58 protein-coding genes, 1 tRNA gene and 1 other RNA gene are annotated in these 54,077 nt (G+C 64.9%); 30 read left to right on the top strand and 30 right to left on the bottom strand.

Annotated elements, in window-relative coordinates; all coding sequences use genetic code 11:
- Position 1 precedes the first annotated feature (1 nt).
- From dnaQ to B2W22_RS23240, 3 genes are all read left to right on the top strand, one after another.
- Positions 2-727, top strand: a complete 726-nt coding sequence (gene dnaQ, locus B2W22_RS23250; RefSeq protein ID WP_175125405.1) for a DNA polymerase III subunit epsilon — start codon at positions 2-4, stop codon at positions 725-727.
- A gap of 61 nt (positions 728-788) precedes the next feature.
- Positions 789-863, top strand: a tRNA-Val gene (locus tag B2W22_RS23245).
- Positions 864-1,157: 294 nt separating this feature from the next.
- Positions 1,158-1,325, top strand: coding sequence for a hypothetical protein (locus tag B2W22_RS23240; protein WP_175125403.1), 168 nt, complete (start codon positions 1,158-1,160; stop codon positions 1,323-1,325).
- Between the two features lie 35 nt (positions 1,326-1,360).
- Here B2W22_RS23240 and B2W22_RS23235 read toward each other — a convergent pair whose 3' ends face one another.
- The 5 genes from B2W22_RS23235 to B2W22_RS23215 form a co-directional block, all read right to left on the bottom strand.
- A complete protein-coding gene (locus tag B2W22_RS23235; protein ID WP_286939686.1) occupies positions 1,361-1,828 on the bottom strand; it encodes a YaiI/YqxD family protein in 468 nt (155 codons plus the stop codon).
- A 5-nt stretch (positions 1,829-1,833) separates the two neighbouring features.
- Positions 1,834-2,100, bottom strand: coding sequence for a hypothetical protein (locus tag B2W22_RS23230; RefSeq protein WP_286939685.1), 267 nt, complete (start codon positions 2,098-2,100; stop codon positions 1,834-1,836).
- Positions 2,101-2,142: 42 nt separating this feature from the next.
- Positions 2,143-3,639 carry a TAXI family TRAP transporter solute-binding subunit gene (locus tag B2W22_RS23225; RefSeq protein WP_286939683.1) on the bottom strand — a complete coding sequence of 499 codons (1,497 nt, stop codon included), beginning with the start codon at positions 3,637-3,639 and terminating at the stop codon, positions 2,143-2,145.
- Positions 3,640-3,641: 2 nt separating this feature from the next.
- Entirely contained in the window at positions 3,642-4,850 is a 1,209-nt protein-coding gene (gene gltS / locus B2W22_RS23220) for a sodium/glutamate symporter (protein WP_175186380.1), read from the bottom strand.
- A 156-nt stretch (positions 4,851-5,006) separates the two neighbouring features.
- The gene (locus B2W22_RS23215; RefSeq protein ID WP_279974998.1) at positions 5,007-5,534 is read right to left on the bottom strand and encodes a GNAT family N-acetyltransferase; all 528 of its coding nucleotides are present in this window, start codon (positions 5,532-5,534) and stop codon (positions 5,007-5,009) included.
- A 150-nt stretch (positions 5,535-5,684) separates the two neighbouring features.
- Between B2W22_RS23215 and B2W22_RS23210 the strand changes: the two genes are divergently transcribed.
- Together B2W22_RS23210 and B2W22_RS23205 are read left to right on the top strand one after the other, a co-directional pair.
- Positions 5,685-6,731 (top strand): glycosyltransferase family 2 protein, encoded by a 1,047-nt coding sequence (locus tag B2W22_RS23210; RefSeq protein ID WP_175125391.1) that lies wholly within the window; start codon positions 5,685-5,687, stop codon positions 6,729-6,731.
- Positions 6,732-6,733: 2 nt separating this feature from the next.
- A complete protein-coding gene (locus tag B2W22_RS23205) occupies positions 6,734-8,317 on the top strand; it encodes an ArnT family glycosyltransferase (protein WP_286939735.1) in 1,584 nt (527 codons plus the stop codon).
- Here the strand turns inward: B2W22_RS23205 and B2W22_RS23200 are convergent.
- On the bottom strand, positions 8,277-8,672 hold the full coding sequence (locus B2W22_RS23200; RefSeq protein WP_175186381.1) for a GtrA family protein: 396 nt from the start codon (positions 8,670-8,672) through the stop codon (positions 8,277-8,279). The genes B2W22_RS23205 and B2W22_RS23200 overlap by 41 nt on opposite strands.
- A 36-nt stretch (positions 8,673-8,708) precedes the next feature.
- On the opposite strand from B2W22_RS23200, the gene B2W22_RS23195 reads away from it, so the two are divergent.
- The gene (locus B2W22_RS23195; RefSeq protein ID WP_175186382.1) at positions 8,709-9,575 is read left to right on the top strand and encodes a ChbG/HpnK family deacetylase; all 867 of its coding nucleotides are present in this window, start codon (positions 8,709-8,711) and stop codon (positions 9,573-9,575) included.
- Here the strand turns inward: B2W22_RS23195 and B2W22_RS23190 are convergent.
- Positions 9,562-10,425 (bottom strand): LysR family transcriptional regulator, encoded by an 864-nt coding sequence (locus tag B2W22_RS23190; RefSeq protein WP_175125386.1) that lies wholly within the window; start codon positions 10,423-10,425, stop codon positions 9,562-9,564. The genes B2W22_RS23195 and B2W22_RS23190 overlap by 14 nt on opposite strands.
- A gap of 110 nt (positions 10,426-10,535) precedes the next feature.
- Between B2W22_RS23190 and B2W22_RS23185 the strand changes: the two genes are divergently transcribed.
- Positions 10,536-10,997 (top strand): multidrug/biocide efflux PACE transporter, encoded by a 462-nt coding sequence (locus B2W22_RS23185; RefSeq protein ID WP_191578168.1) that lies wholly within the window; start codon positions 10,536-10,538, stop codon positions 10,995-10,997.
- A gap of 7 nt (positions 10,998-11,004) precedes the next feature.
- Here the strand turns inward: B2W22_RS23185 and B2W22_RS23180 are convergent, their stop codons facing one another.
- On the bottom strand, positions 11,005-11,892 hold the full coding sequence (locus B2W22_RS23180; protein ID WP_286939678.1) for an alpha/beta hydrolase: 888 nt from the start codon (positions 11,890-11,892) through the stop codon (positions 11,005-11,007).
- A 105-nt stretch (positions 11,893-11,997) separates the two neighbouring features.
- On the bottom strand, positions 11,998-12,885 hold the full coding sequence (locus B2W22_RS23175; RefSeq protein ID WP_286939675.1) for a LysR family transcriptional regulator: 888 nt from the start codon (positions 12,883-12,885) through the stop codon (positions 11,998-12,000).
- Between the two features lie 97 nt (positions 12,886-12,982).
- On the opposite strand from B2W22_RS23175, the gene B2W22_RS23170 reads away from it, so the two are divergent.
- Both B2W22_RS23170 and B2W22_RS23165 read left to right on the top strand, forming a co-directional pair.
- On the top strand, positions 12,983-13,387 hold the full coding sequence (locus B2W22_RS23170; RefSeq protein ID WP_175125378.1) for a CidA/LrgA family protein: 405 nt from the start codon (positions 12,983-12,985) through the stop codon (positions 13,385-13,387).
- Complete coding sequence (locus B2W22_RS23165) at positions 13,377-14,069, top strand: LrgB family protein (RefSeq protein ID WP_286939674.1); 693 nt, start codon at positions 13,377-13,379, stop codon at positions 14,067-14,069. Before B2W22_RS23170 ends, B2W22_RS23165 begins: the two co-directional genes overlap by 11 nt.
- Before the next feature lie 8 nt (positions 14,070-14,077).
- Here B2W22_RS23165 and B2W22_RS23160 read toward each other — a convergent pair whose 3' ends face one another.
- Both B2W22_RS23160 and B2W22_RS23155 read right to left on the bottom strand, forming a co-directional pair.
- Entirely contained in the window at positions 14,078-14,722 is a 645-nt protein-coding gene (locus B2W22_RS23160; protein ID WP_175125374.1) for a LysE family translocator, read from the bottom strand.
- A complete protein-coding gene (locus B2W22_RS23155) occupies positions 14,719-15,642 on the bottom strand; it encodes a DMT family transporter (protein WP_175125372.1) in 924 nt (307 codons plus the stop codon). The genes B2W22_RS23160 and B2W22_RS23155 overlap by 4 nt, the downstream gene beginning before the upstream one ends.
- 139 nt (positions 15,643-15,781) lie before the next feature.
- On the opposite strand from B2W22_RS23155, the gene B2W22_RS23150 reads away from it, so the two are divergent.
- From B2W22_RS23150 to fusA, 4 genes are all read left to right on the top strand, one after another.
- Positions 15,782-17,242 (top strand): PLP-dependent aminotransferase family protein, encoded by a 1,461-nt coding sequence (locus tag B2W22_RS23150; protein WP_414631319.1) that lies wholly within the window; start codon positions 15,782-15,784, stop codon positions 17,240-17,242.
- A 36-nt stretch (positions 17,243-17,278) separates the two neighbouring features.
- Entirely contained in the window at positions 17,279-17,623 is a 345-nt protein-coding gene (locus B2W22_RS23145) for a TIGR01244 family sulfur transferase (RefSeq protein WP_062838528.1), read from the top strand.
- A 98-nt stretch (positions 17,624-17,721) separates the two neighbouring features.
- Entirely contained in the window at positions 17,722-18,186 is a 465-nt protein-coding gene (locus tag B2W22_RS23140) for a universal stress protein (RefSeq protein WP_175125369.1), read from the top strand.
- A 217-nt stretch (positions 18,187-18,403) separates the two neighbouring features.
- Positions 18,404-20,515, top strand: coding sequence for an elongation factor G (gene fusA / locus B2W22_RS23135; RefSeq protein WP_286939673.1), 2,112 nt, complete (start codon positions 18,404-18,406; stop codon positions 20,513-20,515).
- Between the two features lie 78 nt (positions 20,516-20,593).
- Here fusA and B2W22_RS23130 read toward each other — a convergent pair whose 3' ends face one another.
- Positions 20,594-21,487 carry a DMT family transporter gene (locus tag B2W22_RS23130; protein ID WP_286939671.1) on the bottom strand — a complete coding sequence of 298 codons (894 nt, stop codon included), beginning with the start codon at positions 21,485-21,487 and terminating at the stop codon, positions 20,594-20,596.
- Positions 21,488-21,785: 298 nt separating this feature from the next.
- Here B2W22_RS23130 and B2W22_RS23125 point away from each other — a divergent pair, with 298 nt between their 5' ends.
- Positions 21,786-22,256 (top strand): Lrp/AsnC family transcriptional regulator, encoded by a 471-nt coding sequence (locus B2W22_RS23125; protein ID WP_175125365.1) that lies wholly within the window; start codon positions 21,786-21,788, stop codon positions 22,254-22,256.
- 12 nt (positions 22,257-22,268) lie between these two features.
- Here the strand turns inward: B2W22_RS23125 and B2W22_RS23120 are convergent, their stop codons facing one another.
- Positions 22,269-23,078, bottom strand: coding sequence for an alpha/beta fold hydrolase (locus B2W22_RS23120; protein WP_175125363.1), 810 nt, complete (start codon positions 23,076-23,078; stop codon positions 22,269-22,271).
- Positions 23,079-23,219: 141 nt separating this feature from the next.
- On the opposite strand from B2W22_RS23120, the gene B2W22_RS23115 reads away from it, so the two are divergent.
- On the top strand, positions 23,220-23,717 hold the full coding sequence (locus B2W22_RS23115; protein ID WP_056564234.1) for a YbaK/EbsC family protein: 498 nt from the start codon (positions 23,220-23,222) through the stop codon (positions 23,715-23,717).
- An 83-nt stretch (positions 23,718-23,800) separates the two neighbouring features.
- On the opposite strand, the gene B2W22_RS23110 is transcribed toward B2W22_RS23115, so the two are convergent.
- The 10 genes from B2W22_RS23110 to B2W22_RS23065 form a co-directional block, all read right to left on the bottom strand.
- Positions 23,801-24,613: an ABC transporter ATP-binding protein gene (locus B2W22_RS23110; protein WP_175186387.1), complete on the bottom strand. Its 813-nt coding sequence runs from the start codon at positions 24,611-24,613 to the stop codon at positions 23,801-23,803.
- The gene (locus B2W22_RS23105; protein ID WP_175125357.1) at positions 24,610-25,653 is read right to left on the bottom strand and encodes a FecCD family ABC transporter permease; all 1,044 of its coding nucleotides are present in this window, start codon (positions 25,651-25,653) and stop codon (positions 24,610-24,612) included. Before B2W22_RS23105 ends, B2W22_RS23110 begins: the two co-directional genes overlap by 4 nt.
- Entirely contained in the window at positions 25,653-26,342 is a 690-nt protein-coding gene (gene ybgF / locus B2W22_RS23100) for a tol-pal system protein YbgF (RefSeq protein ID WP_056564227.1), read from the bottom strand. The genes B2W22_RS23105 and ybgF overlap by 1 nt, the downstream gene beginning before the upstream one ends.
- Positions 26,343-26,427: 85 nt before the next feature.
- Entirely contained in the window at positions 26,428-26,928 is a 501-nt protein-coding gene (gene pal / locus B2W22_RS23095) for a peptidoglycan-associated lipoprotein Pal (RefSeq protein WP_056564223.1), read from the bottom strand.
- Positions 26,929-26,959: 31 nt separating this feature from the next.
- Positions 26,960-28,285 (bottom strand): Tol-Pal system beta propeller repeat protein TolB, encoded by a 1,326-nt coding sequence (gene tolB, locus B2W22_RS23090; RefSeq protein WP_175186389.1) that lies wholly within the window; start codon positions 28,283-28,285, stop codon positions 26,960-26,962.
- A gap of 16 nt (positions 28,286-28,301) precedes the next feature.
- Positions 28,302-29,468, bottom strand: coding sequence for a cell envelope integrity protein TolA (gene tolA, locus B2W22_RS23085; RefSeq protein ID WP_286939668.1), 1,167 nt, complete (start codon positions 29,466-29,468; stop codon positions 28,302-28,304).
- A 39-nt stretch (positions 29,469-29,507) separates the two neighbouring features.
- On the bottom strand, positions 29,508-29,966 hold the full coding sequence (gene tolR, locus B2W22_RS23080) for a protein TolR (protein ID WP_105237338.1): 459 nt from the start codon (positions 29,964-29,966) through the stop codon (positions 29,508-29,510).
- Positions 29,966-30,646, bottom strand: a complete 681-nt coding sequence (gene tolQ, locus B2W22_RS23075; protein ID WP_056564211.1) for a protein TolQ — start codon at positions 30,644-30,646, stop codon at positions 29,966-29,968. Before tolQ ends, tolR begins: the two co-directional genes overlap by 1 nt.
- A 2-nt stretch (positions 30,647-30,648) precedes the next feature.
- Positions 30,649-31,071 carry a tol-pal system-associated acyl-CoA thioesterase gene (ybgC, locus tag B2W22_RS23070; protein ID WP_056564208.1) on the bottom strand — a complete coding sequence of 141 codons (423 nt, stop codon included), beginning with the start codon at positions 31,069-31,071 and terminating at the stop codon, positions 30,649-30,651.
- A gap of 57 nt (positions 31,072-31,128) precedes the next feature.
- On the bottom strand, positions 31,129-32,859 hold the full coding sequence (locus tag B2W22_RS23065) for a proline--tRNA ligase (protein WP_286939665.1): 1,731 nt from the start codon (positions 32,857-32,859) through the stop codon (positions 31,129-31,131).
- Positions 32,860-32,924: 65 nt separating this feature from the next.
- On the opposite strand from B2W22_RS23065, the gene B2W22_RS23060 reads away from it, so the two are divergent.
- From B2W22_RS23060 to B2W22_RS23035, 6 genes are all read left to right on the top strand, one after another.
- Entirely contained in the window at positions 32,925-33,497 is a 573-nt protein-coding gene (locus B2W22_RS23060; protein WP_056327909.1) for an RNA pyrophosphohydrolase, read from the top strand.
- Positions 33,478-34,164 carry a response regulator gene (locus tag B2W22_RS23055; RefSeq protein WP_056327910.1) on the top strand — a complete coding sequence of 229 codons (687 nt, stop codon included), beginning with the start codon at positions 33,478-33,480 and terminating at the stop codon, positions 34,162-34,164. Before B2W22_RS23060 ends, B2W22_RS23055 begins: the two co-directional genes overlap by 20 nt.
- Positions 34,165-35,697, top strand: coding sequence for a sensor histidine kinase (locus B2W22_RS23050; RefSeq protein ID WP_175125350.1), 1,533 nt, complete (start codon positions 34,165-34,167; stop codon positions 35,695-35,697).
- A 315-nt stretch (positions 35,698-36,012) separates the two neighbouring features.
- A complete protein-coding gene (locus B2W22_RS23045; RefSeq protein ID WP_191579521.1) occupies positions 36,013-36,441 on the top strand; it encodes a tripartite tricarboxylate transporter TctB family protein in 429 nt (142 codons plus the stop codon).
- Positions 36,442-36,447: 6 nt separating this feature from the next.
- Positions 36,448-37,971 carry a tripartite tricarboxylate transporter permease gene (locus B2W22_RS23040; protein WP_175139058.1) on the top strand — a complete coding sequence of 508 codons (1,524 nt, stop codon included), beginning with the start codon at positions 36,448-36,450 and terminating at the stop codon, positions 37,969-37,971.
- 107 nt (positions 37,972-38,078) lie between these two features.
- Entirely contained in the window at positions 38,079-39,008 is a 930-nt protein-coding gene (locus B2W22_RS23035) for a 2-hydroxyacid dehydrogenase (protein WP_286939663.1), read from the top strand.
- On the opposite strand, the gene B2W22_RS23030 is transcribed toward B2W22_RS23035, so the two are convergent.
- On the bottom strand, positions 39,002-39,937 hold the full coding sequence (locus B2W22_RS23030; protein ID WP_191579510.1) for a LysR family transcriptional regulator: 936 nt from the start codon (positions 39,935-39,937) through the stop codon (positions 39,002-39,004). The two genes, B2W22_RS23035 and B2W22_RS23030, sit on opposite strands and share 7 nt — an antisense overlap.
- A gap of 196 nt (positions 39,938-40,133) precedes the next feature.
- Between B2W22_RS23030 and B2W22_RS23025 the strand changes: the two genes are divergently transcribed.
- Complete coding sequence (locus B2W22_RS23025; protein WP_218342121.1) at positions 40,134-40,763, top strand: FMN-dependent NADH-azoreductase; 630 nt, start codon at positions 40,134-40,136, stop codon at positions 40,761-40,763.
- A 75-nt stretch (positions 40,764-40,838) separates the two neighbouring features.
- Here B2W22_RS23025 and B2W22_RS23020 read toward each other — a convergent pair whose 3' ends face one another.
- From B2W22_RS23020 to B2W22_RS23005, 4 genes are all read right to left on the bottom strand, one after another.
- Complete coding sequence (locus B2W22_RS23020) at positions 40,839-41,744, bottom strand: NAD(P)-dependent oxidoreductase (RefSeq protein ID WP_175125340.1); 906 nt, start codon at positions 41,742-41,744, stop codon at positions 40,839-40,841.
- Positions 41,745-41,801: 57 nt separating this feature from the next.
- A complete protein-coding gene (locus B2W22_RS23015) occupies positions 41,802-43,406 on the bottom strand; it encodes a gamma-glutamyltransferase family protein (protein WP_286939662.1) in 1,605 nt (534 codons plus the stop codon).
- A 189-nt stretch (positions 43,407-43,595) separates the two neighbouring features.
- Positions 43,596-45,101, bottom strand: a complete 1,506-nt coding sequence (locus B2W22_RS23010; RefSeq protein ID WP_105237345.1) for a tripartite tricarboxylate transporter permease — start codon at positions 45,099-45,101, stop codon at positions 43,596-43,598.
- Positions 45,102-45,114: 13 nt separating this feature from the next.
- Positions 45,115-45,579 carry a tripartite tricarboxylate transporter TctB family protein gene (locus B2W22_RS23005; RefSeq protein ID WP_175125334.1) on the bottom strand — a complete coding sequence of 155 codons (465 nt, stop codon included), beginning with the start codon at positions 45,577-45,579 and terminating at the stop codon, positions 45,115-45,117.
- 480 nt (positions 45,580-46,059) lie between these two features.
- On the opposite strand from B2W22_RS23005, the gene B2W22_RS23000 reads away from it, so the two are divergent.
- The 4 genes from B2W22_RS23000 (at position 46,060) to B2W22_RS22985 (ending at position 47,883) form a co-directional block, all read left to right on the top strand.
- The gene (locus B2W22_RS23000) at positions 46,060-46,506 is read left to right on the top strand and encodes a hypothetical protein (RefSeq protein WP_286939660.1); all 447 of its coding nucleotides are present in this window, start codon (positions 46,060-46,062) and stop codon (positions 46,504-46,506) included.
- Positions 46,507-46,818 carry a cell division protein ZapA gene (locus tag B2W22_RS22995; RefSeq protein WP_076518838.1) on the top strand — a complete coding sequence of 104 codons (312 nt, stop codon included), beginning with the start codon at positions 46,507-46,509 and terminating at the stop codon, positions 46,816-46,818. It begins immediately after the preceding gene.
- A gap of 31 nt (positions 46,819-46,849) precedes the next feature.
- A non-coding RNA gene (ssrS, locus tag B2W22_RS22990) (6S RNA) lies at positions 46,850-47,035 on the top strand.
- Positions 47,036-47,118: 83 nt separating this feature from the next.
- Positions 47,119-47,883, top strand: a complete 765-nt coding sequence (locus B2W22_RS22985) for an SIMPL domain-containing protein (protein WP_175186398.1) — start codon at positions 47,119-47,121, stop codon at positions 47,881-47,883.
- On the opposite strand, the gene lgt is transcribed toward B2W22_RS22985, so the two are convergent.
- Positions 47,858-48,646: a prolipoprotein diacylglyceryl transferase gene (lgt, locus tag B2W22_RS22980; RefSeq protein WP_056327922.1), complete on the bottom strand. Its 789-nt coding sequence runs from the start codon at positions 48,644-48,646 to the stop codon at positions 47,858-47,860. The genes B2W22_RS22985 and lgt overlap by 26 nt on opposite strands.
- A 130-nt stretch (positions 48,647-48,776) precedes the next feature.
- On the opposite strand from lgt, the gene ilvD reads away from it, so the two are divergent.
- The 3 genes from ilvD to msrA all read left to right on the top strand — a co-directional run bounded on the left by ilvD (position 48,777) and on the right by msrA (position 51,411).
- Complete coding sequence (gene ilvD, locus B2W22_RS22975) at positions 48,777-50,462, top strand: dihydroxy-acid dehydratase (RefSeq protein WP_175186399.1); 1,686 nt, start codon at positions 48,777-48,779, stop codon at positions 50,460-50,462.
- Positions 50,446-50,781 (top strand): c-type cytochrome, encoded by a 336-nt coding sequence (locus B2W22_RS22970; protein WP_175125326.1) that lies wholly within the window; start codon positions 50,446-50,448, stop codon positions 50,779-50,781. The genes ilvD and B2W22_RS22970 overlap by 17 nt, the downstream gene beginning before the upstream one ends.
- Before the next feature lie 75 nt (positions 50,782-50,856).
- Entirely contained in the window at positions 50,857-51,411 is a 555-nt protein-coding gene (msrA, locus tag B2W22_RS22965) for a peptide-methionine (S)-S-oxide reductase MsrA (RefSeq protein WP_175125324.1), read from the top strand.
- Between the two features lie 216 nt (positions 51,412-51,627).
- On the opposite strand, the gene hppD is transcribed toward msrA, so the two are convergent.
- On the bottom strand, positions 51,628-52,740 hold the full coding sequence (gene hppD / locus B2W22_RS22960) for a 4-hydroxyphenylpyruvate dioxygenase (protein ID WP_175125322.1): 1,113 nt from the start codon (positions 52,738-52,740) through the stop codon (positions 51,628-51,630).
- 156 nt (positions 52,741-52,896) lie between these two features.
- Between hppD and B2W22_RS22955 the strand changes: the two genes are divergently transcribed.
- Positions 52,897-53,373 carry an Lrp/AsnC family transcriptional regulator gene (locus B2W22_RS22955; RefSeq protein ID WP_056566859.1) on the top strand — a complete coding sequence of 159 codons (477 nt, stop codon included), beginning with the start codon at positions 52,897-52,899 and terminating at the stop codon, positions 53,371-53,373.
- Positions 53,374-54,077: the final 704 nt, after the last annotated feature.

The following is a 54,077-nucleotide window of genomic DNA, read 5'->3' as shown; positions in this document are numbered from 1 at the left end:
TATGCGCCAGATCATCTTTGACACTGAAACCACCGGACTGGACCCTGCACAGGGTCATCGCATCGTCGAAATCGGCTGCGTGGAGCTCGTCAACCGGATGGCCACGGGCAACAACCTGCACATCTATCTGAATCCGGACCGCGACAGCGACCCCGAGGCACTCGCGGTGCACGGGCTGACCACCGAGTTCCTGTCGGACAAGCCGCGCTTTTCCGAGGTCGCGGACGAATTCGTCAAGTTCATCCAGGGCGCCGAGCTGATCGCGCACAACGCCGCGTTCGACGTGAAGTTCTTCAACGCCGAGCTTGCCAAGACCGGGCGCGGTCCCATCACCGAGTTCTGCGAGACCGTCACCGACTCGCTGCTGCATGCCCGGTCGCTGTTCCCCGGCAAGCGCAACTCGCTGGACGCGCTGTGCGACCGCTTCGGCATCTCGAACGCGCACCGTACGCTGCACGGCGCATTGCTCGACTCGCAGCTTCTGGCCGAAGTCTGGCTGGCGATGACGCGCGGCCAGGACGCGCTGTTGATCGACGTGGACGACAACGCGGGCACCGGCAGCGATGGCCTGGTGCTGGCCAAGTTCGACGCATCGGGGCTGCCGGTGCTGTACGCCAACGCCGAAGAGCTGGCCGAGCACGAGGCTTACGTGGCTGCGCTGGACAAGAGCGTGGGCGGCGAGAGCATCTGGCGCAAGCTCGATGCGCCCGTGGCGGCATCCGCTTGAAAGTTTTCCCGAGGCGACTTGCGCACGTTTAAAAATTCGTGCTATTATTTCGCCTCTTTCGGGGTGGTTAGCTCAGTGGTAGAGCACTGCCTTCACACGGCAGGGGTCACTGGTTCGAACCCAGTACTACCCACCAAAGACCTTCTTGGGCTTAACAGCCTTCGAAGAGCCCCAAAAGACAACGCCCATGTCGTAGCAGTAATGCAGCAGTAATTAGCGATATCGGTTTTGTTCTTCGGGCAGTCAGTATTTCGGGCAGTAATGCTCAAGTAAAAAGCCAACCTTCATCGGTTGGCTTTTTTGTTTTCGATTCATTAATCTTCTTCTGATCTGCCGCAATCTGGCTGCTGCCGGTTGCGCCAAGCCTGTTCCACGCCTGTCTATCATCGATAAAACGGCGAATGACTGCCGAGCAAAACAGGAGAAGGCCATGGGTCCGCATACCAACACCATGCTCATCATCATCTGCACCGGCGTGGCGCTCATGTTGATCGGCTTCGGGTTTCGTGACCGCAATCTCGGCATGACCCTGATGGGCTTGGGCCTTGTCACCGCGATCGGCGCGATCATCTACAAGGCATACATCACCTTTTACTGACCGCTGATAACTGACCGCGGGCCCTGCCGGCGGAGTCAGTTTTTTTGCGCCTGCTGGCGGGCCACCCGCGCGAGCAGCGTGTCGAGCTGGTTCGCGAACGCCTTACGGTCGGACTGGCTGAACGACGACGGGCCGCCCGTGTCCACGCCGCTGGCGCGCAGTTCTTCCATCATGTCCCGCATCGCCAGCCGTTCGCGGATGGTTTCCGGCGAATAGCGTTCGCCGCGGGGATTGAGCGCCATCGCGCCTTTTTCCAGCACCTGCGCAGCCAGCGGAATGTCGCCGGTGATGACCAGGTCGCCTTTTTCCGCCCGCTCCACGATATGCGCGTCGGCCACGTCAAAGCCGCGTGGCACCTGCACGGCGCGGATCAGCGGCGACGGCGGCGTGTAGAGCGCCTGATTGGCCACGAGCGTCAAGGGCACCTGCCAGCGCTGCGCGGCGCGGAACAGGATGTCCTTGATGACGCCGGGGCACGCGTCCGCGTCGACCCAGATGTGCATCGCGTTTACTTGCTCAGCGCTTTCTCAAGCGCCTCGGCCACGAGGTCGTTGGTCGACACGCCGCGTTCGGCGGCGGCGGCGCGCAGCTTGTCGGCCTGCGCCTGCGACAGCTTCAGCGGGAAGGGCACCAGACCGGCGGCCTGATCCAGCTTGCGCTGCTCGCGGCGGTCGGGCACTTGGGACGAGGCGCCAAAACGGTCGGGCGTCGCCGATTGCTTGAGTTGGCCGGCCAGCTTGAGGGCCTGGTTCTTTTGAAGATCGAATTTGTTCATCGGAATTCCTGATAGGGAGCGCCATCATAGACGCAACGCGCGTCAGCGCGGTTCGCCGTGCTCCAGTTGGGCGATACCTTCCTCGGCGCCGTCGTGCAGCGGCACGCTCAGGCCGAGCCGGGCGGTGGCCGCCGATACCTGCGAGCCCTGCGTCGAACCGGCCGCCAGCAGGTCCTGGCCGGCCTGGTAGACCGCGCGCACGACCACAAGCGCTTCGTCGCGCGTGAGGTCGGTGGTGGTCAGCATCAGCGCCGCCACGCCCACCGTGGGGATGCGTTCCTGCTGATTGGGATACGTGCCGGCCGCGATGTCCAGCGGCATCAGCACGCTGTCGCCGGCCGTGAGGGTCTTGATGGCATCGGCGTCGAGCGGCAGCAGCTTGAGCTGCGCGGGAATCAGCGCATCGCGCAACGGCGTGGCCGGCACGCCGATCACCTGGGCGGCGGCGTCCACCGCCCCGGATTGCAGCAGCGGCAGGGCGGCAACAAACTGGGTGTCAGACACTTGGTAATCGCGCCCGGCCTGCAGGCCATGCGCAGCCAGCACAGTTTGCAGGGTAGCGCGCACGGCTGACCCTTCGGGACCCAATGCGATCGTCTTGCCCTTCAGATCTCGCACGCCACGCAGAGCGGGATCGTCGCGCACGACGATGTGGACCATCTCCGGATACAGGCTGCCCAGCGCACGCAGGCCGGGAAACGGCCCCTGACCCGCGAAGGGACCCGTGCCCTCGTAGGCCATCTGCGCGGTATCGGCCTGCGCCAGGCCGACGACGGCGTCGCCGCTGCGCAGCAATGCGATGTTGTCGGCCCCGCCGCCGGTGATGAGCGGCGACACCCGGATCTGGCGCGCGCGCGCCACGTCGCTCAGGGCGCGGGAAAAGGCCAGGTACTCGCCGCGGTCCGGACCGCCGGCCAACGGATAACCCTGCTGGAGCCGGGAAAGCCGGCCATTGATGCGCGCGACCGAGCGTTCCAGCTCCTGCTGGACCACATGCTGGGCCGTACTGGACGCGCTGTAGGTTACCGAGTGGGTGATCTGGTCGAGCGTGTCCAGCAGCTGTCGCGTGACGGGCGGCGGCGCCCCGGTGTCCAGCGACGGCGCCTCGGCCGCCTTGAAGCCTGCGGGCGTCACCAGCTTCCACGCGCCGTCCGCTTCGCGGTAGATGGCGCTGGCGTGGGCAATGATGCGATCGCCGGCCTTGTTGCCGCCGGACTTCACGCCGCTGATGCTGCGCGGACCGGCGCCCAGCAACGTCACCAGCGACGCCGCGCCGGGCTGATCCCATGCGCCCAGCGAAATGTCGCGGGTCAGTTCCAGGTCGATGTCGTAGTACACGACGCGCCGGGTTTCGCCCGCCGGGGCGGTGCTGTCCGTGGCCGACCCCATGCGCTTGAGATCTGCGATGCGGAACAGGTCCTGCCCATAGGTCGCGTCCAGGCTGCGCGTGACGTCTGCGCGCAGGGTGTCGGCATCGGGAGCGCGGCCGCACGCAGCCAGCATCGCGCACAGCAGGACAATCATGAGTCTTTTGAACATGGCTACATCCCTCCCACGAACGGCAAGGAGATCAGCGAGCTCAGGACGATCACGTTCAGGATGTCCACCAGGAAGGCGCCCGTGACCGGAACGACAATGAACGCTTCCGGCGCCGGACCGTGGCGGCGCGTGAGCGCCTGCATGTTGGCGATGGCGGTGGCGGTGGCGCCCAACGCGAAGCCGCAGAACGCCGCAGACATGATGGCGGCCTCGTAGTCGCGCTTGAGCAGCCGGAACACCACCCAGGCGGCATACAGCGCGCAGACCAGCGTCTGCACCGCCAGCATCAGCGCCAGCGGGCCGGCCAGACGCGCGACGCTGGACAGGTCCAGCGTCATCATCGTCATGCCCAGAAACAGCGATAGCGAGATCGTGCCGATGATGTCGGTGGCGCGATCGTCGAGCCGGATGCCCACCAGCGGCCCTGCGTTGCGGATGAGTACCCCGGTCGCAAGGCACCACAGGAAGTTGGGCAGGCTGACCGGGGCATCTTCCACCAGCGCTGCCAGCATGCCGCCGACGACCAGGCAGACGAACGCGGCGGTCATGGACAGGATGAACGTACCGGGGGTGGGCGGCTGATGCGTTTCATTCAGGTCGGCGGCCTGGTGGCCTTCGGCCGCGGTGTGGTCCAGGCTGCCCGACACTTTGTGGCGGCGCATGATCCATTCCGCCACGGGGCCGCCCACCACGCCGCCCAGCACCAGTCCCAGCGTCGCCGCCGTCATGGCCAGCGGCATGACGTCCTGGATGTTGTTGAAGTCGGCAAAGCGCGTCGCGTAGGCCGCGCCGGTGCCGTGACCGCCCACCAGCGTGATCGTGCCGCCCAGCAGGCCCATGAGCGGGTGCATGTCCAGCAGCCATGCCATGCCCAGCCCCACGGCGTTCTGCAGGACCAGAAACGGAATCAACGCGAGGAGAAAGGCGATGAGACGGGGCCCGCCGCGCGCCAGCAGCTTGAGGTTGGCGGTAAGCCCGATGCAGCCGAAGAACAGCAGCAGCAGCGTGGGCTTGATGCTGGTCTCCAGCGAGACGGCGACGCCGCCCCAGGTGGACAACAGATAGGCCAATACGGCGAACAGCAGGCCGCCTACGATGGGGTCCGGAATGCTGTAGCGCGCGAGAACGCCGATGCGCGTGGTCATGACCCGTCCGATGACGAGCACTAGGCAGCAGGCGAGGAGGGATTGGACGGGCGAAAGGGAGATCATATGAACCTTCGCGCCCCGCCGGGGCGCAGCAAGACTAGCTGTTCAAACCCGATGTTCAAGCCCGCTGTTCAGGCCATCTTCCGCCGCATCGTTCGCGGACTGCGAAGCTATCTTACGTCCAGGCCAGTGCACCTGTACACGGGGTGGGGGACGCCGTCAGGCGCGCAACGGGCGTGCGGCCGGGAAGGGAAAGGCGCGGGACATGTAACTGGCGCCCTCGCCGTAGCCCGCCAGTTTTTCGGCGAGACCCGGCGTCTGCGGCGCGAGCGGCGCGTAGCCATGACGCAACCAATAGCCGGCCGCCGATGCCAGCGACACCAGGCTGGCGCGCGTCAGGCCGTTGTCCATGGCGCTTGCGGCGGCGGCGCCCACCAGCGCCTGACCCACGCCCGTGCCTTGCGCCGCCGGCACGACCGCGCAGTCATGCAGAAACCAGTGATCGGCCCGCGCCGGCAGCGCGGGTAGCGGCACGTCCAGGGCGGGGGGCAGGCCCGCGTCCCACGGGTAGGAAATCAGGTAGCCCAGCAACCCGCCCGAAGACATTGGCGTGCCGGGCTGGGCAACCCAGCAATATTGCGGCGCAAGCGCGAGACGGTTCAGGAAGAAGCCGGCGCCTTCCAGCAGGAACTGAGGATAGGCAAGGGCCTGGGCCTGCAGGATGGCGTCCACATCGCTGGCCCGCATGGGACGGACTTGGTATTGCATGACAACCGGAAGACTGGAGATGCCCGCCATTTTAGCGGCCAGGTGCGGGCCGGCATTTCATGAAAATTCGACGAGCCCCTGCGCATACTGCACCGCATCGTGTCCCGCATTCCGTCATTGCAGAACCCCATGCACATCCAGTTCCGGTCCGACCCGCCAGCACCGCAGGTGTTGGCAAAATCCCTGCCGCTCAGGTCCGTGTGGCCGCCGCAGGCCGCCGACGTGCCGTATGACATCCGCGTCACGTGCGTGATTCCGTGCCTGAACGAATGCGAGAACCTGCGCGTGCTGCTGCCGCTGCTGCGCAACCGGCTCTCCGCGCTTTGCACCGGTTGGGAGATCATCGTGGCCGATGATGGCAGCACTGACGGCACGGACGCGCTGATGGCCGAATGGACCGAGCACGAAGGCTTTCGCCACGTGCAGTTGTCCCGCAATTTCGGCAAGGAGGCGGCGCTGAGCGCAGGTCTGGAAGCCGCCAGCGGCAACGTGGTCATCTGCCTGGACGCCGACCTGCAGCATCCGCCCGCGTTGATCGAGCTGATGTTGGCGCGATGGGCCGCGGGGGCCGAGATGGTGTACGCCGTGCGGCGCGACCGCGCCGACGAATCCTGGCTCAAGCGCTCGGGCGCGCGCTGGTTCTATCAGTTGCTCAGCAACGCACGCGGCGTGCAGGTGCCAGCGCACGCCGGCGACTTCCGGCTGATGGACCGCAGCGTGGTCGATGCGCTGATCGCGCTGCCCGAGCGCACCCGCTTCATGAAGGGCCTGTATGCCTGGGTCGGCTTCAAGGGAGAGGCCGTGCCCTACACGCCGGACGAGCGCATGCACGGGACCAGCACCTATAGCGGGCTGCGCCTTTTTCGCCTGGCGCTTGACGGCCTGACGGCATTCACGACGTGGCCGCTGCGCATGGTCAGCCTGGTGGGCGTGGCGTTTGCCGTGCTGGCGCTGGCCTATGCGGCCTTTCTCGTGGGCGATTACCTGATGTCCGGCAACGCTGTCTCCGGGTGGACGACCATCGTCACCGCGGTGCTGTTCTTTGCGGGCGTCAATCTGATCTCGCTGGGCGTGGTGGGCGAATACGTGGCCCGCATCTTCGACGAGGTGAAGGGTCGTCCGCTGTTCGTCGTGCGGCGCAGCCGCGGCCGACCCGCTGGCAAGGCGCAGGGCTGATGATGGCGGACTACAGCACACCGGCGCGCTCCGAATGGACCCCGCCGGCAGGACGGTTTTTGCTGGCCGTCGGCATCTGGCTGGCCTGGCTGGCGTGGATGCGGCCGCTGACCTTGCCCGATGAAGGGCGCTATGCCGGCGTGGCCTGGGACATGCTGCGCAGCGGCTCGCACGCCGTGCCGCTGCTGGACGGCATGCCGTACTTCCACAAGCCGCCGCTGTACTACTGGCTGACCGAGCTGTCGTTCTCGGTGTTCGGCGTGCATCCGTGGGCGGCGCGCGTGCCGTCTTGGCTGGCCGCCTGGGGCGCCGCCGCCGGGTTGTACGTTTTCGTGCGGCGTCATCGCGATGCGTTTGCCGCCACGCTGACCGTGCTGGCGCTTTGCACCATGCCGTTCTTCTATGGGGGCGCGCAGTTCGCCAACCTGGACATGCTGGTTGCGGGCCTCATCACGCTGTGCGTCCTGGCCGCCGCTGAAACCGCGCTGCGCGCCGAACGCGGGGAAGGGGCGCGCGGGATGGCCGTCGCTGCCGCGGCGTTGGCCGCGCTGGCCGTGCTGGCCAAAGGGCTGATCGGGTTGGTGCTGCCGGGCGCCATCCTGCTGCTCTGGCTGGTCTGGGAACGGCGGTGGCGCGGGCTGGCGGCGCTGTTCTGGCCGCCGGCGCTGCTGATGTTCGTGGCCGTCGCCGCGCCGTGGTTCGTGCTGATGCAGGTGCGGTATCCCGGCTTCTACGACTATTTCTTCGTCTATCAGCATTTCCAGCGCTTCGCCGCCAGCGGCTTCAACAACGCCCAGCCGTTCTGGTTCTATTTGCCGGTGCTGGCTGGCCTGAGCCTGCCGTGGTCATTGTGGGGCGGCGGCATCCTGCGCCGGGCCTACTGGGCACCCGGTCCCGCGCGCAGCCTGCGGCGCCTGGCGGCGGTGTGGTTCGCTGTGGTGGTGGTGTTCTTTTCATTGCCGCATTCCAAGCTGGTCGGCTATGTGCTGCCGGCATTGGCGCCGCTGGCCTTTCTGCTGGCCGAGGTCATCCTGTCGGCATGGCGCGGCCAGACCGGCGTGATGACGCCGCGGCTGGTGCGCATCAGCGCCACCGTCGCGGCGGGAATCTGCGTCATCGCGGTGGGTGTTGCGGCGTTCAATGCCCGAGGCAGCGCCGCGCCGCTGGCCACGCTGGTGCGGCAGGAGGCGCGGCCGGACGACACCTTTGTCTCGCTGCACGCCTACCCCTTCGATCTGGCGCTGTACGCGCGTGCGCCGCGGCCCACGTGGGTCGTGGACGACTGGCTCAATCCGGAAGTGCCGGTGCGCGACAACTGGCGCAAGGAACTGTACGACGCCGCCAAGTTCGATCCGGTCACCGGGGCGCAGGTGCTGGTCAGCGCGGCCCAGTTCAATGCCCGCTTGTGCGCGGCGCCCGAGGGCTCGCGGTTCTGGGTGTGGGGCAATCATGGCGACGGCGCGGTCTACACGCCGCTGCAAGGCGTGAAGCCTGCCGTCGCCAGTGCCCGGCATGCGATGTGGTTACTGCAGGCGGACGCGGCGCTTAAGAACCGGCTTTGTGCCGGAACGCCCACAGCCGGCTAGCGATGAATGTCGCGAACGCCAGGCCGATCAGAATCAGCGCCAGCAGCGTGTCGTACGGCACGTCGGTGGCGTGCAACAGCCAGGCGTAGGCCGTTTCATTGATCAAAAAACCGATCGCTGAAATGAAAAGGAAACGACGGGCCGCTACGGTCCAGGGTATGGGCGAATGTCGGAACGTGAGCCGGTAATGGCCGCTGAAGGACACCACGAAGGCGACCATCCAGCCGATCAGGTTGGCCGCCAGCGGGGGGGCGCCGAACGCTTCGACGCAGCCCACGGCAACGGCCCAATGCGTTGCCGCGGCGGCGCAACCGACGGCGATGAAAAGGCTGATTTGCCGGATGAGGGCGCGCATGTGGGATGTGGCGGACAGAAAGACGGAGAGGCGGCGATGAGCAAACGCGTCGTGGTGTGCGGTGATGATTTTGGCATGAATGCGGATGTCGACGAGGGCATGATTGCGCTGGCCGGCGTGGGGCGCGTCAGTGCGGTCAGTTGCCTGACGCTGGGACCCACCTTCGCGGCCAACGCGCCGCGTCTCGCCGCGTTGGATGTGGACATCGGCCTGCACCTGAATCTGTCGGAAACGTTGAGCGCGGGCGCCGAACCGATGCCCGCGTTGGGCGCGCTGATCCTCAAGGCCTACGCGGGCCTGCTCGACGCGGCGTGGGTCGAGGCGCAGCTTGTCCGGCAGTTCGATGCGTTCGAGGCGGTGTTCGGCCGGGCGCCGGACTATGTGGATGGACACCAGCATGTGCATCAGCTGCCCGGCATCCGCCAGCGCTTGCTGGCATTAATGGCGCGACGTTATGGCACGCAGGCGGGCGCGCAGGCGCCCTGGCTGCGCCAGACCGCGCCCGGCATGCAGTGCGGGATGCCGCTGAAGGAGTCGGTGAAGGCGCGCGTGATCGGCGCGTTGGGGGCGTCGGCGCTGGCGCGCGAGGCCCGTTCAAGCGGCTTGCGGACCAACAGGCGGCTGCTGGGCGTCTATGCGTTCGACGGCGGCAAGCGCCGCTACGCGCACTTCTTGCAGACCTGGCTGTTCAACGCGCGCGAAGGCGATCTCGTCATGTGTCATCCGGCACTGGGCAGCGAGCGGGGCAGCGCCATGGCTCGCCAGCGGCGCGCCGAATTCGACGTGCTGGCCGATCCGAGGCTGGGTGAATGGCTGCGCGCCAATGGCGTCAGCATCACGCGCCTGGCATTGACGCACGCGGAGCCCGTGTTGCCCGTGGCGGCGCGCGCTATCCCTGCGTAAGGCTTTCCAGCAGCCAGGCGCCCGCTGGTCCCAGCGCGCGGCGCGTGGACCAGACTGCGTCGACATGGATGTGGCGCGGCCAACCCGGCACCTTCAATTCCACGAGCTGGTCGCGGCCGAAGCGCTGGATCATCCAGCGCGGCAGCTCGGTCCAGCCGAAGCCCAGGCTGGCCATTTCCAACAGCATCAGATAGCCCGGCGCCGACCACGTCGAATGGGCCGGCGTGGCCTCCTTGTCGTCCAGTTCGTAGGTGCTCAGTCGCAGCTCGCGTTCGGTCTTCAGGTGATCGGCCGTGACCGACGGCAAAGTAGCCAGCGGATGCGAGCGCCCCACGCACAGGACGATTTCGGAGCGTTCCGCCAGGCACGCGTGCGCGACGTCCGGCGGATAGCTTTCCTGCGCCGCCATCAGCCCGACGTGCGCGCGGCCCTGCTGCACCAGTGCCACCACATCCTCGTATTCCGCGATCAGGCATTCGAAGCGCAGCGCCGGATAGCGCGCGTCGATCTGGCTCAGCATGGCCTCGAACGTGCGCGACTGGAACGTGTCGGACAGCACGACCGTGAGCCGGGGTTCCAGGCCTTCGGATAACTGGCTGGCGCTGCGGTTCAGGCGATCGTTGGCGGCCAGCACCTGCAAGGCCTGCCCCAGCAGCACCTTGCCGGCGGCGGTCAGGGAAGGCTGGCGCTGACTGCGGTCGAACAGCGCGACGTTCAGGTCCACCTCGAGATTGGCGATGGTCTCGCTGATGGTGGACTGGCTCTTGCCCAGCTTGCGGGCCGCAGCCGAGAACGAGCCTTCAGAGGCGACCTGGGCGAAGGCGGCGAGGGATTCGAGGGAGTGGCGCATAAGTGGCCCGGCGGTAGTTGTATCGGTTTTTCCGATGGATATTATCTTTTTCGTACCGGAAATGTCGCGGACAATGCGGTCTCTCTTCAGCATTCGACCGCAGGTGGGTCATGACCCAAGCCAAGAAAACCCTAAAAGAACGTTTCATCCACGCCTTCTTGTTCGAAATTATCGCCATCGGCCTGTGTGCGCCCGTGGCCGCGTGGGCCATGGGCAAGTCGCTGTTCGAAATGGGCGTGCTGACCGCGGTCATCGCCTGGATCGCGCTGGTCTGGAACATGATCTACAACGCTGGCTTCGACCGTGTCGAAAACCGCTTCGGCTGGACCCGTACGTTCCGCATCCGCGTACTGCATGCGTTCGGCTTCGAGTTCGGCCTGATCCTGATCGTGATTCCGCTGGCGGCCTGGTGGCTCAACATCAGCCTGTGGGAAGCCTTCGTGCTGGACATCGCGCTGGTGCTGTTCTATCTGCCCTACGCGTTCTTCTACAACCTGGCGTACGACCGCAGCCGTCCCCGCGTGATCGCGTGGCTGTCCCGCCGCAGCGGCGCCGCTGCCGCCGGCGTCTGACGCCTCGTCAACCCTTCTTGCGCTCGTATGCCTGGCTGGCGTCCTGCATGAAGGTTCTGACAGCGGTCTCGTACTGCGTGCCGCTGCGGAAGGCGCCCGAATGCGAGGCGCCTTCTATTTTCACCAGCCGCTTCAATTCCGGCGCCACGTTGCGGGCAGCGGCAAAGAGTTCGTCGCTCATGGTGTGAGGCACCACGCGGTCGGCCGTGCCGTGCATGAACAGCATGGGCGTGTGCAGCTGGGCCAGCTTGTCCACGGATGCGAACGGCTGCGTGACGAGCAGGCTGGCGCCGGGCACGCTGCCCCAGCGCAGCGTGGCCAGCATGGCGCCGATGCTGGTGAAGCTGGATTCCACGATCAGGCCCGCGAAGTCCGGTTGCTCGGGACGTGAGGCCAGGTCGATGGCGATTGCGCCGCCCAAGCTGTGTCCGTACACAAAGCGGCGCGCCGGATCGGGCTGCAGGCGCGCCAGTTCCTTCAGACCCGCCATGGCGTCCTCTAGCGCGCTGTCTTCAGAGGGCAGACGCGGCGTGGACGCACCGAAGCCGCGGTAATCGATCGCCAGTATGGAATACCCCATGCGGCTCCAGCCGTCGATGCGGAACGCGCTGCCATTCAGGTTCCAGCGCGCGCCGTGCAGGTACAGCACGGTGGGGGCGTTTTTTTTGGGGCTGGCCAGATACCAGGCGCGCACCTTGTCGCCGTTATCGAGCGTCAGGTCATAGACCTGCGTTCCCGCGGCGGGATCCCGCCACCAGGATTGCGGCTCGGACTGTGGCGAAAAAATGGTCTGGCGCTGCCAGGAATCCAGTTGGGAGCAGCCGACCACGCCGGCGGCGGCAAGCACGGCGGCGGCAAACAGGCGGCGGGCGGAGAGTCGGGGCAGGGCGGGCATGAATGATCTGACCCGGCAAGTCGGGCCGGGTTCCGGCATCAGCATACTCCGGCGCGGGCGCCGGAAGTTTGTCCCGAGGTCTGCCGGTCCGGGCGCGGCCCCCCATCAGGCGGTGCCCGGGTGGACCTCGCGCGTCAACGCCAGCCATGCCTGCGCGGCATACGACAGATAACCGCCACGGCGCCATACCAGGACCATCTCCCAGTCCGTCCCCGAATCACGCAAAGGCACGCGAGCCACGCTCGCATGCAGTTCCTCGTTGGCCTTCATGCGCGGCAGAAACGCCACGCCCAGCCCCGCCGCCACCAGCGCCACGATGAAATCGATCTGACCGCTGCGCGCGGCGATGGTCGGGACGAACCCCGCCCGTTGGCACGCGTCGTGGATGATGCGGTTCAGGGCAAACCCTGTTTCGAACAGCACGAAGGGCGAGTCGCGCAGATCGTGCAGCCCCACCGACTCGGCGCGGGCCTGTGGGTGATCGGCGGGCATCAGCGCCACCAGCGGTTCGCGCGCGACGGGCTGCCATTCAAAGTGGTCCGGCACGGGCTTGAGCGATCCCGCCAGTTCGATTTCGCCGGCCATCACCATTTCTTCAAGCCGGCGGCTGCCGTGTTCGACCAGGCTGATCTCGATGCGCGGATAGCGGCTGCGAAAGCGCGCGAACATCGGCGCAAACAGCGAACTGCTGCCCAGCGGCGGCAGGCCCAGGCGCAGCACACCCCGTTTCAGGCCCTTCAGGTCATCCAGCTCGGCGTTCAGGTCGTCGCGTTCGGCCAGCATGTTCAGGGCGCGCCGATACACGATCTCGCCCGCGGCCGTCAGCCGCAGCGGCTGCGCCTGCCGGTCCAGCAAGAGCATGCCCAGCTCGTCCTCCAGTTGCCGAACGGCCTTGCTGATCGTGGGTTGGGTCGCGTGGATCACTTTGGCCGCCTGGGAGAAACCGCCTTGCCTGACGACCTCCACCAACGCGCGCAACGTTCGCAGTTCCATCGCTATGCCGGTTTGGAATAAATGGGATTCATCGAATTCATTTTATCTATGCGCCTACGAAGCGTAAAACAAGGGCTTGCCGCTGGATCTTCGTCTCATGCCCCGCTTTCGCCATTCCACCCTTATCCGCAGCGCGCTGCGCCGCAGCCGTTTGCTGCAGATTGCATTGATCGTCCTTTTCTCCGTGCTGGGCCAGGCGATGGCGCAGGCCTCGGGGCTGCCGGTGCCAGGCGGCGTCATCGGAATGGCGCTGGTGCTGGTCCTGCTGGCGACGCGGCGATTGCGCGTGCGCAACGTGCAGCGCGGGGCGAGCTGGCTGCTGGGGGAAATGCTGCTGTTCTTCGTGCCGGCGGTGATGTCGTTGCTGGACCACCGCGAATTTCTCGGCCTGCTCGGCGTGAAGCTGCTCGCCGTGATCCTGCTCGGCACGGCGCTTGTCATGGCCGGCACGGCGCTGACGATCGATCTTTGCTATCGCTGGATGAACCGCCGTGCGGCCTGAATTCAACCTGCTGTTCTGGCCGGCGGCCACCGTCGCCGCGTATGTCTGCGCGCGCCTGTTCTACCGCCGCTTTGCCTATTGGTGGACATCCACCCTGGTCGTCGCGCCCGCGCTTCTGCTGACGCTGGCCATCCTGCTGCATACCGGCTATCGCGAATACATGTCCGGCTCGCACTGGCTGATGGCCATGCTGGGCCCGGTCATCGTGGCGTTCGCGCTGCCGCTTTACGAGCAGCGGGCGCTGATCCGGCGGTACTGGCCGGTATTGGCCGCGGGCGTGGCCGTGGGCAGCGGCATCGCGGGTGTCAGCGCATGGTTGCTGGGCAGCCTGCTGGACTTGCCGCCGGACCTGCGGCTCAGCCTGCTGCCGCGCTCGGTCGCCACGCCGTTCGCGATCGCGGTGTCTTCCCACGTGGGCGGGGTGCCTGACCTGACGGCGGTCTTCGTCATCGTCACGGGCGTCTTCGGCGCGGCCATCGGCCAGCTCATGTGCCGCTGGCTGCCGCTGCGCTCGGCGCTGGCGCGCGGCGCGCTGTTCGGCATGGGCGCACATGGCGCCGGCACGGCCAAGGCCCGAGAGCTTGCCGCCGAAGAAGGCGCGGTCGCGGGCCTGGTGATGGTGATGGCGGGCCTGTTCAACGTGCTGGTCACGCCGGCCGTCGTGGTGGGATTGCTGGCCTGAGCCGCTGTTCAGTGCAGCAGTTCCAGCGCGACCGGATACAGCGAGGCGACAAGCAGCAGAGCCATGCCCACATTGAAGGCGCGGATCGCGGCGGGCCGGTGCAGGACGCGGCGCAGGGCTGTACCGAACGTCACCCAGATGCCGATGCTGGGCAGGTTGACGATGCCGCAGACCAGCGTCGCGATCACCAGATTGGCAAAGAATCCGTTTTGCGGCGTATAGGTGGCCACCACGCCCACCGCCATCACCCACGCCTTGGGATTGACCCACTGGAAGGCGGCGGCCTGCAGGAACGTGAACGGTTTGCCGCGCGCCTCGCCCTCGTCCAGCGGACCCGAGGTGGCGATCTTCCAGGCGAGGTAAAGCAGATAGGCCGCGCCGGCATACTTCAGGATGGTGTAGAGGACAGGCGTCTGCTGGAACACCGAGCCCAGGCCCACACCGACCAGAAAAATCATCAGCGTAAAGCCCAGATTCACGCCCAGCAGGTGCGGAACGCTGCGCCGGAATCCGAAGTTCAGGCCCGACGACGCCAGCATTACGTTGTTGGGGCCGGGCGTGATCGAGCTGACCAGTGCAAACAGCGCCAGCGGACCCAGGAGGGAAAGCGAGGCCAGCGGGACTTCGGCCCAATTGGCGGGAAACAGGTTCATGTCGGGGTCCTTACGATGGCGCGGCGTCCGCCGGCAATAACGGCGATCACGGCGGCGGCAAACACGAACGTCGTCGCCTCCACGGTTTCGCCAAACAGCAAAGCAGCGGCCACGACGGTAAGGAAGGGTTGCAGCAATTGCACTTGTCCGACCCGGGCAATTCCGCCGGCGGCCAAGCCGCGATACCAGGCGAAAAATCCCAGGAACATTGAGCCGAAAGCCAGGTAGGCGAAGGCGGCAACCACATCGGAACTGGGCCAGTGGGGCTGCTGCGCCGCCATCCAGCCGACGGGCAGGGCAACCACCGGTGCGCTGATGGTCAGCGCCCAACATATTGTGCGCCAACCGCCCAGCGTGCGCGAGGCCCGCGCACCCTCCGCGTACCCCATTCCGCCCAGCACCACCGCCACCAGCAACCACAGGTAGCCGGCCGTCAGCGTGCCTTCGCCCTGGCGCAGCGCATAGGCGGTGACCAGCGCGGCGCCGGCGACGGCCCAGCCCCAGAAGGCGGCGGATGGACGCTCGCCGCTGCGCAGGGCGGCAAAGGCGGCGGTGGATAGCGGCAGCAGGCCGTTGAAGACAGCGCCCTGCGACGAAGGCACCGTCTGCATCGCCATCGACGAGGCCAGCGGCCAACCCACGACGATGCCCAGCGCCGCCAGAATCACGCCCGGCCATTCCTGCCGGTTGGGCCGGCGGCTTCGCGTGAGCCACAGCAGGGCGATGGCGGGCAGGGCGGCGATGAGCGCACGGCCCAATCCGACCAGCAAGGGCGACAACTCGGCCACCGCGACGCGGGTCATTGGCAGGGTCAGCGAAAACACCAGCACGCCCAGGAAACCATAGCCGTATCCCTCCCAGAGGGAAGTCGAGGCGGCGGGGGCGGCCGAAGGCGTGGCATAAAGCGCGGGACGGGACATGACGGCACCGTAAAAAGTGACATGGCCGCAGCGCCTGCGGTTGCAGGTTTGCGGCATTGCTGTCACTCTACGCACAGCCGTCAGTACAGTACCGGTACACCTTCGCAGTCACTTTAATCACTGGCCTGGTCAAATCTCCATGACAGTTGCTCACTCCCCCCCATCTTCCCTGCCTTGGCAGCCCGTGCGCCAGGCCGATGCCACGCTGGTGGCGCAACTGGCCGATGGCCTGGCCCGCCGCATTGACGAGCAAGGCCTGCGGCCCGGCACGCGCCTGCCGTCCATCCGCAAAATGGCCGAACAGTCGGGCGTCAGCCGTTTTACCGTGGTCGAAGCCTACGACCGCCTCGTGGCGCGCGGGCTGGTGCAGTCGCGCCGGGGCGCGGGGTTTTTCGTAAAGGCGCGCAGCGGCCCGCTGACGGCGGTGGCCGCGGCCGCGCCCAGCACGCTCGCGCCGCCCGCACGGGTCGACATCGCGTGGCTGCTGCGCAGCATGTTCCGGGAATCGACCGCGCCGGGCATGCCGGGCGGCGCGGGCCTGCTGCCCGCGGACTGGCTGGATCCCGACATGGTGGCGGGGGCCGTGCGCGCCGTGGGCCGCTCGGTGCGCGCCAACCTCGTCAGCTACGGCAGCCCCCAGGGCTTCGCGCCGCTGCGCCAGCAGATTGCGGCGGTCCTGCAGAACGAAGGCGTGCCCGCCCATCCCGAACTCAACCTGCTCACGACCAACGGCGTCACCCACGGACTGGACCTCATCGCGCGCCATCTGGTCAAGCCGGGCGATACCGTTCTGGTCGAGGACCCGGCCTGGTTCGTGATCTTCGGCCGGCTGGCTGCCTTTGGCGCCCGCCTGATCGGCGTGCCGCGCGGCCCGGACGGCCCCGATCTCGACCTGCTCGAGCAACTGGCCGCGCAGCACAAGCCCAAGCTCTTCATCATCAATGGCTCGGTCCACAATCCCACCGGCCACACCCTGTCCGCGGGAGCGGCCTACGGCATTCTGCGCATCGCCGAGCGCCACGATTTCATGGTGGTCGAAGACGACACCTACGGCGAGCTGCATCCGGGGGGCGCCATCAAGCTCGCCGCGCTGGACCGGCTTAACCGCGTCATCTACGTGGGCGGCTATTCCAAGATGCTGGCGGCCAGCCTGCGTGTCGGCTATTTGGCCGCCAATTCCGAACTGCTGCAGAAGCTGGCCGACCTGAAAATGCTGGCGGGGCTGACCTCGCCCGAACTCGGCGAGCGCGTCGTGCACCGCGTCCTCATGGAAGGGCAGTACCGGCGGCATATCGAGCGCGTGCGGCACCGGGTCGATGACGCGCGCCAGCGGTGCATGAAAGGGCTGCTGAAACTGGGCCTGACCATCCCGCACGAGCCGCACGGGGGCATGTTCGTCTGGGCCGATTGCGGGCGCGATTCTGAGGTGCTGGCGCGCGAAGCCGCTGACCGCGGCCTGTTGCTGGCGCCCGGCACGTTGTTTTCGCCGACGCAGGCGCCGTCCACCATGCTGCGCTTTTCGGTATCCGTTGCCGACCACCGGGGAATCTGGGCCGAACTGGAAAAACTTTTCGCGCAGAACGGGTCCTACAATCAATAATTCCGAGCCACCTCGCCAGTCACCGAAGGAACCGTCATGTCCGCACCCATCAAGCCTCTCACCCAGAACTTTGCCGTCGCCCCGCAACTGGGTCCCGACGACATGGCCGACGTGGCCGCCGCCGGCTACAAGAGCGTGATCATCAACCGCCCCGATTTCGAGGGCGGTCCTGACCAGCCCACCGCCGCCGACGTGTCGCGCGCCGCGCAGGAAGCCGGTCTGCAGATCGAATACCAGCCCGTCGTGGGCAGCGCCATGACGGCCGCCGACGTCGCGCGCTTTGCGGAACTGCTGCGCACCCTGCCGGGTCCGGTCCTGGCATACTGCCGCACCGGCACCCGCTGCACGAACCTGTTCGCGGCTGCCCAACAGTTGGGATAAACCCGGCCTTGACCCTCGTCAAGGCCACCGGTTCGACGGATGTGGACCCGGCGGCTTTCCGGTAGCATAAAGATTCCTTTAAAACAGGAGCAGGCAAGATGTTCAAGAAGATCCTGATTCCCACCGACGGTTCTCCGCTCTCGGCACAAGCCGCCAACGCAGGTATCTGCTTCGCGCGCTCGGTTGGCGCCGAAGTCGTCGCCCTCTACGTGACGCAGCCGTTCGCGGCCACCATCGGTTTTGACGGCATGGCTGCGGCCTATGCCATCACCGACGAAGACTACGAAAAGGCCTCCGCCGAGCAAGCCGACAAGTACCTCAAGCAGATCATCGACCGCGCCGACACTGCCGGCGTCAAAGCCGATGCGCGCGCGGTGTCCAACTTCAACGTCGCCGACGGCATCGTTCAGGCCGCCACCGACGCCGGCTGCGACCTGATCTTCATCGGCAGCCACGGCCGCAGCGGCCTGTCGCGCCTGCTGCTGGGCAGCGTCACCGCCAAGGTGCTGTCGCTGGCCACCACCGCCGTGCTGGTTTATCGCGTCAAGGAAGACAAGAAGTAATTGCGCGCCAAAGTGGTGCGCACCGCGCGCCGCCGCATGCGCCACAGCCCCTCCGTCGGAGGGGCTTTTTTATGCGCCGCGCATGCGCTTATACGTTGGTATGGCGGGGGCAAACTCATTGCCTTCGCAAAGACCCTTCGCAAGGCCGATTCAGGCTTGTATCTTGCCGCACGGCGCGTAATATTTACGCATCTTCATCCAACCGTAGGAAGAGGCCATGACCCGCAAGACGCGCATCGAGCTTTATCGCAATATCGGCATCAGCGCCCATATTGATGCAGGCAAAACGACGACCACCGAGCGCATCCTCTTCTACACCGGCATCACCCACAAGATCGGCGAAGTCCATGACGGCGCCGCGGTGATGGACTGGATGGAACAAGAGCAGGAACGCGGCATCACCATCACGTCGGCCGCCACCACCGCCTTCTGGAAAGGCATGGCGGGCAACTACCCCGAACACCGCATCAACATCATCGACACGCCGGGCCACGTCGACTTCACCATCGAAGTCGAACGTTCCATGCGCGTGCTCGACGGCGCCGTCATGGTCTATGACGCCGTGGGCGGCGTGCAGCCGCAGTCCGAGACCGTCTGGCGCCAGGCCAACAAGTACCGGGTGCCGCGCCTGGCCTTCGTCAACAAAATGGACCGTGTCGGCGCGGATTTCCTGCGTGTGCAGCGCCAGATCGCCGAACGCCTGAAGGGCGATGCCGTGCCTATCCAGTTGCCGATCGGCGCCGAAGACCACTTTGAAGGCGTGATCGACCTCGTCAAGATGAAAGGCATCATCTGGGACGACGCCAGCCAGGGCGTGAAGTTCCAGTACGTGGACATCCCCGCGGCGATGCAGGACCAGGCGCAGGAATGGCACGACAAGATGGTGGAAAAGGCCGCCGAGGCCAATGAGACCCTGCTTGAAAAATACCTGTCCGGCGAAGCCCTGACCGAAGCGGAAATCAAGGAAGGCCTGCGCGCCCGCACGATCGCCAACGAGATCGTGCCGATGCTGTGCGGCAGCGCGTTCAAGAACAAGGGCGTGCAGGCGATGCTGGATGCAGTCATCGACTACATGCCGTCGCCGGTGGACGTGCCCGCCATCAAGGGCCACGACCAGCGCGACAACGAAATCGAGCGCCACCCGACCGACAACGAGCCGTTCTCCGCGCTTGCCTTCAAGATCATGACCGATCCGTTCGTGGGGCAGCTCGTGTTCTTCCGCGTGTATTCCGGCGTGGTGAAATCCGGCGACTCGGTCTACAACCCGATCAAGGAAAAGAAGGAACGCCTGGGCCGCATCCTGCAGATGCATGCCAACGAGCGCCGCGAAATCACCGAAGTCTACGCGGGCGACATCGCCGCGGCCGTGGGCATCAAGGACGTCACCACCGGCGACACGCTGACCGATCCCTCGCACATCATCATCCTTGAACGCATGGTCTTTCCCGAGCCCGTCATCTCGCAGGCCGTGGAACCCAAGACCAAGGCCGACCAGGAAAAGATGGGCATCGCGCTGGGCCGCCTGGCGCAGGAAGATCCGTCGTTCCGCGTGCGCACCGACGAAGAGTCCGGGCAGACCATCATCTCCGGCATGGGCGAGCTGCACCTGGAGATCCTGGTCGACCGTATGAAGCGTGAATTCAACGTGGAAGCCACGGTGGGCAAGCCGCAGGTGGCGTACCGCGAGACCATCCGCAAGGCCTGCAACGAGGTCGAGGGCAAATTCGTCAAGCAATCGGGCGGCCGCGGGCAATATGGCCACGTGGTGCTCAAGCTTGAACCGCAGGAAGCGGGCAAGGGCTACGAGTTCGTCGACGCCATCAAGGGCGGCGTCGTGCCGCGCGAGTTCATTCCGGCAGTGGACAAGGGCATCCGCGAAGCGCTCAACGCCGGCGTGCTGGCGGGGTACCCGGTTGTGGACGTGAAGGCGACGCTGTTCTTCGGCTCGTACCACGACGTCGACTCGAACGAAAACGCCTTCAAGATGGCCGGTTCGATGGCATTCAAGGAAGGCATGCGGCGCGCCGATCCGGTGCTGCTGGAACCCATGATGCAGGTCGAGGTCGAGACGCCCGAGGACTTCACGGGCAACGTCATGGGTGACCTGTCGTCGCGCCGGGGCATGGTGCAGGGCATGGAAGACATCGCGGGCGGCGGCGGCAAGGTCGTACGCGCCGAAGTGCCGCTGGCCGAGATGTTCGGCTATTCGACGTCGCTGCGGTCACTGACGCAGGGCCGCGCGACGTACACGATGGAGTTCAAGCACTACGCCGAAGCGCCGCGTCAGGTGGCGCAGGAAATCATGGCGGCGCAGGGCGCGGGCCGCTGATTGTCCGGTGACTGAGATTCGAGCGGCTGGATTCCAGGCCGCCGAATTTCCGGCCGCAGCGTTTGTCGCCGCGGTATGTCAGGCGGCGGCCGCGGCCGCCGCCGGGCGCAGCCGCGACGCGGCCAGCTTCACGCCCAGCAGGATCATCGCAAAGCCATACGCATGAAAGAGCTGCGGCGCCTCGCCCAATAGCGGCCAGGCCAGCAGCGCCGCGTAGACCGGCACCAGGAACATCGACAGGCCCGCGGTCGCGGGGCCGGCCACGCTGATTAGCCGGCCGTACACGTAATAGGCGCCCAGGCTAGGCACCACCGCCAGAAACAGCAGCACCGCCGCCAGGCGCGGGTCCGTCCAGGCAGGCGCCATGCCGGCGGCCGCTTCAATGCCCGCGAACGGCGCCAGCGCCAGCGCGCCACCCAGCATCATGGTCGCCAGCCGCGCGCTGTCGGGCACCGCCGGCAGGGTCAGACGCTTTTGCAGCACCGTGTAGAACGCCCACCCAGTGGCCGCCAGCAGCACCCACAAGTCGCCTTGTCCGAACGCCAACCGGGCCAGCACATTGGCGTCACCGCGTGTCAGCACCACCAGCACACCGCCGAGCGCCAGCGCAAGGCCGGCCGCGCGCGGCGCGGACAGCGGCTTGCGCCAGATCACGGCTTCCAGCAGCGTCACCAGCAGCGGGCTGCACGAAAAGATCAGCGCGATATTGGTGGCGCTGGTGGTCTGCGCGCCGATGTACTGCGGCGCCACCGCCACGCCCATGCCCAGCACGGCCAAGGGCAACAGCGCCGGCAAGCCGCGCCACAGCGCCCGGCGATGCGTGCGCAGCGCGGGGAGGGCGAACGGCAAGAGGATCAGAAGGGCAATCAGCCAGCGGCCGAACGCGAGGAAAACGGGGGGAAGGTTGGCGTCGTGGGCCCAGCGGGCTGCGACCATGTTTGAAGCGAATAGCGCCGGAGCGCTGAAGAGCATGACGGCGCCGGACAGGCCGAGACCGGGTTTTGCGGGTGCTGCTGTGTTGGGCATGATTTCCGGCCGCGCGGATCGGCGCGCGGGCTTGCTGCGTGGGAACTGCCGGCGCACCCGCCGGGTTGTGCCGCAGCGAAAGCGCCGAATCGGGGCGTGCGGGATAGGTGCATGCCTTGGGGAAAGTCTACGTGCCCACGCGCAAAATAGGTTTCCTGATTCCCGCCTGTTTGCGGCAATCTGAAGAATCTTCTTTCTGTAAAATCCGCCTTCGCAGGGATTCTGTCTTCACATATCGCCCACGATGCCCACATTGCCCAAACTCGATGAAACCGACCGCAAGATCCTCCGCGCGCTGCGCGCGGACGGTCGGCTGACCAATCTGAAGCTGGCCGACATGGTCGGCCTGTCGCCGACGCCGTGCTGGAACCGGGTCAAGGCTTTGGAAGAGGCGGGCGTGATCGAAGGCTATGCGGCCTTGCTGAACCAGAAGGCGCTCGGGCTGCCGGACACGGTAATGATCGAAGTCACGCTGGAGCACCACGACGACGACACGCTGGCGCGCTTTGGCGAAGAGATCAGCCGCCTGCCCGAAGTGGTCGAGGCGTTCCTGGTGACGGGCGAATACGACTACCTCATCAAGGTCGCCGTGGCGGGCACGGAGGGCTACGAGGAATTCCTGCGCAAGCGCCTGTACAAGCTGCGCGGTGTGCGGCACAGCCGCTCCACCTTTGTGCTGCGCCGCCTGAAGCACACGCCGTCCGTCGAACCCTGACGGGTGCGTCCGTTATCCGCCGAGGAATTCCTGAATGGCGCCATTGAAGGCGCGCGGATTGCCCAGGTTCATGCCGTGCGATGAGCCCACGATATCCAGGCGCTGGGCTTGCGGCAGCCACTGCGCCAGCGCATCCAGCACGGCCGGATAGGGCGCCGGACTGAGCGCGCCGCCGATCAGCAGCACCGGCATCGTCAGGCTGCCGATCTGCGCGGGCGTCAAGGCGTCGGGCTGCTCGTCCACTTGCGCGAAAAGCGTGCCCACGTTGTCGCGCACCATCTCCTTGAACCACGGCACCATGCGCTGCCACGTGTCGGGTCCGGTCACTGTGTCCACGAACAGGGCCAGCCCTTCTTCGACGTCGCCTTGCCGGATGAGCGTCAGGGCGCGCTGGCGGAAACCGCCGCGTTCATCCTTGCAGCCCGGCAGCGACAGGCCGGGGTCCGCAAGAGTAAGACTGCGCAGCGAGTCGGGCTGGCGCAGGGCGGCTTCCAGCGCGACGCGCCCGCCACGCGAATGGCCTACCAGATGGGCCGGGCCGCCGGCCACCGTGTCGATGAATTCCAGCACGTCGCTGGCATGCTGCTCGACCGAAAAGCCGCCGCCTTCGCCGTCCCAGGTCTCCGGCCAATACCGGCGCAGGCACACGGCCAGCACCCGGAAAGAACGCCCCAGCGGCGCCATTTGCGACTTCCAGTAGCGGGCGTCGGACAGCGAGCCATGCACCAGCACCAGCGGCGTGCCGCTGCCGTACTCGGTGTAGGACATGGCGTAACCGCCGATGGACGCGGTTTGCAGGGGCAGAACGGGTTCGGAACGCATGTGGATCGGGAGGTGAAGCCAGGCACGCATTCTAGCCCGGCATCGCGTTGCAGCGGGCGTGCCGGACGCTGATACACTCGTCTGCGGCGCGCCGGCGGGAGTCCGCCCGCGCGCCTGTTTTCTAGAACGGAGTTTTCAACGATGTCGCCAGAATCCATCGCCGCCTTGCCGGAATCCGCCCAGCGCGTTGCGCGCCTGCTGGTGGACATGGGGCACGACAAACCCGTGGTGGTGCTGCCCCAGTCGGGCAAGACCTCGGCGGAAGCGGCTGCGGGCCTGGGCTGCGAAGTCGCCCAGATCGCCAAGTCCATCATCTTTCGCCGCGCCACCGACGACGCACCGGTGCTCGTCATCGCCAGCGGCGCCAATCGCGTGGACGAAGCCAAGGTCGCGGCGCAGGTCGGCCCGCTGGCCAAGGCCGATGCGCGTTTTGTGCGCGACATGACCGGCTACGCCATCGGCGGCGTCTGCCCCATCGGCCACGCGGTCAAACCCGTGATGCTGCTGGATGCGGATCTCTTCAATTACGAAAGCCTGTGGGCCGCCGCCGGCCACCCGCACACCGTGTTCAACCTGTCGCCCGCCCAGCTGGCGGACATGACCGGCGCGCCGGTTGCGGACGTGGCGCTGCGAGCCTGAAGGCCCCGGTTTGATCTTTGGGTCTGGGATTCGGATTCGAGCATGCGGCCGGAGACCCCGGCCTGCGCTGCGGCCCGCCCCGGTCAGCCGGGGTGCGCCTGAAGCCCGTCGATCAGCACCTGCCGCCGCCCCTGCGAGCACGATTCCACGCGCGCCTCCACGCCATAAACGTCGGCCAGCGAATCCGGCGTGATGACGTCCGCCGGCGCTCCCGCGGCGTGCAGACGCCCCTCGTGAATCATCACTGCCTGATCCGCGTGTTGCAGGGCCACGTTCAAGTCGTGCAAAACGATCAGGCTGATCAGGCCATACTCTCGCGTCTCTTGCCGCAGTAGCCGCATGACGTGGAACTGATAGTTCAAATCGAGGGCCGATAGCGGCTCGTCCAGCAGCAGCACGCGCGGATGGCGGATCAGCGCCTGCGCCAGGCCCACCAGTTGCTTTTGTCCGCCGGAAAGGGCGTCCAGATAGTGCAACGCCAGATGTGCAATACCCAGTCGCGCCAGCAGTTGGTCGATGGCCTGCAGATCAACGGGCCCCGCCGCGGCGTCGCTGGCGCGCGCCGCGACCAGTACCGATTCGAACACGCGCAGGTGAACCGCCGCGGGCAGGCTCTGCGGCAGATACACCACGTGGCGCGCGCGCTCGCCGTGGTCCAGCCGGGTCAGGTCCAGCCCATCCAGCGCCGCGTTGCCCGCCCGGGGCCGCACCAGACCCGCCAGAGCCTTGAGCAACGTCGACTTGCCGCTGCCGTTGGGTCCCAGCAGCGCCGTCACCTTGCCCGGCGCCAGCGGGGGGATCGACAGGTCGTGCAGGACGTCTTCGCGCCCGTAGCCCACCGTCAGCGCTTGCACCGTCAGTCCGGAAGATTGGGTCGTGTGTGCCGGCGTTGTCATGGCAATTGGCGGCGCAGCACGACGGACACGAAGAAGGGGATGCCGACCAACGCGGTCACGATCCCCACGGGCACCACCACGCCGGGCATCAGATTCTTGGACGCAATGGACGCCAGCGACAGGATCACCGCGCCCACCAGCGCGCTGCCCGGCAGATAAAAGCGGTGGTCTTCGCCGAACAGCCGCCGCGCAATGTGCGGCGCGACCAGCCCGATGAAACCGATGGTTCCCACGAATGCCACGGCCAGCGCGGACAGCAGGCTCACGCGCGCCAACGCCGACACCCGCACGCGGCGCACGTCCACGCCGAAGCTCGCGGCGCGGTCCTCGCCCAGCCGCAAGGCGGTCAGCTTCCAGGATTGCCGCATGGCCAGCGGCAGCGCCACCGCGAACGCCAGCGCCAGCACGCCCACGGTCGTCCAGCTTGAACGCGTGAGGCTGCCCATTGTCCAGAACACCAGGTTCTGCAAGGCCTCGGCGCTGGCCGTGAACTGCACCAGCGACACCAGCGCATTAAAGGTAAACACCATGGCGATGCCGAACAGCACGACGCCAGACGTATTCATGCCGCCCCAGCGGGCCACGGCGTCCAGCAGCAGCGCCGCCAGCAGGGCAAACAGGAAAGCGTTGGCGGCAATCAGCCAGCCGGCCGGAATGCCGGGCAATCCGAACTGAAGCACGATCGCCAGCGACGCCCCAAAGGCGGCCGCCGAAGACACGCCCAGGGTGAACGGGCTGGCGAGCGGGTTGTTCAAAATGGTCTGCATCTCGGCGCCGGCCAAGCCGAGCGCCATGCCCACCAGCGCGGCCATCAGCGCGGACGGCAGGCGGATGTCCCAGACGATCACGCGATAGGTCGGGTCGGCGTCGCCCGGCGCGGCCAGCGTCTGCCAGAGCGCGCGCCAGGGCAGGCCGGACGGGCCCACGGTGAAGTCGATCAGCAGCGCAAACAGAATCGCCGCCAGCAGCAGGGCAATGAGCCCCGCCCGGCGGCGAAGAATGTGGCGGTAAGCGCCTGCCGCGCTTGCGGCGTGCCGCATTACTGCAGCAGTTGCAGCCGGCTCTTGGCCGTGGTGGCGGCCGGCGTGGTCGGGTAGTCGCGAACAATGCGCTGCAAGGTGGTCTTGGCGCCGGCGCGGTTGTTCAGTTCGATCTGGCTGCCGGCGATGATCAGCAGCGCGTCGGGCGCCCGGGCGTTATCCGGCGACTTCTGGACCATGGCGTTCAGTTGCTCGATGGTGCCCTTGAAGTCCTTCAGCGCATAGCGGCTGCTGCCCTGGTAGAACTGGGCGCTGGGCGCGAGCTGGCTGTTGGGATAAAGCGCGGTGAAGGCGGCCAGCGATTCGGCCGCTTCCTTGTATTGGCCCTTTCGGAACAGGTCCATCGCGCCGTCATAGGCGGTCTGTTCCTGGGGATCGCCGGCGGAGGCGCCCGGGGGATTGGCGCTGCCCGGCGCGGTACCCGGCTTGGCGCTGGGTTGCTGGCGCGACACCAGTTCAAGCTGGTCGCGCAGTTGGGCGATTTCCTGCTGCAACGACTGGATCTGGTCGGCCAGTTGCAGCTTGGCGCGTTGGCTTTGCTCGTTCTGCTGCTGCACCTGCTGGCGCAAATCCAGGATGGCCTTGCGGGCTTCATCGTCGGAAAAAGCGTGAGCGGGGGCCGTGAGGGCGGCAAGCGCCAGGCCAGTGGCCACAATCAGGGGACGCAGGGACAGAACGTAATCGCGCATGAATATTCCCGGGTATAAAAACAAACGTCGGGACGGCCGGCTGGCCGTCCCGACGCGAGGTAGGGCTCCAGACTAAGCGAAAATCTTAGCGCAGATAGTTGATATCGGCGCGGCGGTTTTCAGCAAAGTCGGCTTCAGTCGTACCCGTCGAGCGCGGCTTTTCTTTGCCGAAGCTGATGGTTTCGATCTGGTTGTCGCTGACGCCCAGCAGGGTCATCATGCGACGCACGGCGTCGGCACGACGCTGGCCGAGGGCCAGGTTGTACTCAGCACCGCCGCGTTCGTCGGTGTTGCCTTCGATCTTGATCTTTTGCTGTTGGTGCGAAGCCAGGTACTTGGCATGGGTTTCGACCAGGCCACGGTATTGGTCCGACACGGTGTAGCTGTCGAAATCAAAGTACACCGAGCGCTGTTGCGCCAGGATGCTTTGGGGGTTGAAAGGATCAAGGATTTGGCCAGAGGCCGAAGATCCTTGGCCAGCGCCTCCACCCTGACCCGCTTTATCGTCGAGAGGGACGGAGCTGCAAGCTGCCAGGGCGGCAGCCAGAGCGGCGATGGTTAGGCTTTTGGCAATGCGCGACTTCATGATAGTTCCTTTGCAAAGAGAGTCACACGTGTTATCGGGTAATGAATGGGCCCCAAGTCGGTTCACGTATTTCCCCGTTCAGTACCGAAAGCGTTTGTCGCACGCGTCCATCGCTTGACACACCTGCCAGCACGCTACGGCCATTCTGGATGGCGGCGTAGAGCACTTGCATTCCGTTGGGCGCAAAGCTGGGCGACTGATCGTCACGACCATCAGTCAGCAAGGCTTCGGCACCAGTGGACAAGTTCAGAGATGCGATTCGAAACGCGCCGTCTCGTCTTGCAACGTACAGCAGCGTCGATCCATCGGGGGAAATTCGGGGTGAGATGTTGTAACCACCATTAAACGTGAGACGGCGTGCTTCGCCGCCTGTCGAGCCGGTCTGATAGATTTGCGGCCCGCCGCTGCGGTCACTCGTAAAGATAATGGAAGCGCCGTCGGGCGTAAAGCTCGGCTCGGTGTCAATCCCGGGAGAACGCGTAACTCGGCTCGGATTCGAGCCATCGGCCGCATTAACGACGTAAATTTGCGACAAACCGTCACGCGTCAAGGCGACAGCCAGCTTGCTGCCATCAGGCGACCAACCGGGGGCGCTGTTGTTGCCCTTGAAATTGGCGACCGGTGCGCGGGCGCTGGTGGCCAGCGTGTGCACGTAGACGACGGGTTTGCCGGACTCGAAGCTCACGTAGGCGAGCTTGGCGCCATCGGGCGACCAGGACGGCGAAATGATCGGCTCGCGCGAGCGCAGGGCAACCTGCGGATTCTGGCCGTCGGCATCAGCCACCTGCAGTTCGTAGGTGGAACCCTTCTTCAGCACGTAGGCGATACGGGTCGAGAACACGCCGCGAACGCCGGTGATCTTTTCGTAGATACGGTCGGCGATCTGGTGGGCCACGCGGCGCAGTTCCTGCTCGGTGCCCGAGAAGGCCACGCCGTCCAGCTGCGACTTCTTGACCGTATCGGCCAGGCGGTAGCGCACGTCGTAGCGGCCATCGGCGCCGCGGGTAATGCTGCCGTAGGCGATGAAGTCGGCGCCCTTGCCGCGCCAGTCGTCGTGGGCGATCGGGGAGTCGACGTTCAGGCCGGAGCCGGCCGCGTTGATCAGGCGGAACTGGCCGGTGCGGGTAAGGTCGGCGCGGATGACTTCGGCCAGCGCGCGGCCGTGGGTATCGTCAACGGCGAAGTCGGCGATAGCCACGGGGTATTGCGTGGCGCCGGTGCCGGAGATATCGACACGCAATTGTGCGTGGGCGGGCTTCATGGCCATCAGGCAGGCAAGCGCCACCATCAGCAGTCCGATTCCATACGCTCTCCAGAGCGCGAGAGTGGGTACTCGTCGACTATAAGCGGGAGTCATGTTCGTCAATCTCCTGTCAGTCATACATTCTGTAGACAACGTCAATAATGGGTTCGTAGCGGCCCGTCGAGGGCTTCGGGAACGGGTTGCAACGGCGGATGCCCGTCTCGACCGCGCGGTCGAAGCCGGAGTTGCCAGAAGAACTGGTCAACGTAACGCCATTCACCTTCCCGTCAGAACCTAACTGTACCCGGTATCGCGCGGTCGGATTTCCCGAGCCGCTGCGGGGCGGGGGCGGATACGCCACCCCGGGTTGCACGCAGGCGCGGACCTTGGCGCCATAGCCGCTGTCGCGTCCGCCGCCAGCCTGGTTGCGGTCGGCGGTGCCGCCAGGAATGCCGGCTGCGCCCAGGGCGTCGTTGCGGAACGCGTCCTTCAGCGCCTTGTCTGCGGCAGCCTTTTTGGCAGCCGCAGCCTTCTCGGCGGCGGCCTTTTCAGCAGCCGCCTTTTCAGCCGCGGCCTTCTCGGCAGCGGCCTTTTCAGCGGCGGCCTTCTCAGCAGCCGCCTTCTTGGCGGCTTCTTCCTTGGCCTTCTTCTCGGCAGTCGCCTTTTCAGCTGCGGCCTTCTCGGCTGCGGCCTTTTCAGCGGCGGCTTTCTCAGCGGCCTTCTCGGCGGCAGCTTTCTCGGCGGCCGCCTTCTGGGCGGCAGCCTTTTCAGCCGCGGCCTTCTCGGCGGCCTGGCGTTCTTGCTCGAGGCGCTTCTTTTCCTTCAGTTCGGCCTGCTTGCGCTCTTCCTCGAGACGCGCCTTTTCCTTGGCGGCCTCGGCGGCTTCGCGCGCCTTCTCTTCCTGCTCGCGCTTTTTCTTGGCTTCCTGGATGGCGATCTCGGGATCGACTTCCTCGGTCTTGGCCTGAACCTGCGGTTCGGGCTCGGGAGGCGGCGGCGGGGGCGGCGGAGGAGGCGGCTCAGGCGTCTTTTCCGGCTCCGGCTCGGGCTGGGGCTTGGGTTGCGGCTTGGGCGGTTCGGGTTGCGGCGTGGGCGGGGGCGAGACGGGCGAATTGCCGTCTGCCCAGAGCTGCACCTGGACGGGGCCAGGGTTCTCGGTATGCCAGTTCACGCCAAAGATCAGGGCAACCAGCAGCAGCAGGTGCACCGCCACAGCCAGAATCAGCGAATTCCGGTTGTCGTTGTTGGGCGGGGTGGCCGGCGGGCCGCTGCGGTGTCGAATTATGGGTGGCGTCATGTGCGGTGCATGCCGGCCAGGCCGGCGGAGGGCGGCGCGTTAGCGTTTCTTGGCGGGGACGGGCTGGGAGGCGGCGCCGGACTGGTCCACCAGCAGGCCCAGGCGGGTGATGCCGTTGGTGCGCAGCTCGTCCATGACCTTCACGACCGTCTCGTAGGGCACCTTGCCGTCGGCGGCGATCACCACCGGCGTTTCCGCGGTGATGCGCGAACGCACTTGCGCGACCAGTTCGGGGCGCGCGATGTCCTGCATGGTGGCGCCGGCTTCACGCATGCGCAGCGCGATCTTGCCGTCTTCCGAAATCTGGACTTCCAGAGGCTTGACCGGCACGTCGGAGGCGGCGCCCACCGACGGCAGCTGGATCAGTCCGGGCGTGATCAGGGGCGCGGTCACCATGAAGATGACCAGCAGCACCAGCATCACGTCGATGTACGGCACCACGTTGATGTCGGCCTTCATGCGGCGGCCGGACCTGCCGCGCGAGCTTACCGAGGGCATTAGCGCACCTGCCGTTGCAGAATGTTCAGGAATTCATCGACGAAGCTGTCGAAGCGGATCGAGATGCGGTCGATGTCATTCGTGAAGCGGTTGTAGGCAACCACGGCCGGGATGGCGGCGAACAGGCCGATCGCGGTGGCGATCAGCGCCTCAGCAATGCCGGGGGCCACCGAGGCCAGCGTGGCCTGCTGCATGTTCGACAGGCCGATGAAGGCGTGCATGATGCCCCAGACCGTGCCCAGCAGGCCGATGTACGGGGACACCGAACCGGCGGACGCCAGGAAGTTGAGGTGGGATTCCAGCGAGTCCATTTCACGCTGGTAGGCGGCGCGCATGGCGCGGCGCGGGCCGTCCAGCACGGCCGTGGCGTCGCCGCTGGCGTTGCCGCGGCGGGCCTTCAGGAATTCGGTCATGCCGGCATCGAAGATGCGGGCGAGGGCGCCTTGCTCGTCGCGGCGCGAGGCCACGGCCTGCTGCAGCATCGACAGGTCGCCGCCCGACCAGAAGTCGTCTTCAAAGCGGCGCGTCTGGTCATGGGCCCGCTTGATGGCCATGCGCTTGGCGAAGATGTAGGTCCAGGACATGATCGAGATGCCCAACAGCATCAGCATGATGAGCTGGACCGGCACGCTGGCGTGCGAAATCAGCGAAAGCAACGACATGTCGTTGGTGACTTGCATGGTTATTCCTGAATGAATTCCAGTTTTGCGCGAATGTCAGCCGGCAACTCCGCCGGCCGCATGTGAACGGCATCGACGCAACAGACTTGGATGTTGCCTTCGGCAAGCAGTTCCCCGTTGCGCTCCGCGCGCTGCGCGAAGTGTATCGAAGCGCGGCCCAGTTTGGTGACTCGGCTGCGTATGGTAAGCAAATCGTCCAGTCTGGCCGGTTTGCGGTAGGACATGTCCAGGGCGCGGACAACGAACAGCCGTTGCTCGCTGGCGGCCAGTCCGGACTGGTTGACGCCAAGGTCCCGCAGCCATTCGGTGCGGGCCCGCTCCAGGAATTTCAAGTAGTTGGCGTAGAAAACCACCCCGCCGGCATCCGTGTCTTCGTAGTAGACGCGGACTTGCAGGGTGGATTCGGCGGACTTCGGGTCGGTCACGGTACTCAACAGATGATATGCGGGTCGGGACGCGGAAAGTCCGTAGTGGCTACAAGGTTAGAGCGTGTCGAGCTTGGTCAGCACGGCTTCAAGCGCGGACTCTACCGGAATCTTGGCCGCTTCGGTTTCCCGGCGGGCCTGCAATTCCACCACACCATCGTTCAGGCCGCGTTCTCCAACTGTTACACGCAGCGGCGCACCGATCAGTTCCCACTCGGCAAACATGACGCCGGGGCGGGCATCGCGGTCGTCCAGCACGACATCAACGCCGCGCGCCAGCAGGGATTCATAGAGCTTTTGCGCGGTGTCACGCACCGTTTCACTTTTGCCCCAGCCCACCGGGCAGATCACGACCTCGAACGGCGCGAGCGCTCGGGGCCAGATAATGCCGCGCGCGTCGTGGTTCTGCTCGATGGCGGCGCCCACGATACGGGTCACGCCGATCCCGTAGCAACCCATTTCCAGGACGGCGGGCTTGCCGGTGTCGTCCAGGAAGGTGGCCTTCAGGGCTTCGGAGTACTTCTTGCCCAGGTAGAAGACGTGGCCCACTTCGATGCCGCGCTGGATCGACAGCGTGCCCTTGCCGTCGGGCGAGGGGTCGCCGGCGACCACGTTGCGCAGGTCGGCCACGAGTTCGGGCTCGGGCAGGTCGCGGCCCCAGTTCACGCCCTGGGTGTGGAAATCTTCGCGGTTGGCGCCGCACACGAAATCGGCCATGTTGGCCACGGTGCGGTCGGCGATGACGTGGACCGGCTTGACCGTCTTGACCGGGCCCAGGTAGCCGGGCTTGCAGCCGAAGTATTCGACGATCTCGGTTTCGGTGGCAAAGCGGAAGCCCGACAGGCCCGGCAGCTTGCCCGCCTTGATTTCATTCAGTTCGTGGTCGCCGCGCAGCAGCAGCAGCCAGATGTCGACCTTGCCCTTTTCGCCGTCGGTGGCCAGGACGATCGACTTGATCGTGCGTTCCAGCGGAATGTCCAGCAGCTTGGCCACGTCTTCGCACTTGGCGGCGCCCGGCGTCGCGACGTCTTGCATCGTCTGGGCGGCAGCGGCACGGGTGGCGTACAGGCTGGGCGCCTCGGCCAGCTCGATGTTGGCGGCGTAGTCCGAGTCCGCGTTGTAGACCAGCAGGTCTTCGCCCGTGTCGGCGATCACCTGGAACTCATGGCTGCGCGTGCCGCCGATGGAACCCGTATCGGCCGCCACCGCGCGGAACTCCAGGCCCAGACGGCCGAAGATGCGCATGTAGGCGGCGAACATGGTGTCGTAGCTCTTCTGGGCGCCGGCTTCGTCGCGGTCGAAGGAATACGCGTCCTTCATCGTGAACTCGCGGCCGCGCATCAGGCCGAAGCGCGGACGGCGCTCGTCACGGAACTTGGTCTGAATGTGATAGAAGTTCAGCGGCAACTGGCGGTAGCTGTGGATTTCATTGCGCGCGATGTCCGTGATGACTTCCTCGGACGTCGGCTGCAGCACGAAATCGCGCTGGTGCCGATCCTTGATGCGCAGCAGTTCGGCGCCGTACTGCTCCCAGCGGCCGGATTCCTGCCAGAGTTCGGCCGGCTGCACCACGGGCATCAGCAGCTCGATGGCGCCCGCCGCGTTCATTTCTTCGCGGATGATCGCCTCGACCTTGCGGATGACCTTCAGGCCCAGCGGCATGTAGGTGTAGATGCCGCCCGCGAGCTTGCGGATCATGCCGGCGCGGGTCATCAGCTGGTGGCTGGCGACTTCCGCTTCGGACGGGGCTTCTTTGAGGGTGTTGATGTGGTAGTTGGATGCGCGCATGTTTAAAGGTGGCAGCAGATACGTATAATCGACCGTAATTGTATTGAATTCGGTGGGGGTGGCCCATGCTTGACCGCGAAGGCTACCGCCCCAATGTCGGCATCATTCTCGTCAACACTAGAAACGAGGTCTTTTGGGGCAAGCGTATCAGGGAACATGCATGGCAGTTCCCCCAGGGCGGCATCAAGTATGGCGAAAGCCCGGTGCAGGCCATGTATCGCGAACTCCATGAAGAGGTGGGCCTGAAGCCCGAGCATGTCCGTATTTTGGGGCGTACACGCGATTGGTTACGTTATAACGTGCCCGATCACTTTGTCCGGCGTGAGTGGCGTGGCCACTATAAAGGACAAAAACAGATTTGGTTCTTGTTGCGCCTGGTGGGACGTGACAGTGATGTTTGCTTGCGCGCGACGCAGCATCCGGAATTCGACGCCTGGCGCTGGAGCCAGTACTGGGTTCCGCTGGATGCCGTCATCGAGTTCAAGCGAGACGTCTATACCCAGGCGTTGAACGAGTTGTCGGCTATCCTCTTTCGGCGCCATCACGAAACCCGCTACCTGCGCCAACGGGTGCATGGTCAGCGGGCTGCAGAGAATTTGCCCGAAGGAACGGACGGTCATGCGCATATTGTTGGTTGAAGACGAACGGGACATGGCGTCCTGGCTGATGCGCGCGCTCGCCCAGAGCGGGTTTGTGCCCGATCACGCGGCGGACGCGCGCACGGCCGAAGCCTTCATGGCGGGCACCGAATACGATGCCATCGTCATGGACTTGCGCCTGCCCGACAAGCATGGTCTGGTCGTCCTCCGGGAAATGCGCAACCGTGACGACCGCACGCCAGTCCTGCTCCTGACCGCGCAAGGTGCGCTGCAGGACCGTGTGCGCGGCCTGAATCTCGGCGCCGACGACTTCCTGACCAAGCCCTTCGCTCTCGAAGAACTCGAAGCGCGCTTGACCGCGCTCGTGCGCCGCAGCCGCGGCCGCCAGCATCCGCGCCTGCAGTGCGGCTCGCTGTCCTACGACAGCGAAAGCCGTGCGTTCACGCTGGACGGATCGCTGCTGTTCCTGACGCCGCGCGAACACGCCGCCCTGGCGGCGCTGCTGACGCGCAGCGGCTACCCGGTGGACAAGTCGCAATTGTTCGGCAAGGTCTTCACGCACGACAGCGAAGCCAATCCGGACGCCATCGAGGTCGTACTGCACCGCCTGCGCAAGAAGCTGGCCGGCAGCGACGTGCGCATCGTGACCGTGCGCGGGCTGGGCTACATGCTGGAAAGCGTCGCCAGCGAGTCCGCGGAACCCTAAGTGAGCCTGCGGATTCCCGGACTGCCGCGCGTCGGCATCCGCGCGCTTCTCATCATCCTGCTGCTGCCCGGCGTGGTGGTGCTGCTGGTCATCGACAGCCTGAACGACTACCGCACCCTGGCCGAGATCACCAACGAAGCCTACGACAGCGCGCTGGTGGAACCCGCGCGGGTGCTTGAAAGCAGCCTGGAATTCACGCCGGACGGCAACCTGCAGGTTGCCACGCCGCTCTACGCTCAGGTCATGCTCGAATCTCGGGCCGGCCTGCGCAAGTATTTCCGCATCGAGGAAATCGATCCGCCCTTGCCCGACGGGGCGCCCGTGCCCCAGACGCAGGGAAAGACGCTGCTGGGCATGCCGGAAATGCCGCGCCCGCCGTCCTGGCCCCGGTCCAACGGCCAACCCATCTTCTACGACAGCGTGTACCGCAACGATCCCGTGCGGGTCGTTTCCGTGGTGCGCGATCTCTATTACCAGGGCCAGCATCGCCAGGTGCTGGTGGTCGTGGCCGAAAGCACCGGCAAGCGCATCGAGGCCGAGAACAATGCGCGGCGCCAGGAGATCCTGCGCGATTCACGCATGCTGGCGCTGGTCGTGCTGCTGGTCTGGTGGGGCGTGTCGTGGGCCTTGAAGCCGCTGCGCCGGCTGCAGGCCGACATCCGCGGACGCCGGCCGGACGACCTGACGCCGCTGGACGCCTCGCGCGTGCCCAGCGAAGTCGCTCCGCTCGTTGAAGCCGTCAATCACCACATCGCCCGCTACCGGCGGGTGCTGGACGAGCAATCGAACTTTCTTGCCGACGCCTCGCATCAATTGCGCACGCCGCTCGCCATCATGCTGACGCAGGCGCAATACACGCTGCGCGAACGCGATCCAGCGCGCGTGCGCGAAGGACTTCGCGCCATCGTCGACCAGCTCGGGCGCACGCGCCGGCTGACCGAGCAGCTTTTGTCGCTGGCGCACGCAAACCAGGCCGGCCAGACCCCGCGGCAGTTGCTCGACATGAACGCGGTCTCGCGCGAAGTCGTCTTGCAGTACCTGCCGCTCGCGCACGAAAAACAGCAGGATCTGGGTTGGGTGCAGGCCGATGCCGAAGACGGCCAGGACACGCCGGTGCCGGTGTCCGGCAACGAGGCCGAGCTGCACGAGGCCTTGTCCAATCTCGTGCACAACGCGATCCACTACGCGCCGGTCGGCGCGCAAATCACGGTCTCCGTCTGCCGTGCCGACAACAGGGTAGAGGTCGCCGTGTCCGACAATGGGCCGGGCCTGGATCCCGTCATGCGCACGCGCGCGTTCACACGGTTCGAGCGCGTGGGGACGGACAAGCCGGTGACCTCCTCCGGTTCCGGCCTGGGCCTTGGCATCGCGCGCGCCTACGCCCGGCGCAACGAGGGTGACATCGAACTGCGCGATGGCGAGCCCAACGACCAGGGCGGCGTCGGCCTTGCGTCGGTGCTGTGGCTGCCGCTCGCGCCCACCGTGTCGCAGTATCCGCGGCCCGCCGAGGTCCAGCTCAAAGGCGATCAATAATCGGGCGATCAATAAGGCGGCGCTCCCCAGCGCCCTTACTCGACGCTCAATCCGTCAACGTCCGCTTCCCCACTACCCGCTTTTTTCGCGCCTTCGCGCATGCCGATCAGGGATAACCCCCGGATTCAGGAATGCGACAGCGCATAGAAAGCGGATTAGCAGCTTCCTTCCGTAATCTGCGATCCGGCCTGTCGTCAGGGGCCGGGCGCTGTCCGCTTCGTGCAGCGCATGAAAGGCCGGCGCTGTCCGGCACAAGGAAGGAGGACGGAAGTGAAAAAGACAATCAACAGAAAGGACTATTACGGCGGCGCGCTGATGGTCCTTATCGGCATGGCCGCAATCTATGGCGGCACCGACTACCACATCGGCTCGCTCAGCCACATGGGCCCGGGATTCTTCCCCGCGGCGCTCGGCGGCCTGCTGGCGCTCACCGGCCTGCTGATCGCGATGTCGGCGCGCTCGGCCGAACCCTCGGCCCCGGCTCCCGCTGAAGGCCACCCCACCGGCATGCCGGACATTCGCGGCAGCATCTGCATCCTGCTCGGCATCCTGGCTTTCCTGCTGCTGGGCCATTACGGCGGCCTGCTGCCCGCCACGTTCGCCATCGTTTTCATCTCGGCGTTGGGCGACCGCAAGAACACGATCAAACAGGCCATCCTGCTGTCGATCGCCATGTCCGCGATCGCGGTCGTCGTTTTCTGGTGGGCGCTGCAACTGCAGCTTCCGCTGTTCCGCTGGGGTTGATGCGCCATGATTTCTCAAGCTTTGGTAGACCTTTGGTACGGCTTCGGCGTCGCGTTCCAATGGCACAACCTGATGTGGTCGTTCTTCGGCGTGCTGGTGGGCAACCTTATCGGTGTGTTGCCCGGCATGGGCGCGCTGTCCGCGATCTCCATCCTCCTGCCGCTCACCTACGTCATGCAGCCCGTGCCCGCCATCCTGATGCTGGCCGGCATTTTCTATGGCTCGCAATATGGCGGCGCCATCGGCGCGATCCTGCTCAACCTGCCTTCGCATCCGCCGCACGCGGTCACGTGTCTTGATGGTTATCCATTGACCAAGCAGGGCAAGGGCGGGACAGCGCTCGGCATCACGATGATCTGCTCGTTCTTCGCGGCATCGGTCGGCATCATCGTCATGATCTTTGCCTCGCCGCTGCTGGTGGAAGTCGCGTTCAAGTTCGGCCCGACCGAGATCTTCTCGATCATGCTGCTGGGCCTCTTGGCGGGCGCCACCATGTCGCGCGGCTCGCCACTCAAGGGCGTGGCGATGACGCTGTTCGGCCTGATGTGCGGCGTGGTCGGCACCGACGTGAACACCGGCACGATCCGGTTTTCGTTCGGCCTGCTCGACCTGTCCGACGGCCTTGAACTGGTCGCGATCTCGATGGGGCTGTTCGGCGTTGCCGACTTCCTGATGAGCGTGAACCGCATGACCATCATCGGCAGCGGCGCCAAGCTGCGACTGCGCGACATGCGGCCAAGCAAGCAGGAGCTGAAGACCGCTTTCTGGCCCATGGTGCGCGGCACGGCCGTCGGCACGCTGTTCGGCGCCATGCCCGGCACCGGCCCGACCATCACCACCTTCGTCGCCTACGCGCTGGAACGCAAGGTCTCCAAGACGCCCGAGAAGTTCGGCACCGGCATGATCGCCGGCGTGGCATCGCCCGAAGCATCGTCGCATTCGAAGACACAGGTCGACTTCATCCCGACGATGAGCCTGGGCATTCCGGGCGACGCCGTGATGGCGCTGATCCTGGGCGCGCTGCTGATCCAGGGCATCCAGCCCGGCCCGCAGCTCATCACCGAGCATCCGGACATCTTCTGGGGCCTCATCGCCAGCTTCTGGGTCGGCAACGTGCTGCTCATGGTGCTGAACGTGCCGCTCATCGGCGTGTGGGTCAAGCTGCTGCAGGTGCCGTACCGCTACCTTTTCCCCTCGGCGCTGTTCTTCATCGCAGTGGGCGTGTACAGCACGCAGAACAGTCTCTTCCAGATCTGGGAAGTGCTGGCTTTCGGGGTGATCGGCGCGGTCCTGATGACGCTGGAGTTCTCGGTGGCGCCCATTCTGCTGGGCTTCGTGCTCGGCCCGATGGTCGAAGAGAACTTCCGCCGCGCGCTGCTGCTGTCGCGCGGTGACCTGGCCGTGTTCGTCGAACGTCCGATCAGCGCATGGTTCATCGGCGCCAGCGCCTTGCTGATCGCGCTGCAGGTCTGGGCCTTCCTTCGCCGCAACAAGGGCAAGAACAAGCCCCAGCTGCCGCAGACGGCCTGATCCCTCGGCTTGCATCTGCCACACGCGGCCCGGCTTTCGCCGGGCCGTTTGATTTGTGCGGCGGCATCCCTCATGCTTGGGGTTTTCATCGCCCGCGCACTGCCACCATGCACATTCTCTTTGCTTGTCCCCATCACGATCCTGACGCCTGGGTGCCTCGCCTCGAGGCCGCCATGCCCGGCTGCCGTATTTCGGTGTGGAATCCCGACGGCCCGCCGTCTGGCGCGGAGGTCGCGCTGGTCTGGCGTCCGCCCGCCCAGCTCTTCCAGCACGAAACCGGCTTGCAGACCCTCTTCAATCTGGGCGCGGGCGTCGATGCCTTGCTGAAGATGCCGGAGATCCCGGGCCACGTCCGCATCGTGCGTCTCGAAGACGCCGGCATGGCCGTGCAGATGGCCGAATACGCGCTGTATGCGCTGCTGCGGGTCTCGCGTGATTTCGAAGCCTTCGACCAGGCGCAGGCACGCCAGCATTGGGACACCCGCGAGGGCACCCGGCAGGCGGACTGGCCCGTGGGCGTTCTCGGGTTAGGGCAGGTTGGCGCGCGCGTTGCGCAAACCCTGGCCGAATTCGGCTATCCCGTGGCCGGCTGGTCGCGCTCGCCGCGCGAGATCCCAGGCGTTGAATCCTTCGCCGGCGAGGCCGCCTTGCCGGCCTTCCTTGGCCGCACGCGCTTTTTGGTCAATGTGCTGCCGCTGACGCCCGACACGCAAGGCATCCTCAACCGCGAAACGCTGTCGCAGTTGCTGCCTGACGCGCATCTGGTCAACGTGGGACGCGGCGAGCATCTGGTCGAAGACGATCTGGTGCAGATGCTCGAAGAGGGCGAAATCGCGGGCGCCACGCTCGACGTGTTCCGCACCGAACCGCTGCCGAAAGAGCATCCGTTCTGGCACGACCCGCGCGTGCACGTCACGCCGCATATCGCCGCGCGCACGCTGCGCGACGAAAGCATCGAACAGATCGCGGGCAAGGTCGCGCAGCTGATGCGCGGCGAATCCATCACCGGCGTCGTGGAGCGCTCGCGCGGCTACTGAGGCGCGGGCGTCACGGCTTTCTCCAGCCGCTGATACATCGAGGGCAGGCGCTGCGACAGAAAATCCAGCAGCGTCCGCACGGCGGGCATCATGCCCCGCCGTGACGGATAGATGCAGTGCACGATGCCCTCGGGCGATTGCCATTGGGGCAGTACCGGCACCAGCTGCCCGCGGCGCAGTTCCTCCTGCGTGGCGATTGACGGCAGCAATGCGATTCCGCGTCCACGCACGGCCGCTTCCGTCAGCACGATGAAGTCGTTGCACGACAGTTGCGGCTTCAAATCGATCTGCACCTCTTCGCCCTTGTCATTGCGCAGCGGCCACCGCACTTCGTTTTGCGGATCGCTGAAGCTCAGCGTCACGTGCGAGGCCAGGTCCTGCGGCGTATCGGGCGCACCGTGGCGCTGCAAGTATCCGGGACTGGCCACCAGCGTGCCGCGCGCCGTGCCCAGATGCCGGACGACCAATTCGGCGTCCGTGTCGAGCTTCGTGCGCACCCGCAGCGCCAGGTCCACGCCTTCGCGGATCAGATCCACCCGCCGGTTGGTCACCAGCAATTGCACCGATATTGCGGGCCACGCATCCAGGAATTCCGGCAGCAGCGGGGCCAGCACGTCCTGCGCGATCGACACAGGGCAGCTCACGATCACCGGGCCGGTCGGTTCCGCCTGCAATTGCCGCATGGCATCGTCAGCTGCCCGCGCCGACGCGGCCATCTCCCGGCAGTAGTGCAGATAGCGCTCGCCGGCGGACGTCAGCCGAAGCCGGCGGGTGGTGCGTTGTAAAAGACGCACGCCCAGGCTTTCTTCAAGGTGGGAGATACGGCGGGATAGACGGGATTTTGGAATGTCCAGCGCGCGCGCTGCGGCGCTGAAGCCTCCTTGCTCGACGACTTGCGAAAAGTAGTAGAGGTCATTGAGATCTTGCATGATTGTTCTATGTTTGGAACGAACAGTTCATCATACCCGTATTTATGTATTCAATCGGTCCCACTACAGTGTCGCCATGCACAACGGATCTGCCAACGCCGCCCAAGCGGCAAGGCCCCGCCCGATCATCCTGACGGGTGCGGCGCTGACAGATCCAGACCGTCCACCCCGGGCGGACCCACTGGAGATATCTGCAATGAAAACCCTGGTCATCCTTTCCTCGATTCTCGGCGAACGTTCCAACAGCAAGCAATTGGCCGATCACCTGATCGCCCGCATTAAGGCGTCGAACCCGGCCTCGGCCATCAAGGTCCGCGACATCGGCGCGCAACCGATTCCTTATTTCGACGGCAACACCGCTGGCGCCCTGTTCACGCCCGCTGAATCGCGCTCGGTCGAGCAACAGCGTCTGGTCGAACTGAGCGACTCGCTAGTCGCCGAAGTGATGGAAGCCGATCGCATCGTCTTCGCCGTGCCCGTGTACAACTTCAACCTGCCGGCGCAGTTCAAGTCCTACCTGGATCACCTGGCGCGCGCCGGCGTCACGTTCCGTTATACGTCGGAAGGCGTGCCCGAGGGGCTCGTCAAGGGTAAACAGGTGCTCGTGCTGACCGCGCGTGGTGGCAAGGCGGAAGGCACGCCGTCCGACACGATGACGCCTTACCTGCGCCAGATGCTGGCGTTCCTGGGAATGACCGAAGTGACTTTCATCGCCGCGGAAGGCATGGCCATGGGCGAAGTGGCCGCGCTGGAAGGACTGGCCCTGGCCAAGCAACGCATCGACGCGCTGCTGCCGGCCGCCAGCGAAGCCTCGCTCGCCGCCTGACCCGGCGGCGCTGCCGTATCAAGCAAAAAGGCGAGCCGGAAGGCTCGCCTTTTGCATTGGGCCAGGACGGCTGGCTTAGTCGCGCAGACGCTTGATGAGGCTGGACGTGTCCCAGCGTCCGCCGCCCAGTTTCTGGACGTCGCCGTAGAACTGGTCCACCAGTGCGGTCAACGGCAGGCGCGCGCCGTTGTTGCGCGCCTCCGCCAGCACCAGGCCCAGATCCTTGCGCATCCAGTCCACCGCGAAACCGAAGTCGAACTTGTCGTCGACCATGGTGCCGCCGCGGTTCTCCATCTGCCAGCTCTGCGCCGCGCCCTTGCTGATCACGTCCAGCACCTGCTTCATGTCCAGCTCGGCCGCCTGGCCGAATGCGATCGCTTCCGACAGGCCCTGCACGATGCCGGCGATGCAGATCTGGTTGACCATCTTGGCAAGCTGGCCGGCGCCCGGGGGGCCGACCAGCGTGACCGCGCGGCCAAAGCACTGCGCGACGGGCTGGATGGCGTCAAACACCGCCTGTTCGCCGCCGCACATGACCGTCAGCACGCCATTGACGGCGCCTGCCTGACCGCCCGAGACGGGGGCGTCCACGAAGTTCAGGCCCAGCTCCTTGGCTTTCGCGTGCAGTTCGCGCGCCACGTCGGCGGAAGCCGTGGTGTGGTCGACGAACACGGCGCCCGGCGCCATGCCGGCGAACGCGCCGTCAGGACCCAGCACGACGCTGCGCAGGTCGTCGTCATTGCCCACGCAGGCAAAGACGATCTGCGCGCCGGCAACGGCTTCGCGTGGGGTGGCCGCGCTATGGCCGCCAAACTCGGCGACCCAGGCCTGCGCCTTGGCGGGGGTCCGGTTGTAGACCGTGACGTCATGCCCGGCGCGGGCCAGGTGACCGGCCATGGGCAAGCCCATCACGCCCAATCCGAGGAAAGCGACTTTCTGGGCTACGGCTGCGTCGTAGCTCTTGGTACCGATCGTTGCCATGCAATGGACTCCGCTGAATAAGGGTAGGTCTGTTTCAGGACACTAACCTTAACGCAATCAAAAGCCGGCGGCGAGTCCATCTCTGCGGCTATCGCTGGCGCTGACGTAACCGTCCACGGCCGGATCGCCCAACCGCCAGATGAACTGCCCCGATCCAAAATCCATGTACGGATCGTCCATGCCTTGCAGGACATGGCCGCGCTCCCGCAGTCCCTGTGCAACGGCAGGGGATACCGTCGGCTCCAGGTCCACCTCCAGGCCCTGGTTCCACTTCCAGCGTGGCGCATCGCAAGCGGCCTGTGGCTGCTGGCGGTAGTCCAGCATGCGCACCAGCGCCTGCATCTGGCCCTGCGGCTGCATGTTGCCGCCCATGACGCCAAAGCTCATCACCGGCGCGCCATCACGCATCAGAAAGCCCGGAATGATCGTGTGGAACGGCCGCTTGCCGCCCGCGACCACATTGGCGTGCTCGGGATAGGCGCTGAAGCAGTGGCCACGGTTCTGCAGGCTGACGCCCGTGCCCGGCACCACGACGCCGGATCCGAATCCCATGTAGTTCGATTGGATGAAGCTGACCATCATCCCGTTGCGGTCGGCGGCGGTCAGATAGACCGTGCCGCCTTGCGGCGCATGGCCGGTCGCGAAAGTCTGCGCCTTTCGCGGATCGATCAGTCGCGCGCGCTCGGCCAGGTAGTCGGCCCGCAGCATATCTTCGGGGGCGACCCGCATGTGGCGCGCGTCGGCCACGTGCGCATAGACGTCGGCAAACGCCAGCTTCATCGCTTCGATCAGCAGATGCTGCGTCTCGGGATGATCGATCGGACGCGCCGCCAGATCGAAGTTCTGCAGGATGCCCAGCGCAATCAGCGCCGCGATGCCCTGGCCGTTGGGCGGAATCTGATGCAGCGTATGGCCGCGGTACGCCTGGCTGATCGGCGTGACCCACTCGGGGGTGTAGTCGCTCAGATCTTTCAGCGTCAGGGCCGCGTCGTGCGCTTGCGCGTGCGCCACCAGCTTGTGAGCGGTCTCGCCTTCGTAGAAGTCGCGCCCGCTGGTTGCTGCAATGCGCTTGAGCGTCGACGCCGCGCCTTGCAGCACGAAGTGTTCGCCGATGTGCGGCGCACGGCCGCGCGGCAGGAAGTGGTCGGCAAAGCCGGGCTGCGGCTGCAGCACATCAGCCTGCGCGGTCCACTTCTGATGCACCATCGGCGTGATCGCAAAGCCGCGTTCGGCGTATTCGATGGCGGGCGCCAGGATGTCGGCGAAAGACAGGCGGCCCAGCTTTTCGTGCAACGCAGCCCAGCCGGCCACGCAACCCGGGACGGTCACGCTGTCCCAACCCCTCGCCGGCACCGCGCCCTGATGCTTGCGCCGGAAGTAGTCCACGTTCCAGGCGGCAGGCGCCGGTCCGGAAGCGTTAAGTCCATGCAGCTTGGCGCCGTCCCAGATGATGGCAAAGCAATCTGAACCCAAACCGTTGCTGACGGGTTCGACCATCGCCAGGGTTGCCGCCGCGGCAATGGCCGCGTCCACGGCATTGCCGCCTTGCGCCAGGATGCGCAGGCCCGCCTGGGCAGCCAGCGGCTGGGAGGTGGCGACGACGTTGCGGGCAAAGACAGGCGTGCGGGTACTCGTATACGGATTTTTCCAGTCGAAATTCATGTCGAATCATCGCGTGGGGTAAACCCGTAGCTTAACGTAGATGAAATCGGCTATGTACGATTTGTTGCTGTAGGTAATTTTCAGTAGTTTTCAGCCGAATGCACGACGTTCGCGCAAAGAAAAACCCCCGAGCAAGGCCCGGGGGTTTTTTAGCAGGACAGGGCGCCGCACAGGCGGCGCGTTGTGCCTTTATTCTTCTTCGACGAAGGTTTCTTCGCGCTTCTTGCGGATGGCCGGCAGGGCCACCAGGATCACCAGGAACACGGCGACGGCCAGCAGGGATGCCGACAGCGGACGCGTCACGAAGGTGGAGAAGTCGCCGCGCGACAGCAGCAGGGCACGGCGGAAGTTTTCTTCCATCATGGGACCCAGCACCAGGCCCAGCAGCAGCGGGGCGCCTTCGCACTTCAGCTTCGACCACACATACCCGATGATGCCGAACATGGCCGTGGTGAAGATGTCGAACGGGTTGTAGTTAAGTGAATACACACCGATCGTGCAGAACACCAGAATCGCCGGGAACAGGATGCGGTAGGGCACCTTCAGCAGCTTGACCCACAGGCCGATCAGCGGCAGGTTCAGCACCACCAGCATCAGGTTGCCGATCCACATCGAGGCGATCAGGCCCCAGAACAGCTCCGGGTGGCTCGTCATGACTTGCGGGCCGGGCTGGATGTTGTGGATCGTCATGGCGCCCACCATCAGCGCCATCACGGCGTTGCCGGGGATACCAAGCGTCAGCAGCGGAATGAACGAGGTCTGGGCTGCAGCGTTGTTTGCCGATTCCGGACCTGCCAGGCCGGCCGGGTGGCCCTTGCCGAAGCGTTCCGGATTCTTCGAGATCTTCTTTTCCAGCGTGTAGGAAGCGAAGGAGGACAGCACCGCGCCACCACCCGGCAGGATGCCCAGGGCCGAACCCAGCGCCGTGCCACGCAGCACGGCCGGCGCGGCTTCCTTGAATTCCTGCTTGTTCGGGTACAGCGTGCCGATCTTGTCGGTGATGTCGACGCGGTTTTCCTTTTGCTCGAGGTTGGTCATGATTTCGGCAAAGCCGAACACGCCCATGGCCACGATGGCGAAGTCGATGCCGTCTTGCAGTTCCGGCACGCCGAAGTCGAAGCGGGCAACACCCGAGTTGACGTCGGTACCGACCATGCCGAGCAGCAGGCCCAGGATGATCATCGCGATTGCCTTGGGCAGCGAGCCCGAGGCCAGCACCACGGCGCCGACCAGGCCCAGGCACATCAGCGAGAAGTATTCGGCAGGACCGAACTTGAACGCGACTTCAGCCAGGGGAGGCGCAAAGGCAGCCAGCAGCAGCGTGGCAACGCAACCGGCAAAGAACGAACCCAGCGCGGCAATTGCCAGCGCGGCGCCCGCGCGGCCGTTGCGGGCCATCTGGTGACCGTCCAGCACGGTCACCACCGCTGATGTTTCTCCTGGCAATGCCACAAGAATCGCCGTTGTGGAGCCGCCGTACTGGGCGCCGTAGTAAATACCCGCCAGCATGATCAGGCCGGCCACCGGGGGCAGCACGTACGTGATCGGCAGCAGCATTGCGATGGTCGGAACGGGGCCGATGCCCGGCAGCACGCCGATCAGCGTCCCCAGAATGCAGCCCAGCAGTGCGTAAAGCAGGTTCTCGGGCGTGAACGCCACCGAGAAACCCATCATCAGGTTGTCAAACAATTCCATGACCGGTTGCTCCTCAGTTCATGCCCAGAAACGACGGCCACAGCGGGAAAATCAGCCCCAGCCCCTTGATGAATGCCAGGTACGTGAACACCACCAGGAAGATGCCGTTGGCAACAGCGACCTTCAGGTTGAATTCATGGCTGGCAAGACTGCTGACGACCACCAGCACGAACACCGAGATGTACACGCCCAGCAGCTTCAGGACCAAGCCGTACAGAACGACGGAGCCCACCACCAGGAAGACGATGCGCCAGTCGAACTTGTCGACGTGAGTTTCATGGGCTTTCTTGGACAGCGAGCCAAGCAGCACGATGGCGCCGAGCAATGCAAGAACAATGCCTAGCCAGAAAGGAAAGTACCCTGGGCCCATTCGGGCAGCAGTACCCATTTGGTAGCTGCTGGCCTGCCAGGCGAATCCCAGTCCGAGAGCGATGAACATCACCCCCGACCAGAAATCCTGTCGATTGCGTAGCTGCATGATTGGTTGGCTCCTGTTTACAGCATGTAGATAAAAGAGGTTTGTAGCCGGATGGACGCTCGCCGAAAGGCGAGTGACAGGCACAAAAAAGGCACTTCGGGGTGCCATTAATTATTCTGAAAGCGACGTCGTGGTTTCTTGAAAGGCCGAATGGTAATGGACGCCCGCCACGCTGCAAACCCTGTAAGGTCTGTGAAAGGCTGGGGTTTTCCCTAGAATTGGGGAACTCCCGATCCCCGTTTGTAACGCGGTCAGAAGTTTGAGGGCTTTTTGAAAGCTAAGTGAAAGTTTATAGAAAGATTCACGAAAGCCGGATCGGCCGGATGCGGCAATTTCGACGGATGGGGACTTTTCTTGGCAGGCAAGAGCCGGTAACCTTCGCGCGCCAAAACCCAACCGTATTTCCTACTGAATATTGCCGGGTTTCTCACCTTGCGTGAAGAGGCCCGGTCCAACCCAGGATGGTTTACGATAGCGCCCATGCTGCAAGATCTAGACCAACTCGCCGCCCGAATCGGGCAACTGGTGCAACGCACCCGCCAACTCCACGCCGAGCGTGACGCGTTGCGTCTCCGCCTGAACGACTTCGAAGCCGAGCAGCGTGTGCTCAAGCAGCGCGCTGCTGATCGCGAGGCCGAGGTCGTCACGCTGCAAAGCAAGCTTCAAGATAACGACGGCGCCGTCTCGGCCATGCTCGAGGACGCCAAGCGGGCAGAAGCCGCGCTGCGCGAGCAACTCGCTCGCGAGACCGCCGAGCGCCAAGCGCTCGAATCGCGCTTCGCCGCCCGCGAAAGCGAACTGCAGGGCAACCTGCATTCGCGCGACACAGAACTACAGCGCTTGCGTGTGGCCGCCGCTTCGGCCCGCGAGCGCATCGACGCCGTCCTGGCCCGCTTGCCGGGTGCGCCGTCCGGAGAGCAACACTAAATGGAACGTGTAGACGTATCGATCCTCGGCCGTGAGTATTCACTTGCGTGCTCCGCCGAAGAAAAGCCCACGCTGCTGGCTGCCGTGCGCCATGTCGATCAGCTCATGCTGCGCATCCAGGGCACGGGCAAGGTTTCCAGCAACGAACGCATCGCTGTGATGGCTGCATTGCAGATCGCTGGCGAGCTGCTTGCAATGAAAGCGCCGGACGGTCCGCTGGGCGGTTTGGCGGTCGGCGACTTCAAGCGTAGAATTGAGGACATGAACGCAGTACTCGATGACGCCTTGTCGGGTCAGGAAAAACTGCTCTAACGTTCATAAGCTGCATTCAAGATTTTCAAGTTTGTCCCTGCCGTGTTCGTGACTAGGCCATACATTCTCTGAACCTATGTCTTTTTGGCATATTGGTTGCGGGAGTGCAGAGCTGGAGTGATTGTCTCTTGCAGACGAACCCGATGCTCTTCGGAACGCGACCACCTTGAACCTCAGGGTTCGAGATGCCGGCCTTGACGGCACAGGCGGGGCATCTATCCCAGCGGACCTGCCATGGAGCAGGTCCGCGTCGGGTGCCTCTCGGCAATTCCCCTTCGTCCTCCCACATAGGACCAGTCCATGTTCAAACACCCCGTTTTTTCGCTCACCAGGCTTGGTGCGGCGTGCGCAGCCGTGGCCGCCATCGCTGTGGCCCAACCCGTTTTCGCGCAGGCTCAGGCGCCCGCACCGGCGGCCGCTGCCGAGTCCGCCGCGAACCGTTCGCCGGAGCTGACCTTGCAAGCGATGGCGTCGTCCGAGGTCAAGCAGGACACCGTCCGCATTGCGCTGTCCGCCGAAGTCGAAGCGCCGGATCAGCCGGCCGCCGGCCAGAAGCTGACCGCTGCGCTGGAAGACGTGGTCAAGCGCGCGCGCGACACCAAGGACGTGGAAGTGCGCACCAGCAACTTCAACGTCTGGCCCAACATGAACAACAAGGGAAAGATCGCCTCGTGGCGCGGCCAGGGCGAGATCGTGCTGGAATCCAAGGACTTCGCGGCTGCCGCGGCCCTGGCTTCCAAGCTTTCCGACAAGACCGCCATTTCCAACATCAGCTTCTCGCTGTCGGATGCCGCGCGTGAAGCCGAAGAGCGCAAGCTTCTCAAAGAAGCGGCGCAGGCCTTCAAGGACCGCGCATTGGCCGCGGCCAACGCGTTCGGTTTCTCCGGCTACCGCCTGTCCAAGCTGGATCTCGGCGGCTCCGGCGCTCCCGCGCCGATGCCGCGCATGATGGGCGCGGCCATGGCGAAGGGCGGTTCCTTCAGCAGCGCCGACGTCAGCGTTCCCCTTGAAGCAGGGAACGTGACGGTCAGCGTCGCTGTCAACGGGACGATCGTTTTGCAGTAAGACTGAACATGATGGCGCCCAAGGCGACCATCGGCAGGGACAGCCACTGTCCCATGCTCAATCCACCTGCGAGCAGACCCAGGAAGTTGTCGGGCTCGCGGGTGAACTCCACCAGGAAGCGGAACGTTCCATAACCCATCAGGAACAATCCGCTCACCTGTCCCAGCGGGCGCGGCTTGCTCGAAAACCACCACAGCAGCGCGAACAGCACGATGCCTTCCAGGCCCAGCTCATAGAGTTGCGAGGGATGGCGGGGCAGGCCGTCGCCGCTGTCGGGAAATACCATCGCCCACGGCACATCGGTGGGACGGCCCCACAACTCGCCATTGATGAAGTTGCCCAGCCGGCCAAAACCCAGGCCCAGCGGAATCAACGGCGCGATGAAATCGCTGATTGCAAAGAACGGCAGGCCCTTCTTGCGCGCAAACAGCAGCATCACCAGGATCACGCCGATCAGGCCGCCGTGGAAAGACATGCCGCCCTGCCACAGGTACAGCACTTCCAGGGGATGCGAAAGGTAATAGCCTGGCTTGTAGAACAGCACATATCCCAGCCGTCCCCCCAGCACCACGCCCAGCACGCTATAGAAGATCAGGTCTTCCAGGTCCCGCACGTTCAGCGATGTAGTGTGCCCGCTCTTGATGCGATGGCGGCCCAGCAAATACACGAGCGCGAAGCCCGCCAGGTACATCAGCCCATACCAATGAATGGCGAGCGGCCCGATCTGCAGGGCGATGGGGTCGATTTTTGGATATTCCAGCATGTTCTGCCCGACACAATAAAGTTGAATGATAATAACCGGCGAGCACTGAAGATTCGCATGCCAAGCGAGCCAGCTTCCCCGGGTGCGTTCGCCATGTCCGCGCCCCGACGGCCGACAGGAGACACTGACCATGCCGCACAACGAACGTTCCCGCCACATTACCGAAGGCGTCGCGCGCGCACCCAATCGCGCCATGTACTACGCGCTGGGCTACAAAGAAGCAGATTTCCAGAACCCCATGATCGGCGTGGCCAACGGCCATTCGACGATCACGCCCTGTAATAGCGGCTTGCAACGGCTGGCCGACGCCGCCATCGACGCGATCCGCGCGTCGCGCGCCAATCCGCAGGTGTTCGGCACGCCCACCATTTCCGATGGCATGTCCATGGGCACCGAAGGCATGAAGTACTCGCTGGTGTCGCGCGAGGTCATCGCCGACTGCATCGAAACCGCCGCGCAAGGCCAGTGGATGGATGGCGTCGTCGTCATCGGCGGATGCGACAAGAACATGCCCGGCGGCATGATCGCCTTGGCGCGCACCAACGTGCCGGGCATCTATGTTTACGGCGGCACCATCAAGCCGGGCCGCTACAAGGGCAACGATCTCACCATCGTGTCCGTGTTCGAGGCCGTTGGCGAATACACCATGGGCCGCATGCCCGAAGAAGATTTCAAGCAGATCGAGAAATGCGCGATTCCCGGCTCGGGCTCCTGCGGCGGCATGTACACCGCCAATACGATGAGCTCGGCATTCGAAGCCATGGGCATGAGCCTGCCGTATTCCAGCACGATGGCCAACGAAGACGAGGAAAAAGTCACATCGGCCGCCGAGTCCGCGCGCGTGCTGGTCGACGCGGTCAAGCGCAATCTGCGCCCGCGCGACATCATCACGCGCGAAGCCATCGAGAACGCGGTGTCCGTCATCATGGCCACGGGCGGCTCCACCAACGCGGTGCTGCATTTCCTGGCCATCGCGCACGCCGCTGAAGTGCCGTGGACTATCGACGACTTTGAACGCATCCGCCGGCGCGTGCCCGTGCTGTGCGACCTGAAGCCGTCCGGCAAGTACGTGGCTACCGACCTGCATCGTGCCGGCGGCATTCCGCAAGTCATGAAGCTTCTGCTCAACGCGGGCCTGCTGCATGGCGATTGCATCACCATCACGGGCAAGACCATCGCGGAAACGTTGGCCGACGTACCCGACGTGCCGCGCGCGGATCAGGACGTCATCATGCCGATCGATCGCGCGCTCTATCCGCAGGGGCACCTTGCTATCCTGAAGGGAAATCTCTCGCCGGAAGGCTGCGTCGCAAAGATCACTGGGCTGAAGAACCCCGTCATCACGGGACCCGCACGCGTGTTCGATTCCGAAGACGACGCGATGACGGCCATCATGGCGCAGCAGATCCGCGACGGCGACGTCGTCGTCATCCGCTACGAAGGCCCGAAGGGCGGTCCGGGCATGCGTGAGATGCTGGCGCCCACGTCCGCGCTTGTGGGGCAGGGGCTGGGCGAAACCGTGGGTCTCATCACAGACGGCCGCTTTTCCGGCGGCACCTGGGGCATGGTGGTGGGCCACGTCGCGCCCGAAGCGTACGTGGGCGGTCCCATCGCCCTCATCCAGGAAGGCGATTCGGTTACCATCGATGCCCACAAGCTGCTGCTGCAGCTCAACATCAGCGACGAAGAGATGGCGGCTCGTCGCCAGGCCTGGGTCCAGCCCAAGCCGCGTTATACACGCGGTGTGCTTGCCAAGTTCGGCAAGCTCGCCAGCACCGCCAGCCGTGGGGCAGTAACCGATGCGTTTGAAGATTAGTCTGTTGTTGGCCGCGGCCGGCGCCCTGGGCGCTGGCGCGGTGCATGCGCAAACCACTGGCCTGGATCTGGCCAAGAGCAAGGCCTGCATGGCCTGTCATCAGGTGGAAGCCAAACGGGTCGGGCCGCCCTTGAAGAGCGTGGCGGAACGATACGCGGGGCAGGGCGACGCCATGGTGGATTACCTGGCGGGCAAGATCCGCGGCGGTGGCCGCGGCGCCTGGGGCGCGGTGCCCATGCCCGCCCAGACCCACGTCACGCCTGAAGACGCCCGTGCTTTGGCCGAATGGATCTTGTCGCTGGCGCCGGCAAAGCAGTAGCCTTATTCTTATGCCCCGGCACCAAGCCGGGGGCGCCGGCCGCGCGCAGCGGCCGTCTACAGCAAAGGAATCGTCATGGCAGAACAACCATCACCGGGCAATGAAGTCGCCGTACTTGGCGGCGGTTGCTTCTGGTGCGTCGAAGCAGTGTTTGTCGATCTGCGCGGGGTCAAGAGCGTCTTGCCGGGCTACGCGGGCGGACACGTCGACAATCCCAGCTATGAACAGGTCTGCGGCAAGGACACCGGCCACATCGAAGTCGCGCGCATCGAATTCGATCCAGCCGAACTCTCTTACAGCGATCTGCTGCGCGTCTTTTTCGCCACCCACGATCCCACCACCCCGGGTCGCCAGGGCAACGATATCGGCCCGCAGTACGAGTCCGCCATCTTCTGGCAGAACGAATCGCAGCGCGAGCAGGCCGAAGCCGTCATCGCCGAGGTCGAGGCGCAGAAAGTCTACGATGCTCCCATCGTGACCAAGCTGCTGGCGCCGGCGCATTTCTGGCAGGCCGAGGACTATCACAGCAATTATTTCGCCTTGCATCCCGAGCAAGGCTATTGCCAGTTTGTGATTGCGCCCAAGGTCGCCAAATTCCGTAAGCAATTTCAGGATCGCCTGAAGCGCTGAGCGGCGGCAATCGTTTCGCGTGACTGAAGGCCCCGTACGGCGGAAAGCGTTCCGCCGATCAAAGCGGGGCCTTCTCGCATGTGGGGCTTTTTTCCACGCGGTGCTTTTCCCGATGCGTCGCGAGTCAGATTGACGATCGCCCAAAGAAAAACCCCGCTTCGCAGCGGGGTTTTGGGCAAGCTTGGTAGACGCACGCCTGGCGCCCGTCTGCAAGTCTTATTCCACGGACTTCACAACGCCACGGCGCATCTGGTCCAGCTCGATGGATTCGAACAGGGCCTTGAAGTTGCCCTCACCAAAGCCGTCGTTGCCCTTGCGCTGGATGATCTCAAAGAAGATCGGACCGATCTGGTTTTCGGTGAAGATCTGCAGCAGCAGTCCGCCGTCCGGCGCGCCATCCAGCAGGATCCGGTTCTTCTGCAGGCGATCCACGTCTTCGCCGTGGTTCGGCATGCGGCGATCCAGCAGTTCGTAGTAGGTCTCCGGCGTGTCCAGAAACACGACGCCCGTCTCGCGCAGCGCTTCTACCGTCGCATAGATGTCATCGGTCGCCATGGCGATGTGCTGGATGCCTTCGCCGCGGTACAGATCCAGGTACTCCTGAATCTGGCCTTTCTCGTCGGTGCCTTCCTCGTTGATGGGAATGCGGATATTGCCGCAAGGCGACGTCATCGCCTTGGACTTCACGCCCGTCACCTTGCCTTCGATGTCGAAGTAACGCACTTCACGGAAGTTGAACAGGCGCTCGTAGAACTCCGACCATTCGGCCATGCGGCCCTTGTGCACGTTGTGGGTCAGGTGGTCGACCAGCGTCAGGCCCGCGCCGCGCCAGTTGACGTCGGTCTGCGCATTGGCCGGATCCAGCGGAATGAAGTCCACGTCGTAGATGCTGATGTCGCCAATGCCGCCGTGGCCTTCCTTGCCGGCCCAGCGGTCCACCAGATAAATCAGCGAATCGCCAATGCCCTTGATGGCAGGAATATTCAGTTCCATCGGCCCGCTATGGGAATCAAAGCCCCACGCGCCAAGTTCCAGCGCACGCTTGTAGGCGGCGTTGGCGTCCTGCACCCGAAAGCCAATCGCACAGATCGACGGGCCATGCAGGCGAGCAAATCGTTGAGCGAAGGAATCGGGCTCGGCGTTGATCAGGAAGTTCACGCCGCCTTGGCGGTACAGCGTCACGTCCTTGTGGCGATGCTTGGCAATGGCCTTGAAGCCCAGCAACTCAAACACCTTGCGCAGCGCGGCGGGGTCCGGCGCGGCATATTCAATGAACTCGAACCCGGCGGTGCCCATCGGGTTGTCCCAGGGTTGGAAAGCGCTGCTCATAAGTCTGCTCCCTTGCATGTTTTGTGAGGACGACTTGTTCTTCAAGTCTAGACGCAGATTGTAGGTACGAAGACCGGGCAGACAATTGCAAAGATGGCGCGAAAGGCGGTGAGTTGAGCAATAATATTGCTCATTTTCGAATCAGAGGGGTTGAAGATGTCCGGAATTGAGCTAGACAGGACAGATCTAAGGATTCTGGCTGAACTGCAGCGCGACGGACGCCTCAGCAATCAGGAGTTGGCGGACCGCGTCTCGCTGTCGCCCAGCCCCTGCCTGCGCCGAGTGCGGCGTCTTGAAGAGCAGGGCTTCATCAAGAAATACGTGGCGCTCATCGACGCGGCCAAGGTGGGCCTCGGGCTGCTCGCGTACGTCAATATCCGCCTGAACAAGCACAGCGGATCCAGTCACGCACCCATGAGCGACTTCGCACGCGACGTCCAGCTCTGGCCGGAAGTCGTCGAGTGCTACGCCATGTCCGGCGACATGGACTATCTGCTTCGCATCCAGGTCGCCGATCTGGCGCACTTCTCGCGCTTCGCCATGGACACCCTCATGCGCCACCCGGCGGTGGTGGACATGCGTTCCTTCTTCGCGCTCCAGCAGATCAAGGAAACGACGGAGCTTCGTATATAGACTCAATGAGCGGGGCGGGTGCCGCCGTCGAAGGCATCCCCGTGCCTTCTATATATATAGAGACGAGCCCGCACGCTCTATATAGATAGGTATCGAAGAACTCCGGCTCAGCGGCTTGCCCGCGACTGCGTCCCCAAAAAGAATCACATTTCTGCAAAATGGGTGTCATGCTGATCGCACACGTCAAATTTCTGTGCTATAGTCTCGCTCCTTCGCTGCTCCAACAGTTTTGAACAGCGAAGCCAGGCAGGTGCAACAGGTTCGTGGGTTTCCCCGGCCTGCCGCAAAGGCAGTCAGAAATGAGGCCAAGCGGTTATTGCAAAGATCGGCGCAAATCAGGCAGAGGCCAGTTGCAAGATCTGCAAAAATTGTGCTATAGTCTTGGGCTTGGCTGGTGATGACGAATCCGGGTTTCCCCGGATCGATGTTTCAGCCACCTGTGCGGTAACCAGCCTTCGGGTTTCCCGAAGCCGCTTGAAAGTTAAGCGGGGTTGCAGGATGCGGTGCAAATCAGGCAGAAGCCAGTTGCACAATCTGCAAAAGCTGTGTTATAGTAGAGGGCTTGGCGGTTGCCGAAAAATCAGGGTTTACCCTGACGTTTCGATAGTCGCTAAGCGCTGAGAAATCAGCGCCTCGATTTTGAAGTTAAGTAGTACAGAATTAGCAGTACAGAATTTAGTAAGACCGCTCTTTAACAATTAAAC

Source organism: Achromobacter sp. UBA4530, from assembly GCF_002388205.1.
GTDB classification, from domain to species: domain Bacteria; phylum Pseudomonadota; class Gammaproteobacteria; order Burkholderiales; family Burkholderiaceae_B; genus Achromobacter; species Achromobacter animicus.
Note: the sequence above shows the minus strand (reverse complement) of the source record. Positions and strands in the feature narration are given on the sequence as shown.

Coding starts and splice junctions, on each gene's coding strand:
- dnaQ (WP_175125405.1), top strand. CDS start 2: ATGCGCCAGATCATCTTTGACACTGAAACCACCGGACTGGACCCTGCA.
- B2W22_RS23240 (WP_175125403.1), top strand. CDS start 1,158: ATGGGTCCGCATACCAACACCATGCTCATCATCATCTGCACCGGCGTG.
- B2W22_RS23235 (WP_286939686.1), bottom strand. CDS start 1,828: ATGCACATCTGGGTCGACGCGGACGCGTGCCCCGGCGTCATCAAGGAC.
- B2W22_RS23230 (WP_286939685.1), bottom strand. CDS start 2,100: ATGAACAAATTCGATCTTCAAAAGAACCAGGCCCTCAAGCTGGCCGGC.
- B2W22_RS23225 (WP_286939683.1), bottom strand. CDS start 3,639: ATGTTCAAAAGACTCATGATTGTCCTGCTGTGCGCGATGCTGGCTGCG.
- gltS (WP_175186380.1), bottom strand. CDS start 4,850: ATGATCTCCCTTTCGCCCGTCCAATCCCTCCTCGCCTGCTGCCTAGTG.
- B2W22_RS23215 (WP_279974998.1), bottom strand. CDS start 5,534: ATGCGGGCCAGCGATGTGGACGCCATCCTGCAGGCCCAGGCCCTTGCC.
- B2W22_RS23210 (WP_175125391.1), top strand. CDS start 5,685: ATGCACATCCAGTTCCGGTCCGACCCGCCAGCACCGCAGGTGTTGGCA.
- B2W22_RS23205 (WP_286939735.1), top strand. CDS start 6,734: ATGGCGGACTACAGCACACCGGCGCGCTCCGAATGGACCCCGCCGGCA.
- B2W22_RS23200 (WP_175186381.1), bottom strand. CDS start 8,672: ATGCGCGCCCTCATCCGGCAAATCAGCCTTTTCATCGCCGTCGGTTGC.
- B2W22_RS23195 (WP_175186382.1), top strand. CDS start 8,709: ATGAGCAAACGCGTCGTGGTGTGCGGTGATGATTTTGGCATGAATGCG.
- B2W22_RS23190 (WP_175125386.1), bottom strand. CDS start 10,425: ATGCGCCACTCCCTCGAATCCCTCGCCGCCTTCGCCCAGGTCGCCTCT.
- B2W22_RS23185 (WP_191578168.1), top strand. CDS start 10,536: ATGACCCAAGCCAAGAAAACCCTAAAAGAACGTTTCATCCACGCCTTC.
- B2W22_RS23180 (WP_286939678.1), bottom strand. CDS start 11,892: ATGCCCGCCCTGCCCCGACTCTCCGCCCGCCGCCTGTTTGCCGCCGCC.
- B2W22_RS23175 (WP_286939675.1), bottom strand. CDS start 12,885: ATGGAACTGCGAACGTTGCGCGCGTTGGTGGAGGTCGTCAGGCAAGGC.
- B2W22_RS23170 (WP_175125378.1), top strand. CDS start 12,983: ATGCCCCGCTTTCGCCATTCCACCCTTATCCGCAGCGCGCTGCGCCGC.
- B2W22_RS23160 (WP_175125374.1), bottom strand. CDS start 14,722: ATGAACCTGTTTCCCGCCAATTGGGCCGAAGTCCCGCTGGCCTCGCTT.
- B2W22_RS23155 (WP_175125372.1), bottom strand. CDS start 15,642: ATGTCCCGTCCCGCGCTTTATGCCACGCCTTCGGCCGCCCCCGCCGCC.
- B2W22_RS23150 (WP_414631319.1), top strand. CDS start 15,782: ATGACAGTTGCTCACTCCCCCCCATCTTCCCTGCCTTGGCAGCCCGTG.
- B2W22_RS23145 (WP_062838528.1), top strand. CDS start 17,279: ATGTCCGCACCCATCAAGCCTCTCACCCAGAACTTTGCCGTCGCCCCG.
- B2W22_RS23140 (WP_175125369.1), top strand. CDS start 17,722: ATGTTCAAGAAGATCCTGATTCCCACCGACGGTTCTCCGCTCTCGGCA.
- fusA (WP_286939673.1), top strand. CDS start 18,404: ATGACCCGCAAGACGCGCATCGAGCTTTATCGCAATATCGGCATCAGC.
- B2W22_RS23130 (WP_286939671.1), bottom strand. CDS start 21,487: ATGCTCTTCAGCGCTCCGGCGCTATTCGCTTCAAACATGGTCGCAGCC.
- B2W22_RS23125 (WP_175125365.1), top strand. CDS start 21,786: ATGCCCACATTGCCCAAACTCGATGAAACCGACCGCAAGATCCTCCGC.
- B2W22_RS23120 (WP_175125363.1), bottom strand. CDS start 23,078: ATGCGTTCCGAACCCGTTCTGCCCCTGCAAACCGCGTCCATCGGCGGT.
- B2W22_RS23115 (WP_056564234.1), top strand. CDS start 23,220: ATGTCGCCAGAATCCATCGCCGCCTTGCCGGAATCCGCCCAGCGCGTT.
- B2W22_RS23110 (WP_175186387.1), bottom strand. CDS start 24,613: ATGACAACGCCGGCACACACGACCCAATCTTCCGGACTGACGGTGCAA.
- B2W22_RS23105 (WP_175125357.1), bottom strand. CDS start 25,653: ATGCGGCACGCCGCAAGCGCGGCAGGCGCTTACCGCCACATTCTTCGC.
- ybgF (WP_056564227.1), bottom strand. CDS start 26,342: ATGCGCGATTACGTTCTGTCCCTGCGTCCCCTGATTGTGGCCACTGGC.
- pal (WP_056564223.1), bottom strand. CDS start 26,928: ATGAAGTCGCGCATTGCCAAAAGCCTAACCATCGCCGCTCTGGCTGCC.
- tolB (WP_175186389.1), bottom strand. CDS start 28,285: ATGACTCCCGCTTATAGTCGACGAGTACCCACTCTCGCGCTCTGGAGA.
- tolA (WP_286939668.1), bottom strand. CDS start 29,468: ATGACGCCACCCATAATTCGACACCGCAGCGGCCCGCCGGCCACCCCG.
- tolR (WP_105237338.1), bottom strand. CDS start 29,966: ATGCCCTCGGTAAGCTCGCGCGGCAGGTCCGGCCGCCGCATGAAGGCC.
- tolQ (WP_056564211.1), bottom strand. CDS start 30,646: ATGCAAGTCACCAACGACATGTCGTTGCTTTCGCTGATTTCGCACGCC.
- B2W22_RS23065 (WP_286939665.1), bottom strand. CDS start 32,859: ATGCGCGCATCCAACTACCACATCAACACCCTCAAAGAAGCCCCGTCC.
- B2W22_RS23060 (WP_056327909.1), top strand. CDS start 32,925: ATGCTTGACCGCGAAGGCTACCGCCCCAATGTCGGCATCATTCTCGTC.
- B2W22_RS23055 (WP_056327910.1), top strand. CDS start 33,478: ATGCGCATATTGTTGGTTGAAGACGAACGGGACATGGCGTCCTGGCTG.
- B2W22_RS23045 (WP_191579521.1), top strand. CDS start 36,013: ATGGTCCTTATCGGCATGGCCGCAATCTATGGCGGCACCGACTACCAC.
- B2W22_RS23040 (WP_175139058.1), top strand. CDS start 36,448: ATGATTTCTCAAGCTTTGGTAGACCTTTGGTACGGCTTCGGCGTCGCG.
- B2W22_RS23035 (WP_286939663.1), top strand. CDS start 38,079: ATGCACATTCTCTTTGCTTGTCCCCATCACGATCCTGACGCCTGGGTG.
- B2W22_RS23030 (WP_191579510.1), bottom strand. CDS start 39,937: ATGCAAGATCTCAATGACCTCTACTACTTTTCGCAAGTCGTCGAGCAA.
- B2W22_RS23025 (WP_218342121.1), top strand. CDS start 40,134: ATGAAAACCCTGGTCATCCTTTCCTCGATTCTCGGCGAACGTTCCAAC.
- B2W22_RS23020 (WP_175125340.1), bottom strand. CDS start 41,744: ATGGCAACGATCGGTACCAAGAGCTACGACGCAGCCGTAGCCCAGAAA.
- B2W22_RS23015 (WP_286939662.1), bottom strand. CDS start 43,406: ATGAATTTCGACTGGAAAAATCCGTATACGAGTACCCGCACGCCTGTC.
- B2W22_RS23010 (WP_105237345.1), bottom strand. CDS start 45,101: ATGGAATTGTTTGACAACCTGATGATGGGTTTCTCGGTGGCGTTCACG.
- B2W22_RS23005 (WP_175125334.1), bottom strand. CDS start 45,579: ATGCAGCTACGCAATCGACAGGATTTCTGGTCGGGGGTGATGTTCATC.
- B2W22_RS23000 (WP_286939660.1), top strand. CDS start 46,060: ATGCTGCAAGATCTAGACCAACTCGCCGCCCGAATCGGGCAACTGGTG.
- B2W22_RS22995 (WP_076518838.1), top strand. CDS start 46,507: ATGGAACGTGTAGACGTATCGATCCTCGGCCGTGAGTATTCACTTGCG.
- B2W22_RS22985 (WP_175186398.1), top strand. CDS start 47,119: ATGTTCAAACACCCCGTTTTTTCGCTCACCAGGCTTGGTGCGGCGTGC.
- lgt (WP_056327922.1), bottom strand. CDS start 48,646: ATGCTGGAATATCCAAAAATCGACCCCATCGCCCTGCAGATCGGGCCG.
- ilvD (WP_175186399.1), top strand. CDS start 48,777: ATGCCGCACAACGAACGTTCCCGCCACATTACCGAAGGCGTCGCGCGC.
- B2W22_RS22970 (WP_175125326.1), top strand. CDS start 50,446: ATGCGTTTGAAGATTAGTCTGTTGTTGGCCGCGGCCGGCGCCCTGGGC.
- msrA (WP_175125324.1), top strand. CDS start 50,857: ATGGCAGAACAACCATCACCGGGCAATGAAGTCGCCGTACTTGGCGGC.
- hppD (WP_175125322.1), bottom strand. CDS start 52,740: ATGAGCAGCGCTTTCCAACCCTGGGACAACCCGATGGGCACCGCCGGG.
- B2W22_RS22955 (WP_056566859.1), top strand. CDS start 52,897: ATGTCCGGAATTGAGCTAGACAGGACAGATCTAAGGATTCTGGCTGAA.